Source organism: Microvirga sp. CF3016, from assembly GCF_036314085.1.
Lineage (GTDB): Bacteria > Pseudomonadota > Alphaproteobacteria > Rhizobiales > Beijerinckiaceae > Microvirga.
Window position 1 is genome coordinate 336,042 of sequence record NZ_JAYGGM010000003.1, and the last position, 54,328, is coordinate 390,369.

Sequence of the window (54,328 nt, forward strand, 5' to 3'; positions counted from 1 at the left end):
GGGCACCTCCGGGTCGTAGCGCCAAGCGGAGGAATTATCGATGACCACTGCGCCCTGCGCAGCGATCTTGGGCGACCATTCCTTGGAAACCTCGCCGCCGGCCGACATGAGGCAGATATCGACATCGGAGAAGTCGTAAGTATCGAGGGTCTTGGTCTTGAGCGTCCGGTCGCCGAAGGAGACTTCCGATCCCTGGCTGCGGCGGGAGGCCAGCGCCACCACCTCGTCGGCCGGGAAGGCCCGCTCAGCGAGGATGCTCAGCATCTCGCGGCCCACATTGCCGGTCGCACCGACGACGGCGATCTTGAAACCCATTGATCTTCTCCTGTTGTGACTCTCCCCGGAAGTATGAAAACCCTATTCGGGTGCTGCCTCTCGCCCCGACGGGAGAGAGGACCGGGGACGACGAGGCTTATTCGACCGTGGTTTTCACGGTCGTCGTGGCGGTTTTCGTTTTGCTCGTCGTCAGGGTGAGCATCGCCATTGCCATCGTCCATCCAAAAGCCTGCTCGAGGCTTCGATACGCCGTCAGCAACACACCAAAGTCACGCTTTCGTCAAGCGTTTCCTTGGAGACGCCACGCGCTCATTCGTCCGCCAGCACATCGGTCGAGAGGTTGAACCGGTAGAACACCTTGTCCATCCGCTCGGCTCCGAGGCGCTCGTAGAACGCCTGTGCCCCCGCGTTGGTGCCATCGGTCGTGAGGTCGATTCGGGTGAGGCCCAGGCTCCGGGCATGCTCGGCGAGCCAGCGCATGAGCGCGAGGCCCACCGCCCGCCCCCGCGAGTCGCTCTCGACGAAAAGCTCCTTGATGAAGAGCAGGCCCGTCAGTTTGAAACCGGGCCGCAGCACGGCGAAGCAGCCAAGGCCGACGGCGCGGCCGTCCTGGAAGGCCAGAGCATAGCGCGTGCCTTCCGCCTCCCGCATGGAGCGCTCGACCATGGCCAGGGTCGGCCCGAGAGGCTGGGCGACGTCCGGGCCGGCATAGTGGAGGTCCACGGCCCGGACGAGGGCAGCGACATCGGCGGCATCCTCCGGTGTGGCAAGGCGGACGACGATCTGGGGCATGGGGGCGCTCGGTCGGTTAAGCTTTGATTTACCTTGCTTAGCAAAAGCTTTCGAATCCTGGCCAGTGTCACGGTAGAACATGTTGATGACGGGATCAGCAGGGTTGATCGGTTAAAGCAATGCCGCAGGCGGTTTCTGCCGAATGGGACGAGGACGACGTCGCCGAGTGGGTCGACGACCTCCCGGCTCGTCGGCTGCGTCGAAAGCCCCTGCCCTGGCTGCGCATGATCCTGATCTCGACCTGCAGCATCGCGGGCCTCGTCTATTTTGCCCTCGAGCAGGAGCAGAGCACCCGGCCGGCGGTGCGCCAGGGAGCGGTGCCGTCCTCGGTTCTGGTCGCCCCGGCACCGGCCTGGAAGGCACTGCCGTCACCGTCCGTCTATATGCTGGCGAGCCCATCCGGCTCCGTAACGTCGGAAGCGCGCGAGCACGCCAACGGAGCCCGGGAAGACACCTTGACCCTCGGGCGCTTCGGCGACTTCCGGTACGCACAGCTTGCTCTCCTCCAGGGACCGGCCGAGCCTGCCGGGAGCTTCTATGTCGAGACGGTCCGGCGGGCGGCGCGCTCGGGCCTTGCGGTTGCGCATCAGGGCCAGAGCGAGACAGTCGCGACGAAATTCGGCGCCGTGGAAGCCGCCTCCATGACCCTGGCGAACAAGGGCGAGCAGGCCTGCAAGGCCTTCCGATTCTTCGATCCGACCGCCGAGTTCAGCTTCCAGGGGTGGCTCTGCGGCTCCGCCGCTCCCGACGCGGCGCAGCTCGCCTGCTTCCTCGACGGCCTTGCCCTGTCAGGCAGCGCCCATCCGTCCCTGAAGGCGATCTTCGCCCAGGCCGAGCGCAACCGCACGGATTCCTGCGCGCCGAGCGCCCGCTCCGTCTTGGTGACGGTCAGACCTCCGGCCCGACCGTAACCGCCACCCGGTGCATGACGTTGCAGCCGTAGCCGTTCGGGTTCCAGTTGACCGCCCGGAACGGCTGGGCACGGCCTCGTGAATCCGTTGCCCGGGCGAAGATCTCGTAATAGCCGTCGCTCGGCACCGGTAGGAGCACGTGCCAGCGCACCCAGTCGTAGCGGTTGCGCGGCGCCGCCAAGGCAGCCTCCTGCCAGGTCGCACCGCCGTCCAGGGAGACCTCGACCCGCGCGATCGTGTCGTCTCCGGCCCAGGCGGCGCCCCGGACCGCGATGGAGCGCGTGCCTTCAGGATAGCGGCTGCCGTCGGCGGGCGCGGTGACGATGCTGCGCACGGGCATCGACTCGAGGATCCGGGTCTCGACGCCCTTCCCGTCGGAGCCAGGCGGCAGCGGACGGACGGGCAGCCGGTAGGACAGGCCGGTCATGCCGGGCCCGTCGTGCTCCCGGTCGCGGATCCAGATCCGCGTGAGCCATTTCTGGCTCAAGGAACCGGGCCAGCCCGGCACGACGAGCCGCAAGGGGCCGCCATGGATGAACGGCAGCGGCTCGCCGTTCATGGCCCAGACGAGCAGGGTGTGCTCCTCGAGGGCCTTGGCGACCGGCATGCCGCGGGACATGGCCTGCCGCCCATGGCTTCCCTGCTTGTCCGGATCGGCGCCGAAATGACCGGTGAAGAGCGCCGTGTCCTTCAGACCGGCCGCGCGCAGGACGTCGCCCAGCGCGACGCCGGTCCATTCCGCGCAGCCGACGCCGCCATGAGTCCAGGGGTTGCCCTCCGCTTCAGGCTCGAAGAAGGAGCGGCCGTTGCCGCCGCATTCGAGCACCATGCGGAAAGTCTTGCGCGGGAAGCGGCTCTTCAGCTCCGCGAGCGTCAGCCGGAGCGGACGCTCGACCTCGCCGTCGAGGGTGAAGGTCCAGGTCTCGGCGTCTTCCGCTGGCCGGGGCAGCAATCCGTTGTTGCGGATGAAGAAGCGCGTCACCGGCGTGGTCTCGTCGTCGAGACACTCTTCCGGCGTCTCGGCCACCAGAGGAGTGTCGCTCAGCAGGCTCAAGCCCTCCTTGTCCGAGGGATCGAATCCGGCCTTCCTGTCCTGCATCGGCTGCTGTCCTTCTCACCGCGTGCGGAATGTCACGCTTCGACGGAACCATTTTAAGGGGGCCGCCTTGTTTTCACATCATCGCACATGATGATCGCGCGCAGCACAAGGGCTGGGCGCCGTTCTTGGAGGTTAACCCATGCGCCGCTTCGCATTGTTGGGTCTGGCATCTTTGGCTGCGCTCGCATCCGTCTCGGTGGTGGCGGACGCGCAGGCCCAGGATCGCCCCCTCGTCCTCAGAGTCCAGCCCCGCAGCTTCCTCGATCCAGGCCCGGTGGCGCCGGTCGGCTCGATGAACCGTTATGTCACGGCGCCGATGATCTCCTCCGTGGCGAACCCGCCTTGGGGCTTCCAGCGCGACCGCTTCGGCGAGGGATCGCTCCCCGACCCGATCGGCGGGCCCTTCGTCGGTGCGCGCAATCCATTCCCCATGTTCGGCGTTCCGGACGTCGACGCAACAGGCTCGATCCGCTAAATTGCCCTTGGAACGGAAAGCCCCGGGCATGGCCCGGGGTTTTTGCCGTTACGACTGGGCTTCCAATTCCTTGACGATGGCGTCGCCCACGTCCTGCGTGCCGACTGCGTTCATGCCGGGGCCGGCGATGTCCTTGGTGCGGGTGCCGGAAGCGAGCACGTTGGCGATGGCCTTCTCCAGGAGATCCGCCTCGTCGAGGAGGCCGAAGGAATAGCGCAGGGCCATGCCGAAGGAGCCGATCATGGCGATGGGGTTCGCAAGGCCCTTGCCGGCGATGTCCGGCGCGGAACCGTGCACGGGCTCGTAGAGCGCCTTGCGCCGGCCGGTGGCCGGATCCTCGGCGCCGAGGGATGCGGACGGGAGCATGCCGAGCGAGCCAGTGAGCATGGCGGCGATGTCCGATAGGATGTCGCCGAACAGGTTGTCGGTGACGATCACGTCGAACTGCTTCGGCCACCGCACGAGCTGCATGGCGCAGTTGTCGGCAAGCACATGCTCGAGCTCCACGTCGGAGAACTCCGCCTTGTGGATCCGGGTGACGACCTGGCGCCAGAACACGCCGGTCTTCATCACGTTCATCTTTTCGGCCGAGGAGACCTTGTTGCGGCGCTTTCTGGCGAGATCGAAGGCGACCCGCGCGATGCGCTCCACCTCGTGCGTGTGATAGAGCTGCGTGTCGATGGCGCGCTGGGAGCCATCCTCCAGGGTCACGATCTCCTTCGGCTCGCCGAAATAGACGCCGCCGGTAAGCTCGCGCACGATCATGATGTCGAGGCCCTCCACCACCTCGCGCTTGAGCGAGGAGGCATCGGCCAGGGCCGGGTAGCAGATCGCCGGGCGCAGATTGGCGAAGAGGCCGAGATCCTTGCGCAGGCGCAGCAGGCCCGCCTCCGGGCGCATGGCGTAGGGCACGCTGTCCCATTTCGGCCCGCCGACCGCGCCGAAGAGCACCGCATCGGCCTGTTGAGCGCGATCCATGGCGGCTTCCGAGATCGCCGCGCCGTGGGCGTCATAGGCCGAGCCGCCGACGAGGTCCGTCTCGGTCTCGAAGCCCAGCCCACGCTTGCGGAACCAGCCCACGATCTTCTCGACTTCGCGCATGACCTCCGGGCCGATGCCGTCGCCGGGGAGAAGGAGAAGCTTGTGCGTTGCCATGGGATGATCCCTGTTCTGTCGTGATCGGATGCACGGCCCTTAAAGGACCGAATACGCGCCTTGGCAAGCTCTTGTCGTGTTGGCCGTTAGGCGGAGACCGTTCAGCCGCTCTCCACCCGACGATCCCTCGGAGTCCTGACCACGGTCACCGAGCAGGGCGCTTCCGCAACCACTCGCGACGAGACGCTGCCCAAATAACGGCGCAGCGCGGACGAGGCGCGGGCCCCGATCACGATATGGTCGACATTGTTGCGGCGGGCGTAATCGACGAGTGCCGCAGCCGGATCGGGCGCCTCCAGCACGCTGTAGGTGATCCGCTCCTTGGGGATGTCGAGCGAGGCGCCCCAATGCCGGAGCTGGACAAGGCGCTGGACGTGGAGGCTCCTGCCCTCCTCGTCCTCCAGGATGTCGACGGCGATGCGCGAGGTCTTCAGGACGTTTACGCAGGCAATGCGCGCCTCCCCCTCGATGGAGAGAATGCGGCCGATCATCATGCGAAGCGCGTCAGTGAGGTCCTCGCTTCCCGGCGACAGATCGACGGCCGCCAGCACGATGGGCGCCCGGGACAGTTGTCCGGCAATGTTGGGCGTCTCGAGGGGTTGCGCCTTGCGGGCCTTGAGCCAGCGCCGGAAGGTCTTCACCCCGCTGTCGCGCTCCAGGCGTTCGGCCCGCCCGGTGAGCCGGACCTGGTCCGGGTTCTCCAGGTCGAGGGCGAGCTGGGCCGCCGTGGCGTAGCGGTCGTCCGGATCGACCTCCAGGCAGCGCAGGATGATCTCCTGCAGCCAGGGCGGACAATCGGGATTGAGCGCCCGCGGCGGCACCGGATCGCGCCACAGACGGCGGCGGATCTGGCCGCCGCGCGGATTGCCGAAGGGGCGCTCGCCCGCGACGAAGAAATACAGCATCACGCCCAGCGCGAAGAGATCGCTGCGCGGATCGGCCCGGTCCTGCAGCACCTGCTCCGGCGCCATGTAGGGGGTGGTTCCGAACGGCTCGCGAAACTCCTCGGCCAGAAGATCGGGCAGGCGCTCGTGCCGGGCGAAGCCGTAATCGATGAGGACCGCCTCGCCGGTCTCGCGGATCATCACGTTGCTCGGCTTGATGTCGAGATGTATGACGTGCTGGAGATGCAGGTCGTGCAGAGCATGCGCCACCTTCGCGCCGATCGCCGCGACCTCGGGCCAGGGCAGAGGCACCTTGTCGAGCCGCCCCTTCAACGATTCCCCGGGGATCCGCTCCATGACGATGTAGGGCATGGGATCGAGTGGGCCCGTCGCGACGAAGCGAGGGACATGCGGGCCCGTCAGGCGTGGCATGATCATCTGCTCGGTCTCGAAGCACACGATGGGCAGCGGATCGTCGCTGTCGATCAGCATCGGGATCTTCATGATCAGCGGCGTCGGATCGCCTTCACGAGCGACCGACCAGAGCTGCGCCATGCCGCCGGTGCCCAGATTCTCCTGAAGCACGAAGTCGTCGATCATCATGCCCGGATTCAGGCGCCAGCGCATCCGTCAGCGGCCCTGCTCGAGGCGCTGGGCCAGCTTTTCCGGCAGACCCGCCTCGCGCACCTTCCGGGCGGCTGTGGCCGTGTCATAGGGCACGCGCAGATAGCGCAGGCTCTGGCGCACGGTGTCGAACACGGCGTAGTTCGCCGCCGCGACCCCGTCCCGCGGCTGGCCGACGGCGCCGATCACCGCAAGCCAGGTGCGCGTGGGCAGAAGAGGGATTTCGTTGTTGGCCACCGGCGTGAAGGTGCCGACCTTGGCGGTGGTGCTCATGTGGTAGAGCATGGGCACGTGCACATGGCCGCAGAAAGTGATGTGCGCCTCCACGCGGCTGAAATGCCGGATCGCCTCCATGGGACCTGCCATGTAGTCCCAGGTGCGGGGGGCATAGCCATTGGCATGAACGTAGAGGACGCTCCCCTCCTCATGGGTGAGGGGGAGGTCCGCCAGAAACCGCCGCTGTTCCATGCCGAGCTGGTTGCGGGTCCAGCGGATCGCCTCCTGGGCCACGCTGTTCATGTCCTCGTCGGAGCCGTCGATCGCCGCGTCGTGGTTGCCGAGCAACGCCACGGCGCCCTGATCCACGAGCCCCCGAACCGTATCGACCACCCAGGCCGGATCGGCGCCGTAGCCCACATAATCGCCGAGAAAGATCAGGCGATCCACGTGAAGCAGGCGCGCATGGGCGAGGCAGGCCGACAGGGCCTCCCGGTTGCCGTGGATGTCGGTCAGAAGGGCGATGAGCATGGAGCCAGTACAACTCCAAACGCATGGCCACTGCAACTGGTCGATGGATGCCGGGTTTAACCCCGCAGCGCTTCCAGCACCTTGCCGCCGGGCCGGCCGCGTGGCTCGAGACCGATGCGGCGCTCCACGTCCTTGATGGCCTCGCGGGTCTTGGCGCCGATCTTGCCGTCCGGCTCGCCCACATCGTAGCCGCGGGCGGTCAGGAGCTGCTGCAGCTCGCGGCGCTGGGCGCGGGAGAGCGGCGGATCGTCGGTGGGCCAGGCGGTCTGGATGCCGGGCAGGCCCTTCAGCCGGTCCCCGAGCAGCGCGATGGCCAGGCCGTAGGATTCGGCCGCATTGTAGGAATAGACCGCGTCGAAGTTCTTGGTGACAAGGAAGGCCGGGCCGTTGATGCCGGCCGGGATGATGATGCCGGCGGCATAATTGCCCGAGAGCGGACGCCCGTCGACGCGGCGCACGCCCATGGCGGCCCAGGTGGCGAGGGGCTTCTTGTTCTTGCGCCCGGCGAGGCCGGCATTGAAGTTTTCCGGCAGGCGCACCTCGTAACCCCAGGGTAGGCCGTTCACCCAGCCGGCTTTTTTGAGGAAATTGGCCGTCGAGTGAACCGCATCGGGCACGGAGTTCATGATGTCGCGGCGACCATCCCCGTCGCCGTCGACGGCAAGCCGCTGAAAGGTGGACGGCATGAACTGGGTATGGCCGAAGGCGCCGGCCCAGGAGCCCCGCAGATTGGCCGGATTGATGTCTCCGTCCTCCACAATCTTCAGGGTCGCCATCAGCTCGCCCTTGAAATAATCGTTGCGGCGCGGCGCATAGCAGACCAGCGTCGACAGGGACTGGATCAGCGGCCGCCCGCCGATGTCCTTGCCGAAATTGGATTCCACGCCCCAGACGCCTGCGATCGCGTGGCGATCGACGCCGAAGCGCGCCTCGGCGGAGGCGAGCGCCTGGCCCCATTGGCGCATGGCCGCGCGGCCGTCCTGCACCCGCTCCTCGTCGACGAGCGCCGAGAGATAGTCCCAGATCGCCGTCTTGAACTCGGGCTGGTTGTTCATGAGGTCGAGGATGGTCAGATCCGGCGCGATGCCGCGGGTCGCGACGTCGAAGGCCTGGCCGGAAATGCCCTTGGCGGCCGCCTGGCTGCGCAGCCCGGCGAGGCATGAGCCGAAATTGGCCTGAGCCGAGGCCGGCGTGGCCACGGCAAGAGCGGCGAGAACGAAGAGAGTGGGGGCAAGAAGGTTCTTCATGCCCGGCAGATTGCAGGGAATTTGGTTAATCTTGTGGAAACGGGGCAGAAGCCCGATCAGGCCGGGCCGTGGTCGGGATCGGGAAGATCCGTCTGGATCCAGCGGTCGCTGACATGAATGTCGGTGGTTTCCAGCCGCCCAGGACCGAGATTGACGAACTTGTGCGGAATGCCGGCCGGCCCGAAGACAACCTGCCCCGCCTCGCATTCGAAGCGCTCGTCGCCGACCGTGAAGAGCGCCCGTCCCTCACGGATGATGAAAATCTCGTCATAGGGGTGGACATGCCATTTCGGCCCGACGCCGACCTGTTCCGTGGCATAGAAGAGCACGGTCGCACCGGTGCCCAGCCTGTGCCCCTCGATATGGCCCTTCCAGAACAGATCGGGATGGGTCGCCCAATCGGCACGGTTGAGAACCTGCGGCTTGCCCTGTGTCATCGCACCCTCGTGTCATTCCCGGCCGGAGCGAAGCGGAGGGAAAGGGAATCCATAACGCTGCGCTTGACCGTAGATCCCCTTCCCGGTCCTGCGGACCGCCGGGGATGACACTGCAGCATTCAGGCCCAGGCGCGCTCCGAGAGCTTCTTCTCGAAGCTGTCGATGGCGGCGCCTTTCTCCATGGTCAGGCCGATGCCGTCGAGACCGTTGAGCATGCAGTGCTTCTTGAACGGGTCGATGTCGAAGGTGACCGTTCCGCCATCAGGGCCGCGGATCTCTTGGCGTTCCAGGTCGACCGTCAGGGTCGCGTTGGCGCCGCGCTCCGCGTCATCGAAGAGCTTCTCCAGGTCCTCCGGCGAGACCTTGATCGGCAGGATGCCGTTCTGGAAGCAGTTGTTGTAGAAGATGTCGGCGAAGCTCGTGGAGATCACGCAGCGGATGCCGAAGTCGAGCAGCGCCCAGGGGGCGTGCTCACGGGACGAGCCGCAGCCGAAATTATCGCCCGCCACTAGGATCTTGGCGTTCCGGTAGGCCGGCTGGTTGAGGACGAAATCCGGGTTCTCCGATCCGTCCTCGCGGTAGCGCATCTCGGAGAACAGGCCCGTGCCGAGCCCCGTGCGCTTGATCGTCTTCAGGTACTGCTTGGGGATGATCATATCGGTGTCGATATTGATGATCCGCAGCGGTGCCGCGACGCTTTCCAGCACGGTGAACTTGTCCATTGTCCTCACATCCCCGAAGGCGGCCGCCGGGCCGCTGTCTGGTGCCTCATATCAAAGGCTGGGGACCAGGGCTAGGCCAACGATGGTCGCGGCGAGGATAGCCTCAACGCCAGAGATTGGTCTCAACGCCAGAGATTGGTCTTGGCAAGATCGTAGACTTCGTCGGCGCGCCCGCTCAGCACGGCCTTGACCATGTAGAGGGTGAAACCCTTTGCCATGTCGAGTGTCACCGAGGGCGGCATGGCAAGCTCCGTCCGGTTCACCACCGCGTCGACCAGGACGGGCCCGTCATGGGCGAAAGCGGCGGCGATCCCCTCCTCCACTTCGGCCGGATCTTCCAGCCTGATGCCGCGAATGCCCGCGGCTTCCGCCATGGCGGCGAAGTTCGGATTCTGGAGTTCCGTGCCGAAATCGAGGAAGCCGGTGGATTTCTGCTCGAGCTCGACGAAGCCCAGCGTACCGTTGTTGAACACCACGATCTTCACGGGAAGGCGGTTCTGCGCCAGGGTGAGGAGGTCGCCCATCAGCATGGCAAAGCCGCCGTCACCCGACAGCGAGATCACCTGCCGGTCGGGGAAGGCCGCTTGAGCCCCGATTCCCTGGGCCATCGCATTCGCCATCGAGCCGTGCCAGAACGACCCGAGGAGGCGGCGCTTGCCGTTCATGGCGAGATAGCGCGCCGCCCAGACGACCGGCAGGCCGACGTCGCAGGTGAACACGGCGTCCTCCGCCGCCCGGTCGCTGATCGCCTTGGCGACCTGCTGCGGATGGATCGGCCGTCGGCCCGGCGTCCCAACGGCGAGTTCGTCCAGCGACCGGCGCGCCTTAGCATAATGCTCCCGCGCTCGAGCGAGGTGCTTGCCGTCGCTCTTCCGGCCGAGAAGCGGCAGCAGGGCTGCCAACGTGGCGCGGACATCGCCCACGACCCCGACATCGACCGAGACGCGGCGGCCGATATTCTCCCCCCGAATGTCAACCTGGGCGACGCGCGTATCGGCTCCGTCGGGATAGAACTGGCGATAGGGAAGATCCGTGCCGAGCATCAGCAGGACATCGCAGTCGACCATGGCGTAGTACCCGGACGAGAAGCCGATCAGCCCGGTCATGCCGACATCGTAGGGGTTGTCCCACTCCACGTGCTCCTTGCCGCGCATGGCATGCACCATGGGCGCCTGCAGGCACTCGCCCAAGGCCAGCAGTTCGTCATGGGCTCCCGCACAGCCTGCCCCGCACAGGATGGTGACGCGATCACCGGCATTGAGCAGGGCGGCGAGACGATGGAGATCGTCCAGTGCCGGAGTGACGACGGGTGCCGAGGACAGAATCCCTTCGAGCTTGGCTGCCGGCGCGGCGGCAGGCAGCAGGGCCACGTCGCCGGGGATCACCAACACCGACACGCCGCGCTTGGCCCTCGCCTCTCGGATGGCGATCTCGAGAGTGCGCGGCATCTGATGGGCGCTCGAGACCAGCTCGCAGTAATGGCTGCATTCCCGGAACAGATTTTCCGGGTGGGTCTCCTGGAAGTAGCCGCTGCCGATCTCCGGCGACGGGATGTGGGCCGCGATGGCCAAAACCGGCACACGCGAGCGGTGACAGTCGAACAGGCCGTTGATGAGATGCAGGTTGCCCGGGCCGCAGCTCCCCGCGCAGACGGCGAGATCCCCCGTCAGATGCGCCTCGGCGCCGGCCGCGAAGGCCGCGACCTCTTCGTGCCGGACGTGGATCCACTCGATCCCGCCGTGGCGGCGGATCGCGTCCGTCAATCCGTTGAGGCTGTCGCCCACGATGCCGTAAACCCGTTTGACGCCTGCCGCAGCCAGGATCTCGACAAACTGCTCAGCCACCGTCTGTGCCATGAAGCCTCTCCTGAACGGGGACAGCCCACGGTTCCCGGGCGGGCCGGATTACCATGGGACCAGGCTTATGTGGCGCAGCTTCGGGCTGATGGTAGCCTGCAAGGCTTACCCCGCCGACGCCTCGATAGCTTCCATGTCCTCGTCGGAGAGGCCGAAATGGTGGCCGATCTCGTGGACCAGCACGTGGGTGACGATGTGGCCCAAGCTTTCCTCGTGCTCGGCCCAGTAATCGAGGATCGGGCGGCGGTAGAGCCAGACCATGTTGGGGAACTGGCCGGTCTGCATCATGCCGCCCCCTTGCGCGAGGCCGACGCCGCGGAAAAGGCCCAGCAGATCGAAGGGCGTCTCGCAGCCCATCTCGTTCATCGTCTCGTCGTCGGGGAAATCCTCGACCCGGATCACGACGCCTTCACACAGCCGACGAAACTCCTCCGGCAGGCGGGCATAGGCGTCTTGGGCCAGCGCTTCCAGATCGTCGAGGGAGGGCGCCTGGAGATCGGCTAAATTCGTCATGACGTCAGAGAATCTTCAGCTGGACCAGAAGCCAGATGGCCAGGATGACGACGCCGATGAGCGACAGGACGCGGCCGATGCGGCGGCCCCAGAGCTCGATCGGATCCGTGCCGCGGCCTTCGGCCTCGCCGATGGCGTCCCTGGCTCCGAAATGATCGCCGGCCCGTTGCCCCATGCGGGCGAGCGCGGACGAGCCGAGGGTTTCCGAATCGCGCCGGACGCGCTCCAGCGCCTCGCGAGCCTCCCGCTCCTGGTCGCTCATGCATCCCTCCTCAAAACCTTTACCGTTGCTTTACCATGGCGATCGGATCGCCTCTTCGCAACGGAACGCCTGGCGCGCTTGGCCGTTAACAGGCCCGGAACAACAAAACCTCACGAGGCAACAATGCGTAAAGTGTTTGGTATCCTGGCTGTGGCCGGGCTGGTGGTTTTCGGTGCCGGTGCGGCCTCGGCCCAGGGTGTCGACGTGCGGATCGGTCCGTCGGGCGTTCGCGTGGAGCAGGAGCGGCATCATGGGCCCCGCTACCGCGAGCGCGTGATTGAGCGCCGCGTGGTGCGTCCGGCCCGCACCCGCACCGTATGCCGCACGGTGATGGAAGAGCGCGTCCGCCCGAGCGGCGTGGTCGTCCGCCGTCCGGTGGAGCGCTGCCGCGAGGTCGTGGCCGGCCGCCGGGTCTATGTGGACTAAGCGTCAGGCCCCCCATGAAAAAGGCCGCGGCTCCTGCGAGCTGCGGCCTTTTCGTTTGTTGGGCGGTTCGGATCAGAAGGTGCGGATGTCCACGAACCGGCCCGCGATCGCCGCCGCCGCCGCCATGGCGGGCGACACGAGGTGGGTGCGGCCCTTGAAGCCCTGGCGGCCCTCGAAGTTGCGGTTCGACGTGGAGGCGCAGCGCTCGTGGGGCGCGAGGCGGTCGGCGTTCATGGCCAGGCACATGGAGCAGCCGGGCTCGCGCCAGTCGAAGCCGGCCGCCTTAAAGATCTTGTCCAGCCCTTCCGCCTCGGCCTGCATCTTCACGATGCCGGAGCCGGGCACGATCATGGCGCTGACGCTCTCGGCCACGCGCCGGCCCTCGACCACCTTCGCCACGGCGCGCAGGTCCTCGATGCGGCCGTTGGTGCACGAGCCGATGAAGACGCGGTCCAGGGCGATGTCGGTGATCTTCGTTCCCGGCGTGAGACCCATGTACTCCAGGGCCCGCCACTTGGAGCGGCGCTTGTTCTCGTCCTGGATGTCGTCCGGGTTCGGCACCACGCCGGCCACCGAGACCACGTCCTCAGGGCTCGTGCCCCAGGTGACGATGGGCGGCAGATTGGCGGCATCGAGCCGGATCTCGGTGTCGAAGAAGGCGCCCTCGTCCGTGCGCAAGGAATCCCAGTAGCGCACGGCAGCCTCCCAGGCCTCGCCCTTGGGGGCCTTGGGACGGTCCTTCAGGTAGGCGTAGGTCTTCTCGTCGGGCGCCACCATGCCGGCCCGGGCACCGCCCTCGATCGACATGTTGCAGATCGTCATCCGGCCTTCCATCGACAGGGAGCGGATCGCCTCGCCCGCATATTCGATCACGTGGCCGGTGCCGCCGGCGGTGCCGATCTCGCCGATGATGGCCAGGATGATGTCCTTCGCCGTGACGCCGGCGGGCAGCTGCCCGTCCACGGTCACGCGCATGTTCTTGGCCTTCTTCTGGATCAGCGTCTGGGTGGCGAGCACATGCTCCACCTCCGAGGTGCCGATGCCGTGGGCCAGCGACCCGAAGGCGCCGTGGGTGGAGGTGTGGCTGTCGCCGCACACGATGGTCATGCCGGGCAGCGTGAAGCCCTGCTCGGGGCCCACCACGTGGACGATGCCCTGGCGGGTGTCGAGCTCGTTGTAGTACTCGACGCCGAAATCCTTGGCGTTCTGGGCGAGCGCCGCCACCTGGGTGGCGGCCTCGGGATCCTCGATGCCGTGCGAGCGGTCGGAGGTCGGCACGTTGTGGTCGACGACGGCCAGAGTCTTTTGCGGCTGGCGCACCTTCCGGCCGGTCATGCGCAGGCCCTCGAAGGCTTGGGGACTGGTCACTTCATGGACGAGGTGGCGGTCGATGTAGAGAAGGCACGTCCCGTCATCCTGCTGATCGACGACGTGATCGTCCCAGATCTTGTCATAGAGGGTGCGGGGCTTGGCCATGGTCTCTTCTTCCAACGGTCGAAATTGAGGGTTTGACGTGTTTAGCGGCCTCGCGCCCGGACGGGAAGATGTCCTGAGCGCACACCGCCTTGAAACGATCGCATAGCAGACGGCGCCCGTCGCGCAATTATATTTTCGTCGCGACCGTTTACGGCAGAGCCTGCCCGGTTAGCAAAAAGGCGCGGACTGAGCCGCGCCTTCGAATTCTGGAGATAGAGGCGAGAGCCTTACTCGGCCGCAGCCGGGGTCTCGGTCTTCTTCTCGGCGCGCTCGGCGATACGAGCCGACTTACCGCGACGGTCGCGCAGGTAGTAGAGCTTGGCGCGGCGGACGGCGCCACGGCGCACGACCTTGATGGACTCGACCAGCGGCGAGTAGAGCGGGAACACGCGCTCGACACCTTCGCCGTAGGAGATCTTGCGGACCGTGAAGCTCTCGTGGAGGCCGCCGCCGGAACGGGCGATGCAGACGCCCTCATAGGCCTGGACGCGGGTCCGCTCGCCTTCCTTCACCTTCACGTTGACGATCACGGTGTCGCCGGGCTGGAAGTCGGGAATGGTCTTGGCGAGCTTGGCAATCTGCTCCTGCTCGAGCTGCTGAATGAGGTTCATCGTGATACTCCTGCCGTTGCGTGGCCCTGAGCGATCTCAAAACCCGCGGGATTTCGGCGTCCTGTTTTAAGTTGAGGCCGGGCCTATACAGGAGATCGGGAGAGTTGTCGAGCCTCTCGCATCATCGGTCCATGATCTCATGCCACCCTCCCTCGCCATCACCGACCTTGTGCCGGTGATCCCGATCATGGAAGGCACGGCGCTCTTCCGATCGGGATGGCCGGGACAAGCCCGGCCATGACGTGATGGAAAGACCTGAGCACGGAAGGCTCATCCAGATCCAGCAGGCTCCACCCCGGCGAACAGGTATCGCTCGAACCAGGTTGGAAATGCTTTCGCCAACGCTCTTGGCCCCTCGACGACGATCCCCCTCCGCTGCGCTTCGGCAAAGCTCACGTCACCCCGCCACCAGGCGACCAGCGCCGGCAGATGGGCCCGAACGCGGAGCGGCTCCGGAAAGCCCGGATTCCGCGTGCAGAGCGAGACCTCGGCCTCCTTCATGAGCAGGAAGCGCGGCTGTCGCTGACCCTCGATCTCGAAGCGGACGACGAGGGGCTCGGGCGGCAGAGCCTCGGTGCGGACGCGACGCTGCATGTCGACGAGCAGGGGTTCGGGGTCGAGATCCTCCGCCTCGGCCCGCCGCGGCAGCCAGCGCTGCCCCCAGGTGCCGAGAGCGCTCACGACATCCATCAGATCCCGGCCTGCCTCGGTGAGGGCGTATTCCGGCCCGTGTTCGCCCTCGATGCGCGTGACGGCTCCCACACGCACCAGGTCCTGCAGCCGCTCCGACAGCATGGTGCGTGAGATCCGCGGAATGCCGCGGCGGATATCGTTGAAGCGCCGGCTGCCGCACAGGAGCTCGCGCACGACGAGAAGGGTCCAGCGGCCGCCGATGGTCTCATGGGCGCGCGCCACGGAACAGAACTGACCGTAATCTGCCATGAACAAAGCGCTACCACGGTCCGGTGCGCGACAGAAGTCCGGATTCCGGACCTGACAGGCGGACCGCTCCGGCCTATCGAGGCTGGGAGTTTTTCGGACGCCACCTATGACCGCGCAGCCCCGCACCATCCTCGACCGTATCGGCAACACGTCTCTCATCGCCCTGCGTCGCCTCCGACCCGCCCATGGTGCCCGCATTCTGCTGAAGCTGGAGAACGAAAATCCCACCGGCAGCATGAAGGACAGGATGGCGCTCGCCATGATCGAAGCGGCGGAGGCGGACGGGCGTCTCAGGCCCGGTGGCTCCGTTGTCGAATATACCGGCGGCAGCACCGGCGTGTCCCTGTCGCTGGTCTGCGCGGTGAAGGGCTATCCGCTCGACATCGTGACGTCGGATGCCTTCGCCCAGGAAAAGCTCGATCACATGCGGCTTCTCGGGGCGAGCCTGCACATCGTGGAAAGCGACAGCGGGCGCATGACCGAGCGGCTGACGAAGGACATGATCGAGCGGGCCCGCATCATCGCCGAAGCGAAGGGGTCGTTCTGGACCGACCAGATGAAGAACCGGGACCAGATCGCCGCTTATCATGGGATGGCCGATGAGATCTGGCGGCAGACGGAGGGCCGCATCGACGGTTTCGTGCAGAGCGTGGGAACGGCAGCGTCCTTGCGCGGCATCTCGGAGCGCCTTCGACACCATCACGATGCGATCAGGATCGTCGCCGTGGAGCCTGCGGAATCCCCGGTCCTGTCGGGCGGACTCTCGGGCGCGCACAAGATCGACGGGATCGGCGCCGGCTATGTGGTGCCGCTCTGGCAGGAGATCATCGCCGACGGCATCGAGCGGGTGTCGACGGAAGAAGCCACCGTCATGGCGTTCCGGCTCGCACACGAGGAAGGCCTGTTTGCCGGCACGTCGACGGGCGCCAACGTGATCGCGGCGCTGCGTCTCGCCGAAGAGCTGGGGCCGGACGCCACAATCGTCACGGTCATGTGCGATACGGGAATGAAATATCTGAAGTCTTTCGGGGCAAGGCTTGCGGCGAATGCTTGAAGAGCGCGTGTGTCACACGCGCTCCAGGAACTCGACGACGATGCCGTCGGGATCCCTGCAGAACGCCACCTTGCGGATCAGCTCGGCATTCGCCGCCCTGCGCGGCGGGACGGTGAATTCCACGCCGGCCGCACGAAGCTTGTCGTAAACCGCCTCGACGTCGTCGACCCGGAAGGTGATGTGGCGGATGCCGGCCTCGGTGACGGGCACCTCGCGCGCGGGCGTCTGGATCGGTGCGGCCGGCTCGACGATCTCGAGCATGACGCCGCCGGTTTCGAGAAAGGCGATGCGCCCGCCCTCGTCCGTGCGCTTGACCAGGATCTCCTTCAGGCCGAGCAGCCCGCCATAGAACGCGATGGTTCTGTCGAGATTGCTGCTGGTCATCCCCACATGCTCGAAACCCTGCACCATCGACGCTTCTCCTTGGCTTGCTTTGGAAATTCTAGCGCACGGCAGCGATGAGCAGGAACATCGGACGCTCGCGTTCTTCCGCCCATTCCGGGTGAGCGGCGATCTGCTCGTCCGTGGGAGCCCACTCTTCCACATGGGCGATCGTGAAGCCGAGGCGGATGAGAAGATTGAGAGTGGTTCCAAGCGTGCGATGCTGCTTGATGACGCCTTCCGCAAGCCAATTCGTCCGGCGCGAGCCTTCCTTCTGATAGGAGTTCACCGGCCAGGCCTTGCGCCCGTCCGAACCGTGGGACCAGCCGGCAGGGATCGGCGCCGTGACGATCGGATGCTCGACCGAGAAGACGAATGTCGAACCCGGGACGAGAGCACGATGCACCTCGGCGAGAAGGCCGGGGAGATTCTCGATGTAGTGCAGGGCAAGCGAGCTGTAGGCGAAATCGAATTGCTCAGGGCCGAGATCGAGCCGTTCGAGATCGGCCCGGCGATAGGTGATGCCGGGATCGGACGTCATGTCCGCCGCTCGCGCCAGCATGCGCTCCGAGACATCGAGGCCGAGCACCCGCTTTGCACCTTGCTCGCGCGCGAAGCGGCAGAACCAGCCATAGCCGCAGCCCAGATCCACCACGCGGCGGCCGCTCAGATCCGGCATAAGCGCCCGCAGCGAGGGCCATTCCGGAGCCGCAGATAGACCATCTCTCGAACGTGGAAGGCGGCTGTAATTCTCGAAGAAATCCGGATCGTCGTAGATGTTCTGCGTTGCCATGCGAGACCCCCGGATGGTCCGTTCCTACTTCAACAGATCCGGCCGCCGCTCCCGCGTGATCCGCTCCGATTCCTCGCGGCGCCAGCGCTCGATCACGGCATGGTTGCCGGAGAGCAGCACATCCGGAATGGGCCGCCCCTCCCATTCGCGTGGCCGCGTGTAATGCGGGTATTCGAGGCGGTTCGATTCGAAGCTCTCCTCGGTGCCGGAGGCCTCCTTGCCCATGACGCCGGGCAGGAGCCGCACGCAGGCGTCGAGCACGATCATCGCGGCCATCTCGCCGCCGGAGAGCACGTAATCGCCGATGGACACTTCGGTTAACCCGCGCGCCTCGATCACCCGCTCGTCCACGCCCTCGAACCGGCCGCAGACGATGACGGCGCCGGGACCGGCCGCGAGCTCGCGCACGAAGGATTGCGTCAGCGGCCTGCCGCGCGGACTCATGAGGAGCTTCGGGCGCGGATCGTCGGCCGGAACAGTGGCGTCGATGGCGGCGGCCAGCACGTCGCAGCGGATCACCATGCCGGGACCGCCGCCGGCCGGCGTGTCGTCCACGGTCCGGTGCCGGCCGAGGCCATGGTCACGGATGTTTTTCGCGTTCAGGGACCACACTCCACGCGCCAGCGCGTCGCCCGACAGGGACATGCCGAGCGGGCCAGGAAACATGTCGGGATACAGGGTCAGGATGGTGGCGGAAAAACTCACGCCTCGTCCTCAGGCTCGGGAGCGGATGTCGCCTGTTCGAACAGGTCGTCCGGCGGCACGGCTACGATGCGCTTGCCCGCGATGTCCACGTTCGGCACGAAGGCCTTGGTGAAGGGCAGGAACGCGGTCGGGCCCTTTTGCGCAGGGGCGATCTCCAAAAGGTCGCCGCCGCCGTAATTGGGCACGTCGACCACGGTGCCGATGGTCTCGCCCGCTTCGGTCTGGACGGTGAGGCCGATCAGGTCGGCGAGCAGGAATTCGTCGTCCTCGTCGGGCGGCGGAAGCTTGTCGCGCTCGACGTAAAGCTGCACGCGGTTGAGCGCCTCGGACGCTTCGCGCGTGGTTACGCCATCGACGATGGCGATGAGAAGATCGGGCGCGCCGCCGGGGGCCTGACGGATGGTCTTGAGAGAATAGGTTTTGCCGTTGGATGCGATCAGCGGCCGGTAATCGGCGATCGCCTGCGGGTCGCCGGTATGGGATTTGAGCCGCACTTCGCCTTTCAGGCCATGAGCACGGCCGAACTCGCCCACCAGGACCAACCCTCCCCCCTGTGCGGGGGAGGGTGGCGAGCAGAGCGAGCCGGGAGAGGGGGCGTTCTTCGATTGAGCGCGGCCCCTCTCCCGACCCTCGCTAACGCGAGGGCCACCCTCTCCCGCATAGGGGAGAGGGCGAAGGTCCTGCTTGTTCGAACGCCCCCGCTTCATCGGTAAGCTTACGCGGCCTCGCCTTCGCCGGCGGCAGCCGCCGCGGCCTTGGCGTCGGCGCGCTCCTGGGCCTTCTTGCCCGGGACGGCCTTCTGCGGGTTGTTGCGGGCCGTACGCTTCAGGAGGCCGGCGGCATCGAGGAAGCGCAGGACGCGGTCGGTCGGCTGGGCGCCCTTGGCGAGCCACGCCTGGATCTTCTCGGTCTCGAGAACGACGCGGCCGGCATCGTCCTTCGGCTTCATCGGGTCGTAGGTGCCGACCTTCTCGATGAAGCGGCCGTCACGCGGGGAGCGCGAGTCGGCCACGACGATGCGGTAATAGGGACGCTTCTTCGCACCACCACGGGTGAGACGGATCTTCAGGGACATGGGATACTCCTTTTAGTGTCCTGTGATCAAACCTTGTGCCGCTCCGCTGCAATGCGGGAACGACATTGAATTCATTTCTTCTTGCCGAACGGGAAGCCGCCGACGCCCGGGAGCCCCGGGATCTTGCCGCCCAGACCGGGCAGGCCCGGGACGCCCTTCGGCATGGGGGGCAGAGCACCGCCCGCACCGCCGGGGAAGTCGGGCAGCTTGCCGCCCATCTGCTTCTGCAGGGCCTCGATCTGCTCCGGCGTCGGCTGGGGCATTCCCCCCATACCTCCGCCGCCGATACCGAACATTTTTCCGAGCGCGCCGGCCATGCCCTTGCCCTTGCCGCCGCCCATCATCTTCATGACGTCGGCCATCTGGCGGTGCATCTTGAGCAGCTTGTTGATCTCCTCGACCTTCGCGCCGGCACCGGCCGCGATGCGCTTCTTGCGCGAGGCCTTCAGAATGTCCGGGTTGCGGCGCTCGGCCGGGGTCATGGAATCGATGATGGCGCGCTGACGCTTGATGATCCTGTCGTCGAGATTGGCGTTCTCGAGCTGCGACTTCATCTTGGCGACGCCCGGCAGCATGCCCATCATGCCGGAGAGGCCGCCGATCTTCTCCATCTGGGCGAGCTGGTCGCGCAGATCTTCCAGGTCGAACTTGCCTTTGCGCATCTTCTCGGCCATGCGCTGGGCCTGCGCCTGGTCGAAATTCTCGGCGGCCTTCTCGACGAGTGAGACGATGTCGCCCATGCCGAGGATGCGGTTGGCGACACGGCTCGGGTGGAATTCCTCCAGCGCATCGACCTTTTCGCCGGTGCCGATGAGCTTGATCGGCTTTCCGGTGACCGCGCGCATGGACAGAGCCGCGCCGCCGCGGGCATCGCCGTCCATGCGGGTCAGCACGATGCCGGTGACGCCGAGGCGCTGGTCGAAGGCGCGCGCGGTATTGACCGCGTCCTGACCGGTGAGCGCGTCGGCGACAAGCAGAACCTCATGCGGGCCGGTGGCGGCGCGCACCTCCGCGGCCTCCACCATGAGCGCCTCGTCCACCGTGACGCGACCGGCGGTGTCGAGCATCACCACGTCGTAACCGCCGAGGCGCGCCGCTTCCATGGCACGCCGGGCGATCTGCACGGCCGACTGGCCGGCCACGATGGGGAGCGTGTCGACGCCCACCTGCTTGCCGAGCACCGCGAGCTGCTCCATGGCGGCGGGCCTGCGGGTGTCCAGGGAGGCCATGAGCACGCGGCGGTTCTCGCGATCCTTCAGGCGCCGGGCGATCTTGGCCGTGGTGGTCGTCTTGCCCGAACCCTGGAGGCCGACCATGAGGATGCCGACAGGCGGGACCGCATTGAGGTCGATGATCTCGGCGTCCGAGCCCAGCATCTCCACGAGCTGGTCGTGGACGATCTTGACCACCTGCTGGCCGGGGGAGACCGACTTGACCACCTCGGCGCCGACCGCGCGGGCGCGCACCTTGTCCGTGAAGGAGCGCACCACCTCGAGGGCAACGTCGGCCTCGAGCAGGGCGCGGCGGACCTCGCGCAGGGCCGCGTTGACATCCTCCTCGGTGAGCGCGCCGCGGCGCGTCAGCCCGTTGAGGATAGTGGAAAGCTTGTCGGAAAGGCCTTCGAACATGATCACTCAATTCCTTTTGCGATGAGAGGTACATCGCTCTTCGCAAGGGCCTTTTCAAAGTGGTCGATCGCCGCCTTGAACTTGTCGCGGCAGCCGGGATTGCAGAAACCGACCACCTCGCCGCGATAGAGGGTGAGCGAATCCGCCGCGATCGGCTTCCCCGACCACGGGCAGGTCTCGTTCACCGCATCCTCGATGCGCAATGTGTCGTCCGACATCGTCCACCCCTCCAGAGGCGAAACCCAAATGAAAGCGCGCCCGAGGGCGCATCGCGCTGTCGGACGTTGACCTCCAGCCTCTCGGGCTGGTCGGCGGCTCAAAAGGGCTCGCTCTACAGATTTGCGGCCAGCACGTAAGGGGAAAAGGCGGCGAAGTCAAGAAAAAGGCCGGAGATGGAGAGTCTTTTGGCTTCCACCGCCGTCTGCTCGGATGAAGCGAGGGCCCCTTGCCGATCCGCCGCGGCATCCCCACGCTTAAAGCTTCGCCGAGGACCTCTGTTTCCATGAACCGCCGCACCCTCCTCAAGGCCCTGGGCCTGCCTGTCGTTGCCGCCACCGGCGCCCTGGGCTGGATGACCGCCGCTCGCTCGAAGAACCGCTACTATGAGGGGCCGGTCACGGATCACTTCGACGGCGTGCGGTTCTTCTCGCCGGGTCAGCCGCAGGACAAGGGGTTCCTGGAGCTCGCCCGCTGGCAGCTCGGCGGCGGGCGCAAGGACTGGCCGGAGAGCTTCCCGAGCCCGTTCCAGGACAAGCCTCCGGCCGAGGTGCAGGGCCTGCGCTCGGCGCTGATCGGACACGCCTCCTTCCTGATCCAGGTGGCAGGGCTCAACATCCTCACCGATCCGGTCTTCTCCGACCGGGCAAGCCCGGTCTCCTTTGCCGGTCCCAAGCGGGTCAATCCGCCGGGCATTGCTTATCAAGACCTGCCCCCGATCCATGCGGTGCTGATCACGCACAACCACTACGACCATCTCGACACGGAGACCCTCGGCCGTCTCTGGCAGCAGCATCGTCCGAAGGTCATCGCGCCGCTCGGCAACGACGCGGTGATCCGGGCCGAGCACCCGGAAATCCCGGTCGAGACGCGCGACTGGGGCGGCACGATCGATCTCGGCAACGGCGTCACGGCCCATCTGGAGCCCGCCTACCACTGGTCGGCGCGGGGCATCAACGACCGGCGCATGGCGCTCTGGTGCGCCTACGTGCTCACGACGCCGGCGGGCACGATCTACCACATCGGCGACACGGGCTTCGGCGACGGCAAGATCTTCCATGCCGTGCGCGAGCGCTTCGGCAAACCGCGCCTCGCGCACCTGCCCATCGGGGCCTATGAGCCGCGCTGGTTCATGGAGCCGCAGCACATGAACCCGGAGGATGCCGTGAAGGTGTTGCGGATCATCGAGGCCGAGCAGGCGCTCGGGCACCATTGGGGCACGTTCCGGCTCACCAACGAGGGCGTCGAGGAGCCGCCGCAGGAACTGGCGACGGCGGTGAAGGCAGCCGGGCTTCCGGAAGAGCGGTTCAGGCCTTTGCGGCCGGGAGAGGCGTGGACGCCGTCAGAGCAAGGATAGGCTCCTCCAAGGCATCGGGCGTGTCCACGAGGCGGTCGATTCCGGCCGCCAGCAGCTCCTCCCGAGAGCCGTAGCCCCAGGTGATTCCGATCGACGCCATGCCATTGGCCTTGGCCCCGATGGCATCGTGCTTCCGGTCGCCGATCATGACGGCGCGTACCGGGTCGAAGCGCTCCTGGTCAAGGATGTGCCGGATGAGATCGCGCTTGTCGGCGTTGCGGTTGTCAGGTTCCGAGCCGTAGATCTCGATGAAGAAGCGCGACAGGTCGAAATGGTCGATGATCCGTCGCGCGAACACCTGAAGCTTCGAGGTCGCGACGAAGAGACGGACGCCCCGCTCCTGAAGCGTCCGGAGCAGGAGCGGAATGCCCGCATAGACCTCGTTCTCGAACAGACCGACATCGCTGTAGCGCTCGCGATAGAAACGCACGGCATCCTGCGCCTGTTCGGCTCCGCCCAGAAGCTCCGTGAAGCTGGCGATCAGCGGCGGGCCGATCATCCAGGTGAGGTCGTCCGCGTCCGGAACAGGACGTCCCAGTTTGTCTAAGGCATATTGGACCGAGCGGGTGATGCCTGTTTTCGGATCGGTCAGGGTCCCGTCGAGGTCGAAGAGCGCGATCATCGGAGGCGACTATTCCTTGGGCTGAACGTAGATGTTCACCTCGAAATTGGTGTCCTGCGAATCCGTGAAGTCGCTCACGTATTCCTCGATGAAGGCGTCCTTGGCGACGATCTCCTTGATGTCGAGATAGGCGGTGATCGTCTCGTAGGTGCCGTCGATCTCGTCGTAGGCGTCCTTGTGCACGAAGCGGAAGGACTTGCCCTCCGGCGTCTTGCCGTACTTGATCTCGGGCGTGAGCTCGGTCTTACCCTCCGGCGCCTGGGCGATCGGCACCATGGCCTCGTACTTGAACCCGTTGTCGTCGGTGTCGACGAAGATCGTCAGCGGCCGGCCCGTGGGTGCAATGCCGGCCTTCTTCAGTTCGCCCTCGATCTTGGCGAAGGCGTCTTTCAGGTTGGTGAAGGCCTCGTCCCAGGTGCTGATGCCTGAGAGCACCACGGCGGGCTTGGCTGCCAAAACCCCTTCCTCCACGCCGGTCGGATCGCTCGGGTTCGGGAACAGGGTCGTGCGGCCGGCCTGCTGGGCGGGCGCGGGAGTGGCGGCTGGTGCTGGCTGAGCGGGTGCCTGGGGTTCGGCGGGAGCCGGGCTCGGCGTGGATTGCGCCTGCGGTGCAGGTTGAGGCGCCGCCGGAGGGTTGGCCGCCGGGGGCGTCTGCGCGAGGGCGACGCTCGAGCAGAGGGCAAGAACGAGTAGAAGACCTGAAGAGCGCAGCCGCATGAGAAGGACGCCTCACCCGCGAATCACGAAGGGATATGGTGCTGCACCATAGGGGGGTTTTGTTGCACCGGCGAGGCCGTCCGACAGCTTCTGTGGAGGACGGATTGCTGCAGGCGATCCATTCACAGGATGCACAAAAAATCCTCTGGCCGGGAGCTGACACCCTCTCGGAACGGCAGGTTCTTGGCCTATGCTCGGCCTCCCCACCGTCTCCCGTTGAGGTTGCCCCCGGAATGGAAGATTTCTTGGTCTTTGCGCTGATCGGCTTCGGAGCCCAGCTCGTCGACGGGGCGCTGGGCATGGCGTTCGGGGTGCTCTCGACCACGAGCCTGCTGGCCTTCGGGGTGCCGCCCGCGACGGCCAGCGCCGTGACCCACGTGACGGAGATCTTCACCACCGCGGCCTCGGGCACCTCGCACCTGATCCACCGCAACGTGAACTGGCGGCTCGTGGCCCGTCTGGCGCCGGCCGGCATGCTGGGGGGAGCCGTCGGGGCGTTCATCCTGTCCAACATCGACGCGAAGACGATCCAGCCCCTTGTCTCCGCCTATCTCATGGGGATCGGCCTGTATATCGCCTTCAAGGCGTTCCGCCCGCTCTGGCCGCGGGAGGTGCGGGACTGGATGGTGCCGTGGATCGGAGCCGGCGGCGGCCTGCTCGACGCGATGGGCGGCGGCGGATGGGGTCCCATCGTCACGAGTTCCCTGATCGGGCGGGGCCATGCCCCCCGGCAGGTGATCGGCTCCACGAATTTGACGGAGTTTCTCGTCACGTCGGTGATTTCCGCCACTTTTATCGTCAGCCTGGGCTGGTCGGAACTGAGTTCGGCCGTGGGCCTGATCGCCGGCGGCGTCCTGGCGGCGCCGCTGGGCGGCTTCGTGGTCAGCCGGGTGCCGACCCGGCCCCTGATGGTTGCGGTCGGCCTGCTGATCGTCGCGACCAGCATCCCTCGGATCGTGCAGGCATTTTAGCGATATTGCCGCAGACGCGCGCGATCCCTCTCGCGGTTTTCGGCATTTTCAGCCATATACGCCCGCATGAGTGCCCTTTCGAACAGCCGTTTCCTGAAAATGAACGGTCTCGGCAACGAGATCACCGTGCTCGACCTGCGCGGCTCCGTCCATCGCGTGAGCGCTGCGGAGGCGCGCGCCATCGCGGCCGATCCGCGCTCGCGCTTCGACCAGCTCATGGTGCTGCACGATCCCGTGACGCCGGGCACCGACGCCTATATGCGCATCTACAACACGGACGGATCGGAATCCGGCGCCTGCGGCAACGGCACCCGCTGCGTCGCCTGGGCGATGGTCTCGGATCCCGTCATGAGCCGCCCGGTCGGGAGCGACCTGGTGCTCGAGACCAAGGCCGGGCTTCTGCCGGTGGAGCGCGTGTCGGATACGGTCTTCACCGTCGACATGGGTCCGCCGCGCTTGGCCTGGAACGAGATCCCCCTGCGCGATCCCTATCCGGACACCCGGACGATCGCCGTCGAGACCAGGCTGCCCGAGGCTCCCGAGCTGCAGGGCCCTTCGGCCGTGAGCATGGGCAATCCCCATGCCATCTTCTGGGTCGAGGACGCCCAGGCCTATGATCTCGCGGCCATCGGTCCGCAATTCGAGCACGATCCGGTCTTCCCGGAGCGCGCCAACATCTCCTTCGCCCAGGTCACCGGCCCCGAGCATATCGTGCTGCGCGTGTGGGAGCGCGGCGCGGGGGCTACCCGCGCCTGCGGGTCTGCCGCCTGCGCGGCCCTCGTGGCTGCGGCCCGCAAGGGGCTCACGGGCCGCAGGGCCGTGGTCGCGCTTCCCGGCGGCGATCTCGTCATCGCATGGCGCGAGAGCGACGATCATGTGCTCATGACCGGCCCGACCGAGCTCGAGCACGAGGGCACCTTCTCGCCTGCCCTGTTTACCGAGGTGGCCTGATGGCGGTCGAGGTGGTCACCTTCGGATGCCGGCTCAACACCTACGAGTCGGAGGCCATGCAGCGCCATGCGGAAGAGGCGGGCCTCGGCGAGGTCGTGATCGTCAACACCTGCGCGGTCACGGGCGAGGCGACGCGCCAGGCGCGCCAGTCGATCCGCAGGCTCGCCCGCGAGAAGCCGAACGCCCGCATCATCGTGACCGGCTGCGCCGCGCAGGTGGAGCCCGAGACCTTCGCGGCCATGCCCGAGGTCTCGCAGGTGGTCGGCAACCACGAGAAGATGAAGGCCGAGACCTGGACCGGGATGCGCGACTTCGGCGTCGGCGCGACCGAAAAGGTTCTCGTCAACGACATCATGGCGGTGAAGGAAACCGCCGTGCACCTCATCGACGGCATGCGCGGGCGCACCCGCGCTTTCGTGCAGGTGCAGAACGGCTGCGACCACCGCTGTACCTTCTGCATCATCCCCTTCGGCCGCGGCAATTCCCGCTCGGTGCCCATGGGGGCCGTGGTCAGCCAAGTGCGCACGCTCGTGGAGCATGGCTCCCGCGAGGTGGTGCTCACCGGCGTCGACATCACGAGCTACGGCAAGGACCTGCCGGGCGAGCCGAAGCTCGGCACCCTGGTGAAGGGTCTCCTGCGCCACGTGCCGGAGCTGGAGCGGCTGCGCATCTCCTCCATCGACTCGGTCGAGGCGGACGACGACCTGCTGGATGTGATCGCCACCGAGCCACGCCTGATGCCGCACCTGCATCTCTCGCTCCAGGCCGGCGACGACATGGTGCTCAAGCGCATGAAGCGCCGTCACCTGCGCAAGGATGCCATCGCCTTCTGCGAAGAGGTGAAGCGGCTTCGCCCCGACATGGTCTTTGGCGCCGACATCATCGCGGGCTTCCCGACCGAGACCGAGGAGATGTTCTCGCGCTCCCTCGCCATCGTCGAGGAATGCGGCCTGACCCATCTCCACGTCTTCCCGTTCTCGCCCCGTCCCGGCACCCCGGCCGCGCGCATGCCGCAGGTGGCGCGCGACGTGGTGAAGGATCGCGCACGCCGCCTGCGCGAAAAGGGCGAGGCTGCCCTGTTGAGGCATCTCGGCGCGGAGGTGGGCGCGAGGCGCCATGTGCTGATCGAGACCAACCAGCTCGGTCGCACGGAAGGCTTCACGCTGGTCCGCTTCGACAGGCCCGTGACACCGGGCGAAATCGTGCCGGTCACCATCGCGGGTCACGACGGCAAGGACTTGCTGGCGGCTTAAGGATCTTGTTCAGACATAACTTCTTCCCCGTCATCACCGGCACAAGGCCGGTGATGACGTGCAGTGGGGTATTATGCTGGAGGATCGGCTTCGTCGGTCGGGATGACGCCACACATCCTCACTCGCTCCCGCATGTGCTCCGGCACCGGCGCTTCCACGGTGATCGGCGGCTTCTTCGGATAGAGCGGGACCGTGACGCGTCTCGCGTGCAGATGCAGGCCCGGACCATCAAAGCGCGGGGCCGTGCCGTAGATCGGATCGCCCAGGATCGGGAAGTTCATGGCCGCGCAATGGACCCGCAGCTGATGGGTGCGGCCGGTGACGGGGCGAAGTTCGAGCAGCGCGAGGCCCTCGGACCGCCCCAGCACCCGCCACTGCGTCAGGGAGGGCTGGCCCTTCGGGTCGACTTTCATCCACCAGCCGCGATCCGGCGATTTCGGGGCGAGCGCAAGATCGATCTCGCCTTCATCCAGTTGAGGTCCGCCCTCGACCACGGCCCAATAGACCTTGTCGACCTCGTTTCTGCGGAAAAGCTCGTTGAGCCGCGCGATGGCCTTCGGATGCCGGCCGAGGACGAGGCAGCCCGACGTGTCCTTGTCGAGGCGATGCGCAGCCTCCGGGCGGCGCGGCAAACCGAAGCGCAGCGCATCGAGATGATGAAACAGGGTCTCGCCGCCCTTGGGACCGGGATGCACCGGCAGGCCGGCAGGCTTGTCGATCACGAGCATCAGGGCATCGCGATAGAGCAATCGGCTCACTATCTCTTCCGCGTTCATGATGCCTCGGCTAGAGCATCGGACCCAAAAGTGGAACCCACTTTTGGGGTTCATTCGATGCTTACGCTTCAGGATGGCGCATCGTTGAAGGCGGAACCGGAGGTCCGCGTCAGCGACCCGCAGGGCCGCGTCCGCGAAAACCGGTTCCCACTTTTCCGCACGATGCGCTATCGAGGCAACAGCGCTCAATCAAGCACAAGAATGAAAAGGCAAAGCGAGACCATGGTCGACACGAAGCCCGACAAGCCCGGATTCCTCTCCCGTCTGTTCGGGCGCAAGGCCGAAGCCCCTGTCGCAACCGAGCCGACGCCGGAGACGCCGCAGGCCGGAGGCCACCCCGAGACGATGCCCTCGCCGCCCGCGAATGCCGCGGACGATCTGACGGCCGCCCCCCCGACCGTGACCGAGGCCTCCCCCGATACGCCGGCGGAGAACAAGACGCCGCCGGAACTGGCCGGGGCCGATCTCCAGCCCGTGGAAGGCCTGGACCCCGAGGGCACCAATCCCCAGGAGCCGCTGCCGCGCATCGTGACCGAGGCGGGCCCTGCGCTGCGCGTCGACATCACGGCCGCAGACCTGCCTGCCCCCGAACCCGCACCCGCCGAGATCAGTCCCGCTCCGGCGCCTGAGGCCAAACCCGCCGCTTCACGCGGCTGGTGGCAGCGCCTGACGGAGGGCATGCGCCGCACCTCCTCGTCCCTGTCGGAGAGCGTGACCGGCCTCTTCACCAAGCGCAAGCTCGACGATGCCACGCTCGAGGAACTCGAGGACGCGCTGGTCCAGGCCGATCTCGGCGTGCCGACCGCCATGCGGATCACGGAGGCGATCGCGTCGGGCCGCTACAACAAGGAGATCTCGCCCCAGGAGGTGAAGGCCATTCTCGCCGGCGAGGTCGAGAAGACCCTCCAGCCGGTCGCCCAGGCGCTCGCCGTCGACCGCGCCAAGAAGCCGTTCGTGATCCTCATGGTGGGCGTGAACGGAGCGGGCAAGACCACGACCATCGGCAAGCTCAGCCAGAAATTCCGGCAACAGGGCCTGAAGGTCATGCTGGCCGCCGGGGACACCTTCCGGGCCGCCGCCATCGAGCAGCTGAAGGTCTGGGGCGAGCGGGTCGGCGCGCCGGTGCTGGCCCGCGAGCAGGGCGCGGACGCGGCAGGCCTCGCCTATGACGCCCTGCAGGAAGCCAAGGCGAACGGCTCCGACGTGCTTCTCATCGACACGGCCGGCCGCCTGCAGAACAAGGCGGGGCTCATGGCCGAGCTCGAAAAGATCGTGCGCGTGGTCAAGAAGTTCGATCCGAGCGCGCCCCATGCCACCCTTCTCGTGCTCGACGCCACCGTGGGCCAGAACGCCATGAGCCAGGTCGAGCTGTTCCAGAAGGCCGCCGGCGTGACGGGCCTCGTGATGACCAAGCTCGACGGTACGGCCCGCGGCGGCATCCTGGTGGCTCTCGCGGAGAAATTCCGCATCCCTGTGCACTTCATCGGGGTCGGCGAAGGGGTCGAAGACCTGGAGCCTTTCACCGCACGGGATTTCGCAAAAGCCATCGCCGGGCTGGAAGGATAACAGCGGTTTTCCCCTCCCCCTTGTGGGGAGGGGTGGCTGCGAAAGCAGCCGGGGTGGGGGTGTCGGCGCTGGACTGGACCAGCGTGGCGCTCACATCCCCACCTCCAACTCCTCCCCACAAGGGGGAGGAGGGCTTACGTGGCACCTGTCTTTACGATTGACATCCCTGCGGCAATGCCGAGCCATAACCTGGGTCCTTCTTCCCTCGAAAATGCTCTAGAAGAGATCGCATGACCGACGACAAGCGCCTCCCGCCCCTCCTCAAGCTCGCCCTCGAACTCGGGCCGCTCGCCCTGTTCTTCATCGGCAATGCCTATGGCGACCGGTTCGGCTTCCCGGAAGGGCAGCGCATCTTCGCCGCCACGGGCATCTTCATCGTGGCGACGGTGATCGCGCTCGGGATCAGCTACGGGCTGACCCGCAAGCTGCCGATCATGCCGGTGGTCTCGGGCATCGTCGTGGTGGTGTTCGGGGGGCTCACCCTGTTCCTGCAGGACGAGACCTTCATCAAGCTCAAGCCCACCATCGTGAACTCCCTGTTCGGGCTGGTGCTGCTGGGCGGGCTCTATTTCCGCAAGCCCCTGCTCCAGATCGTGCTCGACAGCGTGTTCGATCTGACCGAGGAAGGCTGGCGCAAGCTCACCCTGCGCTGGGCGCTGTTCTTCTTCGCCCTCGCGGCGCTGAACGAGATCGTCTGGCGCACGCAGACCACGGATTTCTGGGTCAGCTTCAAGGTCTTCGGCATCATGCCGCTGACCATCGCGTTCGCGCTCGCCCAGACGCCCCTGCTGCTGAAGCACGAGATCAAGAAGGCGGAAGAGGTTTAAAGCCTCTTTCGAACGCCACGTCATCACCGGCCTCGTGCCGGTGATCCCGATTGTGTGAAGCGCGGCGCGTCACCACATCGAGATGGCCGGGACTGATCCCCGGAGCATGTCCGGGGACGGCCATGACGGCAGAGGGTCAGTCATGTCCTTCACCCGACCGGCTTCATCAGCACCATCTTGCGTGTCACGCCCGGCAGGGGGTCGCACTCCACTTCCGTCCAGAGGTCCTCCTCGCCCGCCGCCGTGACGGTTTCCTGCGAGGCCAGGAGTTCGCAATCCGCCGCCTTCGTGGCCTGCTCGATGCGCGAGGCGATGTTGACCGTCTCGCCGACGACGGTGAACTCCAACCGGCTCTCGTCGCCCACCACGCCGCAGAACACGTCGCCCGTATGGATGCCGATGCCGAGGCGCACCGGTGGGTTGAAGCCGCGCTTGGCGTTCCAACGCTCGATCAGAGTCAGGAGGGTGCGGCCGCAGGCCAGCGCCCGGCGCGCATCGTCGTCCCGTGCCCCCGGCACGCCGAAGAGAATGAGCGCCCCGTCGCCGGTGAACTTGTCGATGACGCCGCCATGGCGGGAAGCCGCCCGCAACACGCGCCGCCGGAACGACGTGATGAACACGGCGAGCTGCGCCGGCTCCATCGTCTCGCCGAAGGTGGTCGAGGCGCGGATGTCGACGAAGAGCAGGGTGACCGGAACGCGCCGTCCCTGGCGCAAGGATGCGAAGGCCTGGTCGGTGAGGATCGGCGCGAGCTCGCGCGGCAGATACCGGGTGAGCGTCACCCTCAGGGTTGTCTCGCGCACCGCCCGCTCCAGCATCAGCCGGCCCTGGCGGGCCACCAGGATCAGGATCAGAGCCGAGGCGAAGATCATGACGAGGCGGACCATATTGGCCTCGGGCGAGAACACGCCGATGATCTCGGACAGGTTCTCCTGGCGCTCCGTCTGGCTCAGGTACCCGCTGCCGAAAGCGAGAAACGAGAGGCCCACCACATAAATGGCGGCCACGAAGGCCTGAAGCCGCGGCTGATAATGGATCGCCGCCGCCGCCATGGTGATCGGCACCACCCAGGTCACCGGAAAAACCGAAAACAGACTTCCGGGGATGCCTAGGCCCCAATGGGTATAGCCGAGGTTGCCGAGGATGAGGCACGCATCGAGAATGGCCGTGATGACCGGCAGCTTCTGGACGGCGATGCGCTTCGAGGCGAGCCAGGCGCCGACCCATCCGAGGGCCCCGAACAGCACCAGGGTCAGTTCCGCAGCCCAGATCTGCTTGAGCGCCATGGGATTGGTGAAATCGATGCTGATTGTCGCGATCACCACCGCCAGCAGCAGCAAGCCGGCCGTGACGATGCGCGCCTGTCCCGCCCGCTGCAGCGCGCTGGTATCGGCCTCCCGGATCAGCCGGTGCGTGGCGTCGCTTAAGGCAGGCGTCGTCCGCAGGTTATCGATCAGGCCCAGGGCGGCGCGGATGCGGGATCGGGGGGTCACAGGTTTCCTTTTGCTCCCGGGCGGGTTGATGGTTTAAGGCCCATGGGCGCTCAAAAGCCCAGTGCCTCAGCGCCCATTACGGATCCGTTACGCCTGCATGAACTGCCGTTTGTGCGCGGCATCCTCCCCGCAACCCACAGGAATATAGGGATCATGACGGAGACGCTACAAGCCATCACCCTCTATGTGGATGCGGATGCCTGCCCGGTGAAGCCCGAGATCTACCGGGTGGCCGAGCGCCATGGGGTCAAGGTCTTCGTGGTGTCGAATGCCTTCCTGCAGGTGCCGCAGAGCCCCCTCATCGAGCGCGTCGTGGTGAGCGCAGGGTTTGATGCGGCCGACGATTGGATTGCCGAGCGGGCCGGGCGCGGGGCCATCGTGATCACCGCCGACATCCCGCTCGCCAGCCGCTGCGTCAAGGCCGGCGCCGAGGTGATCGGCCCGACCGGAAAGCCTTTCACGGAAGCCTCCGTCGGCATGGCGCTCGCCACCCGCAACCTGATGGAGGACCTGCGCGCCATGGGCGAGGTCACGAGCGGGCCGAGGCCGTTCTCACAGAAGGACCGCTCGGCCTTCCTCTCGGCCCTCGACGTGGCGATCAACCGGCTCAAGCGCGCGGGATTTCGCGCAACTTCTCCTTGAACGCCCCAAAATTCTCCGGCGTGAGCGGGCCAATATGCTTGTGGCGAATGGTGCCGTCCGGGCCGACGATGAAGGTTTCCGGCACGCCGTAGACGCCCCAGTCGATGGAGGCGCGGCCGTTCGGATCGGTTCCGACGGCGGCGTAGGGATTGCCGAGGGCGCCGAGGAAGCGGCGGGCGTTGCCCGGATTGTCCCTCTGGTTGATGCCGACCACCCGGATCGACGGGTCCTTGGCCAGCTCCACCAGCAGCGGGTGCTCCTGGCGGCAGGGGGCGCACCACGAGGCCCAGACGTTCACCACCGTGACGCGGCCCTTGAGATCCTCGTTCGAGAAGCCGGGAACGGGCCGGCCATCGGCCACGAGGCCCTCGAGCGGCGCGAGACTGAAGGTGGGCACGGGCTTGTTGATCAGGACCGAGGGCACCTCGGCGGGATTTCTCCCCGAGATCAGCTGCACGCCGAAGAGCACCACCAGGGCGACGAAAACCAGGGCCGGCAGCAGGAAGATCAGGCGGGAGCGCGGGCGCTCGGCGGCTTCAGCCACGGCGGGACCTCCGGCCAATGCCCCGGGCCTCGAGCTCGGCTAGCGCGCGCACCTGGATGCGGTGGTCGATCACCGCGCGCAGGATCAGGCCGATCACCACCAGGGCGGTCAGGATGTAGGAAAAGGCGATGAAGAAGGTGTGCGACATGGATCAGGCCGCCTGCGCGTCGAGGCGCTCGGCCTCGAGGATCGTGAGCGTGCGCACCCGGCGGCGCAGGATCTCCGTGCGCATGCCGGACAGATGCAGCGCCAGGCCCGTCAGGGTGAAACCCAGGGCCATGACCAGGAGCGGCACGAGCATGGAGGAATGGATCGTCGGCCCGCCGAGGCGGAACACGGAGGCGGGCTGGTGCAGGGTGTTCCACCAGTCGACGGAGAACTTCACGATCGGCACGTTCACCGCGCCCACGAGGGTGAGGATCGACACGGCGCGGGCGGCGCGGTTCGGCTCCTCGATGGCGCGCCAGAGGGCGAGAATGCCGAGATAGATCAGCAGCATCACCAGCATGGAGGTCAGACGTGCGTCCCACTGCCAATATGTGCCCCACATGGGCTTGCCCCAGAGCGAGCCAGTCACGAGGCAGATCAGCGTGAAGGCCGCGCCGATGGGGGCGGCCGCCTTCTGCGACACGTCCGCCAGGGGATGACGCCACACGAGCGTGCCCAGAGCCGAGCTTGCCATGATCATGTAGAAGAACAGGGACAGCCAGGCGGCCGGCACATGGATGTACATGATCTTGACCGTCTCGCCCTGCTGATAATCGGCCGGCGCCGTGAACCAGACCATGTAGAGCCCGACGGCGGTCAGGAGTGCGGCCAGGCCTCCCACCCAGGGCAGCAGCGTGCCGCTGAGGCTCATGAAGCGGGTGGGATTGGCGAGCTCTCGGATCATAGGGTCGATGTAGCGGTCTTGAAGTGCGCCTGCAACGGAGACATCGCCGCAAGCCGCGTAACGATTTTGCCAGAAGAGGCTTTTAGACGCTTCGCGGGCCTTCGCCATTCCGGAAATGTGCGTAGGACCTCGGCTTTGCTGGTGAGAGCGCTGCGCATCGCTGGGTCGAGATCACCGGCACGGGGCCGGTGATGACGAGAGAGTGAAATCGTCCCGCCCTTCATCCGCCGCCCGAGGCGACCTATAATCCCGCATCCCCGTTGCGGAGCGATCATGCGCCTTGGAATATTGAGCCTCTTCGGCCTCACCCTTGCTCTTCCGGCCGTCGCGCAGGACATCACCCTGCGCCTGCCGGTCGCCTGCGAAATCGGGCGCACCTGCTTCATCCAGCATTACCTGGACCGCGACTCCTCGTCTGCCGCGAGCGATTACCAATGCGGCACCCTCACCTACGACACCCATGACGGCACCGACTTCCGCGTGCCGAACATGGCGGCGCAGAAGGCCGGCATCGATGTGGTGGCCGCGGCCGACGGCAAGGTCGCCAGCACCCGCGAGGGCGTCACGGACGCTTTCGTCACGCAGGAGACGCGGGACAAGATCAGCGAGATCGGCTGCGGCAACGCCGTGGTGATCGATCACGGCAATGGATGGCGCACCGCCTATTGCCACATGGCGAAAGGCAGCCTCACGGTGCGCTCCGGCCGCGAGGTGAAGGCCGGCGAGAAGATCGGCCAGGTCGGATTGTCCGGTCTGACCGAGTTCCCGCATCTGCACTTCACGCTGATCAAGGACGGCAAGCCGGTCGATCCTTTCGCCTATGGTGCGCCGGAGAAGTCCTGCGGCGGCGGCAAGCCCCTCTGGGAAGCCTCGCTCCAGCGGGCGCTCGCCTATCAGGGCGGCAGCGTTCTCAACAAGGGCTTCGCGCCTGGATCGGTGACCATGGAAGCCATTGAATCGGGCGCCGTCGAGCAGGAGACGCCCACGACCAGGTCGCCGGCCCTCGTGGCCTATGTGCGTGCCATCGGCCTGAAAGGCGGCGACGTGCAGACGCTGACCCTGTTCGATCCGGACGGCAAGCCGCTCGCCCAGAACAAGGCGCCGCCCCTCGACCGCAACAAGGCCCAATGGATGGCCTTTTCCGGCGTGAAGCAGCCACAGGGCGGGTTCCGGCCCGGCCTTTACCGCGCCACCTACCGGGTCGAGCGGGACGGAAAGCCCGTCATCGAGCAGGCCTTCGGGATCAGCTTAAGGCCTTGATCCGAGGACTATGGTGGCCGGGGGCCTGCGGACCGTCTCAAGCGGCTGTATCGGCTTTTGGACTTTCGTCTTAGACATATGACGATACCTCCGGCGATGAGCTCAAGGAGGCCCTTATCGAGATCGCATGTCCACGGACTCAGCGTCACAATTTCACTTCATCGAAATCGCGAAAATCGCTCAACGTCTCAAGACGACACCGGCCGCTCTGTTGATGCGCCCGGCACAAAGCAGGCACTCAGAATCAGCCTGAGAGTCTGGCTGGAAATGCGCTGCGCGTCTTTCCCTCCCCCTTGTGGGGAGGGGTGGCTGCGAAAGCAGCCGGAGTGGGGGTGTTGGCGCCTCACCTTCATAGGCACTCGCTCACACGCCCACCTCCAACTCCTCCCCACAAGGGGGGAGGAGAGTTCCAGCGCTTTATCGGCCAGACTCTCAGGATGATCGCAGTGATTGATGGGCCGAATTTTCAGGCGCTGACGAGTGAGAATCATGCGCCACGCGACTGTCGACGGGTGCCTGGTCGCGCTCGTTCAGGCCGTAATCGCGGATCACGGCCGCCACCCGCAGGCGGTAATCGCTGAAAACGCCGGCGCGGCCCGCTCCTTGCGTCGCGCGATGGGACGGCAGGTTGCGCCAGGCTCGCACCGCCTCCTCGTCGCGCCAGAACGACAGGGACAGGAGCTTGCCCGGTTCGGTGAGGCTCTGGAAGCGCTCGACCGAGATGAAGCCGTCCATGGCCATCAGGTCGGAGCGGAGCGCCGCCGCAAGGCCGAGATAGTCCCGCTTGCCGCCGTCCCCGTCCGGCCAGACTTCGAAGATCACCGCAATCATGGCTTGATCAGCTCCGCATGAGGCGCCGAGGCCAACCGGAGAAAGACCCGGTCCTCCCGGCGGATGAACTGCTCCCTTTTAGCGAATTCGTAATTGGCACGCCCCATGGGATCGTTGCGCAGGCGCTCGCGATAGGCCTCGTATGCGGCCAGGCTCGCGATATTGTAGACCGCATAGGCCGTCGTGGCGGAGCCCTCGTGCGGCGCATAATAGCCGACGAGGTCGGCGCCGCAGCGGGGGATTGCCTGGCCCCAGTTGCGGGCATACTCGTTGAAAGCCTCCACCCTGAAGGGATCGATCTCGTAGCGGATGAAGCAGGTGATCATTGTCGAAGCGTCCTGTTTGCCTGAACTCAACCTGCTTTTAGCGCATTGCTCGACGTTAATGGTTCGGTTATCGTCGAACTATGAAAGAAGGTCCCGTCATCGCCTCCGTGGCCGCTCTCCTGGGCGATCCGGCCCGGGCCAACATTCTCACCGCCCTCATGGACGGGAGGGCGCTCACCGTGAGCGAACTCGCGCAAGCCGCCGGCGTCACCCTCCAGACCGCGAGCGGGCATCTGGCCAAGCTCGACGCCGCCAACCTGCTGACGGCCGAGAAGCAGGGACGGCACCGCTATTTCCGGCTCTCCGGGCCGGACGTGGCCCAGGTGCTCGAAGCCCTGATGGGCCTCGCCCAGCGCACCGGGGCGACCCGCGTCCGGACCGGCCCGAAGGATGCGGCGCTCCGATCCGCCCGAATCTGCTACGACCATCTCGCGGGCGAGCGGGGCGTCGCGATGCTGAAGGGATTTCAGCGCCAGGATCTCATCGCGGGCGGGCCGGATCTCGCGCTGACGCCCAAGGGCCGCGCGTTCTTCGCCGATTTCGGCATCGATCTCGCCAGGCTGGACAAGAGCCGCCGCCCGGTCTGCCGGGCCTGCCTCGACTGGAGCGAGCGGCACAGCCATCTCGGCGGCGCCCTGGGTGCCGCGATCCTCGACCGGCTGATCGAGAAGCAATGGGTCCGGCGCGATGCCGGCCGCGTCCTCACCTTCACCTGCGAGGGCGTGGAGGGATTCGCGGCGGCATTCGGACCGTCCGCCTGATCGAAGCAGGCCCGTCCTACTCTCCCGACCGCAGGGCCGCGGCCGCCCCGACTGTGCCGACCACGGCCGCGACCAAGGACAGGGCCAGCAGGATCAGGAAAGGCGTCGCGAAGGGGATCGTCCCCCCCAGGGCCGCATTGGCGGCCGAGACCCCGAAGATCAGGGTCGGGATCATGAAGGGCAGGACCAGGATCGCCAGGATCAGACCGCCCCGTCGCAGGGAGGACGTGAGCGCCGCCCCCACCGCGCCGATGAAGGTGAGCGCGGGCGTGCCCACCAGCAGGGTCGCCACCATGGCGAGCATGCCCTCCGGCGAAAGCGCCACGAGGAGCCCGAGGAACGGTGCCGCAATAGCGAGCGGCAGGCCCGTCACCAGCCAATAGGCCACCACCTTCGCCAGCACGACCACCTCCAGGGGCGCGTGCGAGAGCCTCAGGAGATCGAGGGATCCGTCCTCCTGATCGGCCTGGAACAGCCGGTCGAGGCCGATCAGGGTGGCGAGCAGGGCCGCGATCCAGAGGATCGCCGGACCGATACGCGAGAGCAGGTTGAGATCGGGCCCGAGCGCGAAGGGGATGAGCGTCACGATCATCAGGAAGAAGATGAGGCCCATGACGCCCGAGCCGCCGACACGGGCGGCGAGCTTCAGGTCGCGGATTAGGAGGGCTCGGAAAGATTTGAGCATCAGTCCTCTCCGTGCGTCCCCTCTCCCCTGTGCGGGAGAGGGTGGCCCGAAGGGCCGGGAGAGGGGAAGTTGTGGGTAGGGTACTGCCCCCCTCCCGCCTCGCTGTGCTCGGCACCCTCCCCCGCAGAGGGGGGAGGGTTAGGGGTGCGCTCGATCCTGATCTCCTTGGCATCCCTCAGGAAGAGTGGCGAATGGGTCGAGGCCGCGATCATGCCGCCGCTCTCCCGGTGGCGTTCGAGAATCAGCCGCAGGGTGTCCTGGGAAGCCGTGTCGAGGGCCGATGTCGGCTCGTCGAGAAGCCAGAGCGGCCGATGCGCCACCAGCAGACGGGCGAGCGCCACCCGACGGCGCTGCCCGGCCGAGAGATAGGCGACCGGCAGCCGGGCCGCATGGGCGAGGCCCACGGCCTCGAGCGCCTCGTGCGGTTTCGAGGCGGGATTGCCGAGGAAGTCGCGGGCGAAGGCGAGGTTCTCCTCCGCCGTCAGCGCGGCTTTGAGGGCATCGCGGTGGCCCACGTAATGCAGGCATTCGGCCAAGGTCCGCTCGCCCACATCCTCCAGGAGAATCACGCCGGCCGCCGGCCGCAGGCGGCCGGCCAGGATGTCGAGCAGGGAGGATTTTCCGGCCCCGTTGCGACCGGTGATCACCAGGGCCTCGCCGGCCTGCAAGGTGAACGAAACGCCCTCGAAGATCCGGCGCTCCCCCCTGTCGCAGGCCAAATTGTTAACGCTCAGACGCAAACCCTGCACCCCTGCCCTCTTTGCACCCCAGAACCGTTCTAAACCGTGTAGCCGGACGGTTCGAAATGATCTATAGCACCCCTGGCTGCGCCGCGCGCCAAGGCGTCCAATCCGCCTCGCGCGCTTTACTCCCTGTCCGGGCGCCCCCGGAGCGGCGCGCGCTTATCGCGCTTTCGGCCGAACACATGTTCGTAACCCAAATGCACGCGAGGATTCGCCGTGACGCTCAACAACAGCTTCAATGCCCGCCAGACCCTCAAGGTCGGTGACAAGTCCTACACCTATTACTCCCTCGTCGAGGCCGAGAAGAACGGCCTCAAAGGCGCCTCGAAGCTGCCCTTCTCGATGAAGGTGCTGCTCGAGAACCTGCTCCGCTACGAGGACGGCCGCACGGTCACCAAGGCCGATATCGAGGCCGTGGCCGCCTGGCTCGACAACAAGGGCAAGGACGAGAAGGAAATCGCCTACCGGCCGGCCCGCGTCCTGATGCAGGACTTCACCGGCGTTCCGGCCGTGGTGGACTTGGCCGCCATGCGCGACGCCATGAAGAACCTCGGCGGCGACCCGCGCAAGATCAACCCGCTCGTGCCCGTCGACCTCGTCATCGACCACTCGGTGATCGTCGACGAGTTCGGCACCCCGAAGGCCTTCGACCGCAACGTGGAGCTGGAATACCAGCGCAACGGCGAGCGCTACCGTTTCCTCAAGTGGGGCCAGACCGCCTTCGAGAACTTCTCCGTCGTTCCTCCCGGCACCGGCATCTGCCACCAGGTCAACCTGGAATTCCTCTCCCAGACCGTCTGGACCCGCAAGGACACGGCGACCGGCGAGGAAGTGGCCTATCCGGACACCCTGGTCGGCACCGATTCGCACACCACCATGGTCAACGGCCTCGCGGTTCTCGGCTGGGGCGTGGGCGGCATCGAGGCGGAGGCCGCCATGCTCGGCCAGCCGGTCTCCATGCTCATCCCCGAGGTGATCGGCTTCAAGCTCACCGGCAAGCTGCGTGAGGGCGTGACCGCCACCGATCTCGTGCTCACCGTCACCCAGATGCTGCGCAAGAAGGGCGTGGTCGGCAAGTTCGTGGAATTCTACGGCCCCGGCCTCACCGACATGACGGTGGCCGACCGCTCGACCATCGGCAACATGGCGCCCGAATACGGCGCCACCTGCGGCTTCTTCCCGGTCGATGCCAAGACCATCGATTACCTGCGCACCACGAGCCGCACCGATGAGCGCGTCGCCCTCGTCGAGGCCTATGCCAAGGCTCAAGGGATGTGGCTCACCCCCGACATGGCGGACCCGGTCTTCACCGACACCCTCGAGCTCGACCTCGGCGACGTGGTTCCGTCCCTCGCAGGCCCCAAGCGCCCGCAGGACCGCGTGACCCTCGACACCTCCAAGACCGAGTTCCTCGGCGCCATGGAGAAGGAGTTCCGCAAGGCCGGCGAGATCGGCAAGCGCGTGAAGGTGGACGACGCCAACTACGATCTCGGCCACGGCGATGTGGTGATCGCGGCCATCACCTCCTGCACCAACACCTCGAACCCGAGCGTGATGATCGGCGCAGGGCTCCTCGCCCGCAACGCGGTGAAGAAGGGCCTCACCTCCAAGCCGTGGGTGAAGACCTCGCTCGCGCCTGGATCGCAGATCGTCGAGGAATATTTTAGGAAGGCCGGCCTGCAGGGCGACCTCGATGCGCTCGGCTTCAACCTCGTCGGCTTCGGCTGCACCACCTGCATCGGCAATTCCGGTCCGCTGCCGGAGAACATCTCGAAGGCGATCAACGACAACGACCTCGTGGCCGTGTCGGTGCTGTCGGGCAACCGCAACTTCGAGGGCCGCGTCAACCCGGACGTGCGCGCCAACTACCTCGCCTCGCCGCCGCTGGTGGTGGCCTACGCGCTCGCCGGCTCCATGCTGGTGGACCTGGTCAACGATCCCCTCGGCACGGGCTCGGATGGGAAGCCGGTGTACCTGAAGGACATTTGGCCCTCGTCCGTGGAGGTGCAGGAGTTCATCGACCGCACGATCACGAGCGAGCTGTTCAAGACCCGCTACGCGGACGTGTTCACGGGCGACGAGAACTGGAGGAAGGTCACCTTCGAGCCTGGGCTCACCTACGAGTGGGACATGGGGTCGACTTATGTGCAGAACCCGCCTTATTTCGAGGGCATGACCAAGGAGCCGAAGCCCGTCACGGACATCCTGAACGCGCGCATCCTCGGCCTCTTCCAGGATTCGATCACCACCGACCACATCTCGCCTGCGGGCAATATCCGCGCCGCCTCCCCGGCCGGCGAATACCTGCAGTCGCATCAGGTGCGCGTCGCCGACTTCAACCAGTACGGCACCCGTCGCGGCAACCACGAGGTCATGATGCGCGGCACCTTCGCCAACATCCGCATCAAGAACCAGATGGTGAAGGACGAGAGCGGCCACGTGGTCGAGGGCGGCTACACCATCCACCAGCCTAGCCGAGAGCGGATGTTCATCTACGACGCCGCCATGCGCTACAAGGCGGAAGGCGTTCCGCTCGTGGTCCTCGCCGGCAAGGAATACGGCACCGGCTCGTCCCGCGACTGGGCGGCCAAGGGCACGAACCTTCTGGGCGTGCGCGCCGTCATCGCCGAGAGCTTCGAGCGCATCCACCGCTCGAACCTGGTCGGCATGGGCGTGGCCCCCTTCGTGTTCGAGCAGGGCACGTCCTGGGAGACGCTCGGCCTGAAGGGCGACGAGACCATCACCATCAAGGGCCTGGCCGGCGAGCTGAAGCCGCGCCAGCGCATGGAGATGGAGGTCACCTCCGCCGACGGCTCGGTGCGCAAGGTGCCGGTGCATTGCCGCATCGATACGCTGGAGGAGGTCGAGTACTTCCGCAACGGCGGCATCCTGCACTACGTCCTGCGCCAGCTCGCGGCGTAAGACACGCATAACAAAGCGCCCGCTCTTCACATGAGGAGCGGGCCGGACTTGACACAAGGAGCGGTTCGCAGGAACCGCTCCCTTTCGTTCAGATGAAGAGGAAGTCCTTGTAGGAGAGGCTCGTCCCCTCGCCCTTCTGGAGCTTCACGGTGCCGATCTCCAGCATCGATTTCGAGCCGGAACCGTCCGCGTCCCAGTACAGCTTGACCTCGGTCGACTTCACCTTCTTGACGACAAAGAAATCGTCCCGGTCGAGCGCCTTGTCGCCAAGTCGAACATAGCTGCTCTTCATCTTGTACGCATGGTCGAGCCCCGCGCCCTTGCCCTTCAGGTACTTCGCGATCGTCCGGTTCGTGAACGCCGCGTCGTCGAGGTAGATCGCATCGTATTTCGGCCCGAAATCGTAGATGACGTCCTTGTTCTTGGTGGCCACGCTCTTGCTCGTCAGCTTGGTGTCGAACACGAATGCGTCCCGGCTCGCCGCGCCCTTCATGCCGTAGAGCTTGTCGGTGCCCGCACCACCCCCGAGCGTGTCATTACCGGCACCGCCCGCGAGAATGTCCTTGCCGTCGCCTCCCAAGAGCCTGTCATGACCGTCCAGCCCGCTCAGAACGTCGTTGCCGGAGCCTCCGGACAAGGTGTTGCCGAAGGCATCGCCGGTCAGCACGTCCGCGCCGGTGTTGCCCGTCTGCGTGTCGGTCGTCGTGCTACGGGCAATCTGGCCCGATGCCAGATCCACCGAATAGGACACGGACTTGGTCTGCCCGCCTTCGCTGACGGTCACGACGGCCGTCTTGGTGCCGGGAGTGGCATAGATGTGGCTGAAGGATGCGACGCCGCCCGCAGGGACGACGGTGCTGCTCGTCCCGTCGCCCCAAGCGATGCTGACGGAGGAGGCCTGACCGACGCCGAAGGACAATTCGACGAATTGCTGGGCAAGGACGGCCCCGAAATTGTCCTTCAGCAGGGTATCGACGAGAAACACGTCGCGGATGTTGGTGTCGTGGGGCACGAGGCCGCTGAAGCTGTCGAAAGTGACATAACGCCCGTCGGCGCTGAAGCGCGGATTGTAGCTGTCGGCGTCGGTGGCGGTGCCCTGTCCCTGCGCGCCGGTGGCGGTGGCGGAGAGGCGCACGATCTCGCCGGTCATCATATCCTTGCGGAAGATGTCCTGGGCATTATTGGTGTCGTTCGGCACCAGGTTCTTGGCCTTGCTCTCGAAGATGATGTAGCGGCCATCCGGGCTGATCTGCGGCGCTTGGCTATGCCCCTTGTAGTCGCTCAGCTCGCCGGTCCGGCTCGTGGACACCCGCACGATGGCGCCGGTATGGAGGTCCTTGCGGAAGATGTCGTAGGCCTCGTTGGTGTCCTCGCCTGGCACGAGCTTCCGGGCCATGCTTGCGAAGACCACGTAGCGGCCGTCGGCGCTGATTTGCGCGTCCAGGCTGTGATCTCCACCCAATGCGCCCTCTGCACTCGCGGAGACCACGTGGAGCGCGCCGGTCTGCAGGTCCTTGCGCAGGATCTGCGTGGTGCTCTGGTAATTGCCCGAGCCGAACCCTATGCTGGAGAAAATCACGTACCGGCCGTCCGGTGTGTATTTGGCATCCCAGCTGGAGCCTGCACCCTGCTCATTATTGGGCCCAACGGAGATGCGATCGATCTGGCCGGTGGCCAGGTTCTTGCGGAAGACGTCGGTCTGATAGCGATCGTTGGGGTCGTTGGGGTCGGCGCGGTGGACGAGTCGACTGCTTTCGAAGACCACGTATTTGCCGTCGGGGCTGAAGCGCGCACTGGCGCTGCCCTTGTAGGTTTCCACGAAGACGCCGTTGAAAGGCTCCAAGGCGCCGCCGCCGCCGGCGATGCGGGTGATCGCCTGGGTCACCAGATCCTTCATATACACGTCTTCGCGACCGTTGTCGTTCTCGTTGAGTGGCGTCGTGGTGGAGAACAGGACGTAGCGGCCGTCGGGACTGATATCGAGATTCCAGGCGGTCGTCGGAACGCCGGCGGAGAGCTGCGTATTGCCCTCGCTGGTCGACACGCGGATGATCTCGCCGGTCTTGAGGTTCTTGCGGAAGATGTCGAGCTGGTTGTTGAAGTCGCCCGGGACGAGGGTGTCGGCGAAGCTGTAGAATATGCTGTAGTGCCCGTCCGGCGTGAACTTGGCCCGGAAGCTCTGGTCGTTGCCTGGGACTCTGAGCTGCGATTGGGTCTCCCGCACGATGATGTCGGCGCCGGTCGGGCGCGTGAAGGAGAGGAGGTTGAGTGTAAGAGCCATGAACGATCTCCCAGATGTGCTGTCGTGCGACCGGACGAGACACGAATTCCTGTGTCGCACCCTTCGCGTCTGTTCCTGCCAACGTAGCGGCCTGAGGGACCGGCCGCGGTGCGCCCCGGCACATTTCGCTACGTAATAACGTGTTTACGCTGCGGCAATATAGGACTCCGGCCCTGTCGAACAACTCTCCTGATAGAGGGGACCCAGCCCTCGTGGCCCGGAGACCGGCGATCGCCCTCCCATCGGCCTTGCGTCACCTTGGACCGTCCTCCGATCCTTCGATTTCGCTTAAAAAGCCACGCTTTTGCCGTCGGTCTCCCCATTTCGTTAAGCCGCCGTTAACCCTTTCCTGCGGAAAGTGAATCCATTGCCGCCAACCCTTTTGCCGAAGCCATGAGCGACCTTCTCGTCAGTATCCGTCACGCAAGACCCGACGACGCCGCGGCGCTCGCCAAGGTCTTCGATGCGGCTTGGCGCGAGGCCTATCTCGGGATCATTCCCGGCGTGACCCTGGAGAAGATGTTCTCCCGGCGCAGCCCGCGCTGGTGGCGCTCCACCGTGTCGCGCGGGCGGCCGCTCGTGGTGCTCGATCTAGGCCAGGGCGCGGTCGGCTATGCGTCCTACGGCCGCTGCCGCGACCGGTCTCTGCCGGCGAGCGGGGAGATCGACGAGCTCTACCTGCTGCCGGAATACCAGGGCATCGGCTTCGGGCGGCGCCTGTTCAATGCGGTGCGCAACGACCTCAAGGCACGGGAGATGGACAGGATCGTCGTCTGGGCTCTTCAGGACAACGAGCGCGCCTGCGCCTTCTACGAGAGCATGGGCGGGCGCACGATCGCCCGCGTCGAGGAGCGCATCGGCGGAACGCCCCTCGCCAAGGTCGCCTATCTGTTCCGCTGACATCCGAGACCTTGTTTCCGCGAAAAGCCCGAAAAATCAGGCTTCCGGTCCTTGTTGCCGGAGCCTCATCCGGCTAGTGAAGCGTCGAAGCTTCAGGAGCGGCCACCGGGCCATTGGGCCTAAGCCGCTCTCAAGTCTCGCTTTTGCCGCATTTTCATCGGCGTGAGGGCGTCTCCTGCATGGCAGGACCGCTCACCCGGGAAAATGCTTCAAGCCCGGTTCCGGAGAACAGCTCTATGCGCCTTGACGCGATCAAGATTGGAAAGAACCCGCCGGACGACGTGAATGTCGTGATCGAAGTGCCGCTCGGCGGCGAGCCCATCAAGTACGAGATGGACAAGGAATCCGGCACGCTCTTCGTCGACCGCTTCCTCTACACCTCCATGCGGTATCCCGGGAACTACGGCTTCATCCCCCATACCCTTTCGGGCGACGGCGATCCCTGCGACGTGCTGGTGGCCAACACCCGCGCCATCGCGCCGGGCGCCGTCATCAACGTGCGACCCGTGGGCGTTCTCGTGATGGAGGATGATGGCGGCCAGGACGAGAAGATCATCGCCGTGCCGTCGAGCAAGCTGACCCAGCGCTACGACCGGGTCGCGACCTATACGGATCTGCCCGAGATCACCATCAAGCAGATCGAGCACTTCTTCGAGCACTACAAGGATCTCGAGCCCGGCAAATGGGCCAAGATCATCCGCTGGGGCGACGCCGAGGAGGCCCGCCGCCTGATCGTCGAGGCGATCGAGCGCGCCAAGAAGTAAGTCGCACCGGCAAAAGGCGGCAACCGGCGTTTTCGCTGCCGCCGAAGCATCTGACCCGGCTCGTCTCCTGAGCCGGGTTTTTTGTTAAGCCCGATAGGCTCATCAGATGATGAAGAAGTCCTTGTGCGAGATCGCGAGCTTCCTCGTGATGGTGGCGAACTGGACCGCCTTTGCGGAGCCGGACCCATCCGGATCGTAGAAGAGCGCGCCGGCGCTCTTGAGGTACAGGATCCGGTCGTCCTTGTCCTTGAAGTGATCGCCGACGACGAAAGCCTTTTTCGACAACGTCCCCCCTTTGGAGATCTTGGAAAAAGCGCTCTTCGACAGATGAATGACGTCGTCCTTCGGGACGAAATCCTGGACATAGTCGAGGTTCGACTTCGCGCTCGGCTTCTTGTCGAATACGAAGATGTCGCTGCCGTCCCCGCCGATAAGGGTGTCGTTGCCTGCGCCTCCGATCAGCGTGTCGGCGCCGATCTCGCCGAAGAGCGTGTCGTTGCCCTCCAGGCCGGAAAGGCGATCGTTGCCCGATTCGCCTACGAGCTGGTCGTTGCCGATCGTGCCTGACTTGATGATCGGCGTCGTCTCGGTCGCGTTGTTCCTGACGGTGATCGTCAGGGTCTTGACGAACTCTCCGCCCCAGCCGTCGGAAGCCTTGACGGTGACCGTGTGCTGCGTCGCGCTCTCGTAGTTGAGAGCGTTCCTGACGGTGAGCTTGCCGTCGCTGATGCCGAACAGGCCTCCTGCATCCGACACCAGGCTGTAGGTCAGGCTGTCGCCGTCGGGATCGGAGCCGAAGAACGTCGCCACCGTCGCCCCGATGGCGGCGCTCTCCGACACGCTGGCGCTGGAGGGCGAGATGCTCGTCGGGTTGCCGTTGATGAGTGCGACCGTCTGACCGCCGAACTTGGCGAACCGGACGTCCTTGAGCAGATCGACGCCGTCCTGTCCGGCCGTGTCGGTGATCGTGATCCCCTCAGGGGTGGTCACGATGCTGTAGCGGGCCCGTGGACCGGAGAAGACTGCCGTATCCGTGCCGCTCCCGCCGTCGAGGGTGTCGTTGCCCGCGCCGCCCTCGAGCGTATCGTCGCCGGACTCACCCTGGAGCGTGTCGGCGCCTTCCTTGCCGAGGAGGGTATCGGTGCCGCTGTTGCCGTCGAGACGGTTGGCCTGCTGATCGCCCGTGAGCCGATCGCCTCCGGAGCCGCCTTCCAGGTTCTGGATGTTGATGAGCTTGTCGCTGCCGTAGCCTGTGGCCTGAGGCTGCACGATCGAGAGATCCACAATCACGGCCGTCGAGCCCGAAAATTTTACGGTGTTGTTGCCGTTGCCGCCGTCCAGGGTGTCGTCGGCGGATCCGCCGTCCAGGGTATCGTCGCCGTCGCCGCCTTTGATGCTGTTGGCGAGGAAATTGCCCGTGATCGTGTCCGCGCGATCGCTTCCGATGACGTGCTCGATATTGCTGAGCGTGTCCGAGTATCCGTTGCCGAAGGCCGAGCCAGACGTCAGGTTGATGGTAAAGCCGCCAGGCGGGGTCGATGTCCACGTGACGCTGGAATAATCCACCGTATCGGTGCCGCCGGCGCCATTGATGGTGTCGGATCCGTCGCCGATGAGGAAGGTGTCGTCACCTCCTCCGCCGTCGATGACGTTGCTCCCTTTTCCGCCGGAGAATATCTCGCTGCCGATACCGCCATAGGCGATATCATTGTCGTCTCCCAGCGCGATGAGGCCGACGACCAATCCCGACCGGCCGTCATAGAGGTCGTCACCGGCTCCCAGATCCACGACAGCGGCTTCGTTCGTGGCGGCGGTGGTCTTGAGGGCGCCCGTATTGACGATCCGGTCGCCGCCTTTGCCGCCGACAACGGCAACGCCCGTCGTTTCGATCGTACCGGAATTGAGCAGCTCCAGCTTGGCCATGGTCGACGTGGAGACGATCTCGATCCCGATGGCGCCCTTGATCGTCTGGAAATTCGTCACCGATCCCAGTCCGGCCCCGGAAAAACGGATGGCGACATCCGTCGTGAAATCGCTTTGAGGAGTCGCGATCTGGCCGATCACGCCGTTATTGAGGACGCTGCTCTCGATGTCCTTGAGGTGCAGACCGAAAATGTCCCCCCGGACGGAACCGTTGCTTCCGACCGTGACGCGCTGCTTGCCCGAGGCTTGAAAGACCGTTCCGCTGGCGGCCTCGAGCGCCATGTCGATGATGGTGTTTCCCTCATCCGTGTCCGACAGCTGGATCAGGGCCTCGGCGCCGGCAGCCGGCAGATCGCCGATCGTTTCATAAACGTGATTGGCCATGGATGCGTCCCAACAATCTGAAATAAACCGGACGCAATATTACGTTATTACATATGTGAAAGGAAGGCTCGACCTCCTCTTGGAATGAAGGGAGGTCAGGCATTCCGCTTGACCCTCATCGTGATGTCATTCCGCCAGAACGGGAGCGCCCGACCCGCCGGCGCGATACTCGGCCCAGGCCTGCCGCAGGATCTGCGCCGAAGAGGACAGGAACAGGGCGGCGGTGGCGCGGACGCGCAGGGACGCACCGATGACCGCGAGACTCAGGCCATAGGTGACCGTATCGCCAAGGAAATCCAAGGCGTCGGCCTGCAGGGCCTGCGAGCGCGCGAGATGGCCGGCCACGATTTCCGTGACGAACAGGGCGGCATTGATCGCGATCACGGTCCAGAGCACCCGCTTGTAGCGCAGGTCGACCCCGTCGAAGACCGGCACGCCACCGTGGCAGCCGCAGGCCGCCGACCCTGGCCGCGGCCCGTCTCCGGACGGCTCGCGGGTTCATGGGCATGGTGCTCGTGCGAGGAGCAGCATGCTCCATGGTGATGGCTGCAGGAGTCGCTCATCCGAATCTCCTTTCCCTAAATCGGACAGGACCGTACAATCTCCAGCGACTAGAGGTTCAAGAAAAAATGACGGATTTGTCCATCGGAGAACTGTCTCGCCAGGTCGCCGTGAAGGTGCCGACCATCCGTTATTACGAGCAGATCGGCCTCCTCCCTGTCCCGCCGCGGACGGAAGGCCGGCAGCGCCGCTACGGGGCCGGGGGCGTGTCCCGCCTCAGCTTCATCCGCCACGCGCGGGAGCTCGGCTTCGAGGTGAGGCGATCCGCGAGCTCCTGAGCCTGAGCGCCAAGCCGGAGCAGCCCTGCGAGCCCGCGGACCGGATCGTCCTCCGGCATCTGGAGAGCGTCGAGCGCCGCATCGCCCAGCTGCAGCTTCTCCGCTCCGAGCTGCGGCACATGCTCGACGATTGCCAGCACGGGCAGGTGGGCGAATGCCGGATCATCCAGGTGCTGGCCGATCACGACCAGTGCCGGCACGAACACGGCCGGGTGGGTTGAGGATGGGATGAAGAGCATGGAGCCCATAATGGGACTGGCTCATCAACCTCCGACCTCACCCTGAGGAGCCTGGGCAGCAGGCGTCTCGAAGGAGGATCCAGAGAACACTGGAGACGCCCTCGTCCTTCGAGACGGATTGCTGACGCAATCCCCTCAGGATGGGGGCTCTTCAGGAGTTTCGAGAAAAGCTTCTACAGCCCCTCGCCTCTCAACAGCCTCGGCTGCCGCTCGCGCAGCCCGGCCGCCTCGCGGATGAAGAAGCGCTTGAGGCCCGGCATCCGGTCGACGAGCCCGAGCCCCAGGTCGCGGATCAGGCGCACGGGCAGAACGTCGTTCGAGAACAGGCGGTTGAGGCCGTCCGTCATCATGCCCATCGTGGTGATGTCGGTGCGCCGCGCCCGCTCGTACTGATCAAGCACGTCGGCCGCGCCCGGATCCATGCCGAGCCGCATGGCGTCGGTGACGATCTCGGCGAGCGCCGCCGCATCGTGCAGGCCGAGATTGAGCCCCTGGCCGGCGATCGGGTGGATCACGTGGGCGGCATCGCCCAGGAGCGCCAGGCGCTCGGCCACGAAGGAGCGGGCCACGCCGAAGGACAGCGGGAAGGCCTGCGGCTTGGTTTCGAAGCTGAGTTTGCCGAGCTGGAGCCCGAAGCGGCGCTCCAGCTCGATGAGCAGGTCCTCGGGATGGGATTCGAGCAGGGCGGGCACGTTCTCGGCACGCTCCGTCCAGACGATGGATGAGCGGTGCCTGACGCTGCCGTCCTCTTGCGGCTCCGGCTTGAGGGGCAGGATCGCAAACGGACCGGAGGGCAGGAAGTGCTCCACGGCCTTGCCTTCGTGGTCGCGCTCGTGGGCGATGGTGGCCACGATGCCGGACTGCCGGTAGGGCCACGAGATCCAGCCGATGCCCGCCTGCTCGCGCAGGCGCGACCGCGCCCCGTCGGCGGCGACGAGCAGCGAGGCCTGCAGGCTGTCGCCGTTCGTCAGGGCGATCTCCGTATGAGCGCCACGGACGGCGAAACCTTTCACCCCCTCGGCGCGCAGATCGACGCCGCTCTCGCGGCAGGAATCCAGCAGGGCGGCGGTCAGGTCGCCCGCCGTCATCATGTGGGCGAAGGGTTCGTTGCCGTCCACCTCGCCCGCGAAGGTGAGGAAGGTCGGCCGCACCGGGTCCTGCAGGCGGCTGTCGGTGATCACCATGTCGAGGATGGGCTGCGCTCTGTCCGCCACCTGATCCCAGACGCCGAGCGCCTCCAGCATCCGGCGCGCCGCGGCCGCGATGGCATAGGAGCGCTTGTCCCCGTGCGGGTCGCGCCTGAGCGCCGGATCGCACATGACCACGTCGATCCCGTCGGCGAGGGCCCTTTTCAGCGCCAGCGACAGGGACAGCCCCGCGAGCCCGCCGCCCGCGATGACGATGCGCGGTCGTTCCAGGGCCGTTGCTTCGCTCATCGCTCTTTCTCCCATTCTCCAACGTTATAGGTGGGTGTCAGCGATCCATTGACCAGCGTCAAGCTTGACCTTCTCGCGCCTGTCACCGATGGATGGCTGATGCCGATCGAAGGACCTTGAAGCCCATGTCCCATGCCGTCACCGATCTTCTTTCCATTCTCGATCTCGAACCCCTCGAGGTGAACCTGTTCCGGGGTCAGAGCCCGAAGAGCGGATGGCAGCGCGTGTTCGGCGGACAGGTGATCGGACAGGCGCTGGTCGCCGCAACCCGCACGGTCGATGGACGCTCGCCCCATTCGCTCCATTGCTATTTCATGCTGCCGGGCGATCCCAAGATCCCGATCATCTACGAAGTGGAACGCATCCGCGACGGCAAGAGCTTCAGCACCCGGCGTGTTCTCGCGGTCCAGCACGGGCAGGCGATCTTCGCCATGTCGGCCTCGTTCCACCGAGAGGAGGACGGCTTCGAGCACCAGGCCGAGATGCCGAAGGTGCCGGGCCCCGACGAGCTGCCGAGCGAGGAGGACGTGAAGGGCCGGCTCCTCCTGCAGATGCCCGAGCCCATGCGCACCTATTATGAGCGCGAGCGCCCGCTCGAAATCCGCCCGGTGGAGATCAAGCGCTACACCTCCCGCGATCCGGGCGAGCCGCGCTTTCATGTCTGGATCAAGACCCTTGGCCGCCTGCCGGACGATCCGGCGATCCACCAATGCGTGTTGGCCTATGCGTCGGACATGACGCTGCTCGACACGTCCCTCTTCCCCCATGGCCGGACGGTGTTCGATCCGGCGATCCAGCCGGCGAGCCTGGACCATGCCATGTGGTTTCACCGGCCCTTCCGGGCCGACGAATGGCTGCTCTATGCGCAGGACACGCCCAGCGCCGGCGGCGCCCGCGGCTTCTCGCGCGGACTCATTTTTAAGCAGGACGGAACCCTGGTCGCGTCAGTTGCTCAGGAAGGGCTCATCCGCGAGCGCCTGTCCTGACCGGTTCTGCCTCATAATTCATCAAACAGACTGTTTTATAGCCCAGCTTGTGCTGCCTAGGAAAGAGGCAGCGTCCCCTCGCCTAGAGCGGGCCCGGCTTGGCATGCTTCTTGCCTAGATCCCCCCGACACCCGTCCACGAGGCCGGGTTCACGTTGGAAACCGCCGCCTGAGCGATCGGGCAGCGTCTCAAGAAGGGGGCCAAACCCATGAAAATCGTGATGGCGGTCATCAAGCCGTTCAAGCTGGAAGAGGTGCGCGACGCGCTCACCGCTCTCGGCGTCCACGGCCTCACCGTGACCGAGGTGAAGGGATACGGACGGCAGAAGGGTCATACCGAGATCTATCGCGGCGCCGAATATGCGGTGAGCTTCCTGCCGAAGCTGAAGATCGAAGTAGCCGTCGCAAGCGAGCTGGTGAACCAGGTGATCGACGCGATCACGGCGGCCGCGCGCACGGGCCAGATCGGCGATGGCAAGATCTTCGTCACCTCGCTCGAAAAGGCGGTCCGCATCCGCACGGGCGAGACCGACGTCGATGCCCTTTGATTCCATTTATTCGATGATTTTCCGGAGTTCGAATCCGATGAAGTTCCGTCCTCTCCTCCTGCCGGCGCTCGGTGCGCTGGGACTAAGCCTCGCCCTCTTCGATCCGGCCCTGGCGCAGGATGCCGCCGCAGCGGCTCCCACGGTGAACAAGGGTGACACCAGCTGGATGCTCGTGTCGACGATCCTCGTGATCCTCATGACGATCCCGGGCCTCGCCCTCTTCTACGGCGGCCTCGTGCGCACCAAGAACATGCTCTCGGTGCTCATGCAGGTCTTCGCGGTGTTCTCCCTCGTGTCGATCCTGTGGGCGTTCTATGGCTACTCCCTCGCCTTCACGTCCGGCGGCGAGGGCATCGGCGCCTTCATCGGCGGCTTCTCCAAGGCGTTCCTCGCCGGCGTGACCACGGATTCCACCGCCGACACCTTCACCAAGGGCGTGGCGATTCCGGAATTCACCTTCATCGCCTTCCAGCTCACCTTCGCGTGCATCACGCCGGCCCTGATCGTCGGCGCCTTCGCCGAGCGCATCAAGTTCTCGGCCGTGATGCTGTTCACCGGCCTGTGGCTGACCTTCGTGTACCTGCCGATCGCCCACATGGTGTGGTTCTCGGAAGGCTATCTCTTCAGCCTCGGCGCCCTCGACTTCGCGGGCGGCACGGTGGTTCACATCAACTCGGGCGTGGCCGGCCTCATCGGCGCCCTGCTGATCGGCAAGCGCATCGGCTACGGCCGCGACCTCCTCGCCCCGCACTCGCTGACCCTCACCTTCGTCGGCGCCTGCCTTCTGTGGGTCGGCTGGTTCGGCTTCAACGCCGGCTCCAACCTGGAGGCCACGGGCGGCGCGGCTCTCGCGCTGATCAACACCATCCTGGCACCGGCCGCCGCCGGCCTCGCCTGGATGACCGTGGAGGCGATGAGCAAGGGCAAGGCCTCGCTGCTCGGCATCGCGTCGGGCGCCGTCGCCGGTCTCGTGGCCATCACGCCGGCCGCCGGCCTGTCCGGCCCGATGGGCTCCATCGTGCTCGGTCTCGTGGCCGGCGCGGTCTGCTATTTCGCGGTGACGGGCGTGAAGAACGCCCTGGGCTATGACGACGCCCTCGACGTCTTCGGCATCCACGGCGTCGGCGGCATCATCGGGGCCATCGGCACCGGCATCGTGGCGGCCCCGTCGCTCGGCGGCTACGGCGTCGGCGAGTACTCGATCGGCGGCCAGGTCTGGACGCAGTTCATCGCCGTGATCATTACGCTCGTCTGGACCGGCATCGGCTCCGTGGTGCTCTACAAGATCACGGACCTGATCGTCGGCCTGCGCGTCACGCAGGACCAGGAGCGCGAAGGCCTCGACCTCGCGGACCACGGCGAGCGCGCCTACAACTACTGAGCCACACTCCGCAGCGCCCGAGGGAGCGTCGAGACCCTCGGCTCGGGCGCTGCGGCAACGAAGCCTTCCAGAGGCTCGAATGGAAAAGCCCCGGACCGAACGGCCGGGGCTTTTCTTGTTTTTCTAGATACTTCTCTCCGCCGTCGTCCCGGGCTTGTCCCGGGGATGACGGTGAGAGTAGCACTACCCGTTCTTCACGAGCTGTCGCAGCTTGGAGCGCCGGGTCTCCTCCGGTTCCTGGAAGTTCGACGTGCCGTAGAACTCACCCTTGCTGTCCATCAGGAACAGGGTCGCCGAGTGGTCCATGGTGTAGCCGTCATCCGTCGGGACCTTGCGGTAATAGATCTTGTAGGCGCGCGCGGCTGCGGCGATCTCCTCCTCGGTTCCCGACAGGCCGACGATGCGCGGATCGAAGGATGCGAGATAGGTCTTCATCAGCTCCGGCGTGTCGCGCGCCGGATCCACCGTGATGAAGGCGGCCTGCAGCCTCTCGGCGTCCTTGCCCAAAGCCGCCATGTCCTGCGTGAGATCATAGAGGGTGGTCGGGCAGACCTCCGGGCAATGGGTGAAGCCGAAGAACACCACGAAGGGCTTGCCCTTCAGGTTCTCGTCCGTGAACGGCCTGCCCTCGTGGCTGGTGAGCCGGAACGGGCCGCCGATCGGCACCTTGCCGGCGCTCTGCTGCTGCCCGGACGGGAACAGGAGCAGGCCTGCCGTCACCACCAGCACCAGGAGCCCGGTGGTGAAGACGAGGAGCGGCACGAGGAGGCGTCTGGGATTCATGGGTCGTCTCCTGCGTTAGAGCATTGTTCGGCGAAGTGGATCCGGTTCGCCGTCAAGAAATGCGGCACACCAAAGAAGAGAGTTGTTTCCATGACAATGGGAACAGCTCTAATGCTTGTGCTCGGCCGGCGCTGCGCCGCCCATGCCGCGCACGGTGTATTCCACCTCAATGGTGCCCGCCTTCTCGAAGCTGAGGGTGCCCTTGACACTCTGGCCCTCCTTCAGCGGTTCCTTCAGGTCCATGAACATGAGATGGAACCCGCCGGGCTTCAATTCCACCGTGGCGCCCGGCTTGATCTCGAGCCCGCCGTCCACCGGCTTCATGCGCATGACGTCGCCGTCCATGCGCATCTCGTGCACCTCGACCTTGGAGGCGAGCGGGAACGAGCCGCCGATCAGGCGGTCGGGCGCCGTTCCGG

57 protein-coding genes and 2 pseudogenes (2 of these 59 only partly in view) are annotated in these 54,328 nt (G+C 65.9%); 20 read left to right on the forward strand and 39 right to left on the reverse strand.

The window, feature by feature from the left end:
- Positions 1-315, reverse strand: partial view of an aspartate-semialdehyde dehydrogenase gene (locus VB672_RS06115; protein ID WP_329783282.1) — the start only. It extends 717 nt beyond the left edge of the window; only the first 315 of its 1,032 coding nucleotides appear in the window; its start codon is at positions 313-315; the stop codon falls past the left edge of the window.
- Between the two features lie 270 nt (positions 316-585).
- Positions 586-1,068, reverse strand: coding sequence for a GNAT family N-acetyltransferase (locus tag VB672_RS06120; RefSeq protein ID WP_329783283.1), 483 nt, complete (start codon positions 1,066-1,068; stop codon positions 586-588).
- 119 nt (positions 1,069-1,187) lie between these two features.
- Here VB672_RS06120 and VB672_RS06125 point away from each other — a divergent pair, with 119 nt between their 5' ends.
- Positions 1,188-1,979, forward strand: a complete 792-nt coding sequence (locus VB672_RS06125; RefSeq protein ID WP_329783284.1) for a hypothetical protein — start codon at positions 1,188-1,190, stop codon at positions 1,977-1,979.
- Here VB672_RS06125 and VB672_RS06130 read toward each other — a convergent pair.
- Positions 1,957-3,078 carry a sulfite oxidase gene (locus VB672_RS06130; RefSeq protein WP_329783285.1) on the reverse strand — a complete coding sequence of 374 codons (1,122 nt, stop codon included), beginning with the start codon at positions 3,076-3,078 and terminating at the stop codon, positions 1,957-1,959. The genes VB672_RS06125 and VB672_RS06130 overlap by 23 nt on opposite strands.
- A gap of 139 nt (positions 3,079-3,217) precedes the next feature.
- On the opposite strand from VB672_RS06130, the gene VB672_RS06135 reads away from it, so the two are divergent.
- The gene (locus VB672_RS06135) at positions 3,218-3,553 is read left to right on the forward strand and encodes a hypothetical protein (protein ID WP_329783286.1); all 336 of its coding nucleotides are present in this window, start codon (positions 3,218-3,220) and stop codon (positions 3,551-3,553) included.
- A gap of 48 nt (positions 3,554-3,601) precedes the next feature.
- Here the strand turns inward: VB672_RS06135 and leuB are convergent, their stop codons facing one another.
- From leuB to VB672_RS06180, 9 genes are all read right to left on the reverse strand, one after another.
- The gene (gene leuB / locus VB672_RS06140; RefSeq protein ID WP_329783287.1) at positions 3,602-4,708 is read right to left on the reverse strand and encodes a 3-isopropylmalate dehydrogenase; all 1,107 of its coding nucleotides are present in this window, start codon (positions 4,706-4,708) and stop codon (positions 3,602-3,604) included.
- 101 nt (positions 4,709-4,809) lie between these two features.
- Positions 4,810-6,219 carry a serine/threonine protein kinase gene (locus VB672_RS06145; protein ID WP_329783288.1) on the reverse strand — a complete coding sequence of 470 codons (1,410 nt, stop codon included), beginning with the start codon at positions 6,217-6,219 and terminating at the stop codon, positions 4,810-4,812.
- Positions 6,220-6,222: 3 nt separating this feature from the next.
- On the reverse strand, positions 6,223-6,963 hold the full coding sequence (locus VB672_RS06150; protein ID WP_329783289.1) for a metallophosphoesterase family protein: 741 nt from the start codon (positions 6,961-6,963) through the stop codon (positions 6,223-6,225).
- Positions 6,964-7,019: 56 nt separating this feature from the next.
- The gene (locus VB672_RS06155; protein ID WP_329783290.1) at positions 7,020-8,210 is read right to left on the reverse strand and encodes a lytic murein transglycosylase; all 1,191 of its coding nucleotides are present in this window, start codon (positions 8,208-8,210) and stop codon (positions 7,020-7,022) included.
- 56 nt (positions 8,211-8,266) lie between these two features.
- The gene (locus tag VB672_RS06160; protein WP_329783291.1) at positions 8,267-8,647 is read right to left on the reverse strand and encodes a cupin domain-containing protein; all 381 of its coding nucleotides are present in this window, start codon (positions 8,645-8,647) and stop codon (positions 8,267-8,269) included.
- Positions 8,648-8,766: 119 nt separating this feature from the next.
- Positions 8,767-9,369 carry a 3-isopropylmalate dehydratase small subunit gene (leuD, locus tag VB672_RS06165; protein ID WP_329783292.1) on the reverse strand — a complete coding sequence of 201 codons (603 nt, stop codon included), beginning with the start codon at positions 9,367-9,369 and terminating at the stop codon, positions 8,767-8,769.
- Positions 9,370-9,491: 122 nt separating this feature from the next.
- Positions 9,492-11,225 carry a ubiquinone-dependent pyruvate dehydrogenase gene (gene poxB, locus VB672_RS06170; protein WP_329783293.1) on the reverse strand — a complete coding sequence of 578 codons (1,734 nt, stop codon included), beginning with the start codon at positions 11,223-11,225 and terminating at the stop codon, positions 9,492-9,494.
- A 105-nt stretch (positions 11,226-11,330) separates the two neighbouring features.
- Positions 11,331-11,738: a metallopeptidase family protein gene (locus tag VB672_RS06175; protein ID WP_329783294.1), complete on the reverse strand. Its 408-nt coding sequence runs from the start codon at positions 11,736-11,738 to the stop codon at positions 11,331-11,333.
- Positions 11,739-11,742: 4 nt separating this feature from the next.
- Positions 11,743-12,000, reverse strand: coding sequence for a hypothetical protein (locus tag VB672_RS06180; RefSeq protein WP_329783295.1), 258 nt, complete (start codon positions 11,998-12,000; stop codon positions 11,743-11,745).
- Positions 12,001-12,123: 123 nt separating this feature from the next.
- On the opposite strand from VB672_RS06180, the gene VB672_RS06185 reads away from it, so the two are divergent.
- Positions 12,124-12,426 (forward strand): hypothetical protein, encoded by a 303-nt coding sequence (locus VB672_RS06185; RefSeq protein WP_329783296.1) that lies wholly within the window; start codon positions 12,124-12,126, stop codon positions 12,424-12,426.
- Positions 12,427-12,498: 72 nt separating this feature from the next.
- Here the strand turns inward: VB672_RS06185 and leuC are convergent, their stop codons facing one another.
- The 3 genes from leuC to VB672_RS06200 form a co-directional block, all read right to left on the reverse strand.
- The gene (gene leuC / locus VB672_RS06190) at positions 12,499-13,902 is read right to left on the reverse strand and encodes a 3-isopropylmalate dehydratase large subunit (RefSeq protein WP_329783297.1); all 1,404 of its coding nucleotides are present in this window, start codon (positions 13,900-13,902) and stop codon (positions 12,499-12,501) included.
- A gap of 227 nt (positions 13,903-14,129) precedes the next feature.
- The gene (gene rplS / locus VB672_RS06195; RefSeq protein ID WP_036355183.1) at positions 14,130-14,513 is read right to left on the reverse strand and encodes a 50S ribosomal protein L19; all 384 of its coding nucleotides are present in this window, start codon (positions 14,511-14,513) and stop codon (positions 14,130-14,132) included.
- Positions 14,514-14,783: 270 nt separating this feature from the next.
- Positions 14,784-15,455 carry a winged helix-turn-helix transcriptional regulator gene (locus tag VB672_RS06200; protein WP_329783298.1) on the reverse strand — a complete coding sequence of 224 codons (672 nt, stop codon included), beginning with the start codon at positions 15,453-15,455 and terminating at the stop codon, positions 14,784-14,786.
- A 106-nt stretch (positions 15,456-15,561) separates the two neighbouring features.
- Between VB672_RS06200 and VB672_RS06205 the strand changes: the two genes are divergently transcribed.
- Complete coding sequence (locus VB672_RS06205) at positions 15,562-16,509, forward strand: PLP-dependent cysteine synthase family protein (protein WP_329783299.1); 948 nt, start codon at positions 15,562-15,564, stop codon at positions 16,507-16,509.
- 12 nt (positions 16,510-16,521) lie between these two features.
- Here the strand turns inward: VB672_RS06205 and VB672_RS06210 are convergent, their stop codons facing one another.
- From VB672_RS06210 to VB672_RS06240, 7 genes are all read right to left on the reverse strand, one after another.
- Positions 16,522-16,920 carry a VOC family protein gene (locus VB672_RS06210; protein WP_329783300.1) on the reverse strand — a complete coding sequence of 133 codons (399 nt, stop codon included), beginning with the start codon at positions 16,918-16,920 and terminating at the stop codon, positions 16,522-16,524.
- Positions 16,921-16,951: 31 nt separating this feature from the next.
- Positions 16,952-17,683 (reverse strand): class I SAM-dependent methyltransferase, encoded by a 732-nt coding sequence (locus VB672_RS06215; protein WP_329783301.1) that lies wholly within the window; start codon positions 17,681-17,683, stop codon positions 16,952-16,954.
- Positions 17,684-17,707: 24 nt separating this feature from the next.
- Entirely contained in the window at positions 17,708-18,388 is a 681-nt protein-coding gene (gene trmD, locus VB672_RS06220; RefSeq protein WP_329783302.1) for a tRNA (guanosine(37)-N1)-methyltransferase TrmD, read from the reverse strand.
- The gene (gene rimM, locus VB672_RS06225; RefSeq protein ID WP_442931924.1) at positions 18,385-19,095 is read right to left on the reverse strand and encodes a ribosome maturation factor RimM; all 711 of its coding nucleotides are present in this window, start codon (positions 19,093-19,095) and stop codon (positions 18,385-18,387) included. The genes trmD and rimM overlap by 4 nt, the downstream gene beginning before the upstream one ends.
- A gap of 8 nt (positions 19,096-19,103) precedes the next feature.
- Positions 19,104-19,463: a 30S ribosomal protein S16 gene (gene rpsP, locus VB672_RS06230; protein WP_329783304.1), complete on the reverse strand. Its 360-nt coding sequence runs from the start codon at positions 19,461-19,463 to the stop codon at positions 19,104-19,106.
- 71 nt (positions 19,464-19,534) lie between these two features.
- Positions 19,535-21,091 (reverse strand): signal recognition particle protein, encoded by a 1,557-nt coding sequence (gene ffh, locus VB672_RS06235; protein ID WP_329783305.1) that lies wholly within the window; start codon positions 21,089-21,091, stop codon positions 19,535-19,537.
- A gap of 2 nt (positions 21,092-21,093) precedes the next feature.
- Positions 21,094-21,309 carry a glutathione S-transferase gene (locus tag VB672_RS06240; RefSeq protein ID WP_203441931.1) on the reverse strand — a complete coding sequence of 72 codons (216 nt, stop codon included), beginning with the start codon at positions 21,307-21,309 and terminating at the stop codon, positions 21,094-21,096.
- A 284-nt stretch (positions 21,310-21,593) separates the two neighbouring features.
- Between VB672_RS06240 and VB672_RS06245 the strand changes: the two genes are divergently transcribed.
- Positions 21,594-22,664, forward strand: coding sequence for an MBL fold metallo-hydrolase (locus tag VB672_RS06245; RefSeq protein ID WP_442931925.1), 1,071 nt, complete (start codon positions 21,594-21,596; stop codon positions 22,662-22,664).
- On the opposite strand, the gene VB672_RS06250 is transcribed toward VB672_RS06245, so the two are convergent.
- Together VB672_RS06250 and VB672_RS06255 are read right to left on the reverse strand one after the other, a co-directional pair.
- The gene (locus tag VB672_RS06250) at positions 22,615-23,286 is read right to left on the reverse strand and encodes an HAD family hydrolase (RefSeq protein WP_329783306.1); all 672 of its coding nucleotides are present in this window, start codon (positions 23,284-23,286) and stop codon (positions 22,615-22,617) included. The genes VB672_RS06245 and VB672_RS06250 overlap by 50 nt on opposite strands.
- 9 nt (positions 23,287-23,295) lie before the next feature.
- Positions 23,296-24,003, reverse strand: a complete 708-nt coding sequence (locus tag VB672_RS06255; protein ID WP_329783307.1) for a GyrI-like domain-containing protein — start codon at positions 24,001-24,003, stop codon at positions 23,296-23,298.
- Positions 24,004-24,236: 233 nt separating this feature from the next.
- On the opposite strand from VB672_RS06255, the gene VB672_RS06260 reads away from it, so the two are divergent.
- From VB672_RS06260 to mtaB, 3 genes are all read left to right on the forward strand, one after another.
- Entirely contained in the window at positions 24,237-24,974 is a 738-nt protein-coding gene (locus VB672_RS06260) for a sulfite exporter TauE/SafE family protein (protein ID WP_329783308.1), read from the forward strand.
- A 66-nt stretch (positions 24,975-25,040) separates the two neighbouring features.
- A complete protein-coding gene (gene dapF, locus VB672_RS06265) occupies positions 25,041-25,925 on the forward strand; it encodes a diaminopimelate epimerase (RefSeq protein WP_329783309.1) in 885 nt (294 codons plus the stop codon).
- Positions 25,925-27,178 (forward strand): tRNA (N(6)-L-threonylcarbamoyladenosine(37)-C(2))-methylthiotransferase MtaB, encoded by a 1,254-nt coding sequence (gene mtaB / locus VB672_RS06270; protein WP_329783310.1) that lies wholly within the window; start codon positions 25,925-25,927, stop codon positions 27,176-27,178. The genes dapF and mtaB overlap by 1 nt, the downstream gene beginning before the upstream one ends.
- Before the next feature lie 71 nt (positions 27,179-27,249).
- Here the strand turns inward: mtaB and VB672_RS06275 are convergent, their stop codons facing one another.
- Entirely contained in the window at positions 27,250-27,954 is a 705-nt protein-coding gene (locus VB672_RS06275) for an RluA family pseudouridine synthase (RefSeq protein ID WP_329783311.1), read from the reverse strand.
- Between the two features lie 201 nt (positions 27,955-28,155).
- On the opposite strand from VB672_RS06275, the gene ftsY reads away from it, so the two are divergent.
- Both ftsY and VB672_RS06285 read left to right on the forward strand, forming a co-directional pair.
- Positions 28,156-29,520, forward strand: a complete 1,365-nt coding sequence (gene ftsY, locus VB672_RS06280; protein ID WP_329783312.1) for a signal recognition particle-docking protein FtsY — start codon at positions 28,156-28,158, stop codon at positions 29,518-29,520.
- A gap of 230 nt (positions 29,521-29,750) precedes the next feature.
- Positions 29,751-30,347, forward strand: a complete 597-nt coding sequence (locus tag VB672_RS06285; protein ID WP_329783313.1) for a septation protein A — start codon at positions 29,751-29,753, stop codon at positions 30,345-30,347.
- A 149-nt stretch (positions 30,348-30,496) separates the two neighbouring features.
- On the opposite strand, the gene VB672_RS06290 is transcribed toward VB672_RS06285, so the two are convergent.
- Positions 30,497-31,840: an adenylate/guanylate cyclase domain-containing protein gene (locus tag VB672_RS06290; protein ID WP_329783314.1), complete on the reverse strand. Its 1,344-nt coding sequence runs from the start codon at positions 31,838-31,840 to the stop codon at positions 30,497-30,499.
- 153 nt (positions 31,841-31,993) lie between these two features.
- Between VB672_RS06290 and VB672_RS06295 the strand changes: the two genes are divergently transcribed.
- Complete coding sequence (locus VB672_RS06295; protein ID WP_329783315.1) at positions 31,994-32,482, forward strand: YaiI/YqxD family protein; 489 nt, start codon at positions 31,994-31,996, stop codon at positions 32,480-32,482.
- Here VB672_RS06295 and VB672_RS06300 read toward each other — a convergent pair.
- The 3 genes from VB672_RS06300 to VB672_RS06310 are packed head-to-tail and all read right to left on the reverse strand — an operon-like array spanning position 32,448 to position 33,918.
- The gene (locus VB672_RS06300) at positions 32,448-33,026 is read right to left on the reverse strand and encodes a DsbE family thiol:disulfide interchange protein (RefSeq protein ID WP_329783316.1); all 579 of its coding nucleotides are present in this window, start codon (positions 33,024-33,026) and stop codon (positions 32,448-32,450) included. The two genes, VB672_RS06295 and VB672_RS06300, sit on opposite strands and share 35 nt — an antisense overlap.
- Positions 33,019-33,174, reverse strand: a complete 156-nt coding sequence (gene ccmD / locus VB672_RS06305) for a heme exporter protein CcmD (RefSeq protein WP_210810955.1) — start codon at positions 33,172-33,174, stop codon at positions 33,019-33,021. Before ccmD ends, VB672_RS06300 begins: the two co-directional genes overlap by 8 nt.
- A 3-nt stretch (positions 33,175-33,177) precedes the next feature.
- A complete protein-coding gene (locus VB672_RS06310; RefSeq protein ID WP_329783348.1) occupies positions 33,178-33,918 on the reverse strand; it encodes a heme ABC transporter permease in 741 nt (246 codons plus the stop codon).
- 273 nt (positions 33,919-34,191) lie between these two features.
- Here VB672_RS06310 and VB672_RS06315 point away from each other — a divergent pair, with 273 nt between their 5' ends.
- Positions 34,192-35,178 carry a M23 family metallopeptidase gene (locus VB672_RS06315; protein ID WP_329783317.1) on the forward strand — a complete coding sequence of 329 codons (987 nt, stop codon included), beginning with the start codon at positions 34,192-34,194 and terminating at the stop codon, positions 35,176-35,178.
- 432 nt (positions 35,179-35,610) lie between these two features.
- Here the strand turns inward: VB672_RS06315 and VB672_RS06320 are convergent, their stop codons facing one another.
- Together VB672_RS06320 and VB672_RS06325 are read right to left on the reverse strand one after the other, a co-directional pair.
- A complete protein-coding gene (locus VB672_RS06320) occupies positions 35,611-36,009 on the reverse strand; it encodes an antibiotic biosynthesis monooxygenase family protein (protein ID WP_329783318.1) in 399 nt (132 codons plus the stop codon).
- Positions 36,006-36,335, reverse strand: a complete 330-nt coding sequence (locus VB672_RS06325; RefSeq protein WP_329783319.1) for an NIPSNAP family protein — start codon at positions 36,333-36,335, stop codon at positions 36,006-36,008. The genes VB672_RS06320 and VB672_RS06325 overlap by 4 nt, the downstream gene beginning before the upstream one ends.
- An 80-nt stretch (positions 36,336-36,415) precedes the next feature.
- On the opposite strand from VB672_RS06325, the gene VB672_RS06330 reads away from it, so the two are divergent.
- Complete coding sequence (locus tag VB672_RS06330) at positions 36,416-37,096, forward strand: ArsR/SmtB family transcription factor (RefSeq protein ID WP_329783320.1); 681 nt, start codon at positions 36,416-36,418, stop codon at positions 37,094-37,096.
- Between the two features lie 16 nt (positions 37,097-37,112).
- Here the strand turns inward: VB672_RS06330 and ccmB are convergent, their stop codons facing one another.
- Both ccmB and ccmA read right to left on the reverse strand, forming a co-directional pair.
- Positions 37,113-37,781: a heme exporter protein CcmB gene (gene ccmB / locus VB672_RS06335; RefSeq protein WP_329783321.1), complete on the reverse strand. Its 669-nt coding sequence runs from the start codon at positions 37,779-37,781 to the stop codon at positions 37,113-37,115.
- On the reverse strand, positions 37,781-38,521 hold the full coding sequence (gene ccmA / locus VB672_RS06340) for a heme ABC exporter ATP-binding protein CcmA (protein ID WP_329783349.1): 741 nt from the start codon (positions 38,519-38,521) through the stop codon (positions 37,781-37,783). Before ccmA ends, ccmB begins: the two co-directional genes overlap by 1 nt.
- 219 nt (positions 38,522-38,740) lie before the next feature.
- Here ccmA and acnA point away from each other — a divergent pair, with 219 nt between their 5' ends.
- Positions 38,741-41,446, forward strand: coding sequence for an aconitate hydratase AcnA (gene acnA, locus VB672_RS06345; RefSeq protein WP_329783322.1), 2,706 nt, complete (start codon positions 38,741-38,743; stop codon positions 41,444-41,446).
- Between the two features lie 88 nt (positions 41,447-41,534).
- On the opposite strand, the gene VB672_RS06350 is transcribed toward acnA, so the two are convergent.
- A complete protein-coding gene (locus VB672_RS06350; RefSeq protein WP_329783323.1) occupies positions 41,535-43,727 on the reverse strand; it encodes a hypothetical protein in 2,193 nt (730 codons plus the stop codon).
- A 393-nt stretch (positions 43,728-44,120) separates the two neighbouring features.
- On the opposite strand from VB672_RS06350, the gene VB672_RS06355 reads away from it, so the two are divergent.
- A complete protein-coding gene (locus VB672_RS06355; RefSeq protein ID WP_329783324.1) occupies positions 44,121-44,627 on the forward strand; it encodes a GNAT family N-acetyltransferase in 507 nt (168 codons plus the stop codon).
- Between the two features lie 236 nt (positions 44,628-44,863).
- Complete coding sequence (ppa, locus tag VB672_RS06360) at positions 44,864-45,391, forward strand: inorganic diphosphatase (protein ID WP_329783325.1); 528 nt, start codon at positions 44,864-44,866, stop codon at positions 45,389-45,391.
- Positions 45,392-45,493: 102 nt separating this feature from the next.
- On the opposite strand, the gene VB672_RS06365 is transcribed toward ppa, so the two are convergent.
- Positions 45,494-47,698 (reverse strand): M10 family metallopeptidase C-terminal domain-containing protein, encoded by a 2,205-nt coding sequence (locus VB672_RS06365; RefSeq protein WP_329783326.1) that lies wholly within the window; start codon positions 47,696-47,698, stop codon positions 45,494-45,496.
- A 186-nt stretch (positions 47,699-47,884) separates the two neighbouring features.
- A pseudogene (locus tag VB672_RS22600) lies at positions 47,885-48,261 on the reverse strand (cation transporter); the annotation flags it as partial.
- Positions 48,262-48,327: 66 nt separating this feature from the next.
- Here VB672_RS22600 and VB672_RS06375 point away from each other — a divergent pair.
- Positions 48,328-48,758, forward strand: a pseudogene (locus VB672_RS06375) (MerR family transcriptional regulator).
- Positions 48,759-48,949: 191 nt separating this feature from the next.
- Here VB672_RS06375 and VB672_RS06380 read toward each other — a convergent pair.
- A complete protein-coding gene (locus VB672_RS06380) occupies positions 48,950-50,212 on the reverse strand; it encodes a ubiquinone biosynthesis hydroxylase (RefSeq protein ID WP_329783327.1) in 1,263 nt (420 codons plus the stop codon).
- Between the two features lie 125 nt (positions 50,213-50,337).
- Between VB672_RS06380 and tesB the strand changes: the two genes are divergently transcribed.
- From tesB to VB672_RS06395, 3 genes are all read left to right on the forward strand, one after another.
- Positions 50,338-51,198: an acyl-CoA thioesterase II gene (tesB, locus tag VB672_RS06385; protein ID WP_329783328.1), complete on the forward strand. Its 861-nt coding sequence runs from the start codon at positions 50,338-50,340 to the stop codon at positions 51,196-51,198.
- 208 nt (positions 51,199-51,406) lie between these two features.
- Entirely contained in the window at positions 51,407-51,745 is a 339-nt protein-coding gene (locus tag VB672_RS06390; RefSeq protein WP_329783329.1) for a P-II family nitrogen regulator, read from the forward strand.
- Positions 51,746-51,782: 37 nt separating this feature from the next.
- Positions 51,783-53,126, forward strand: a complete 1,344-nt coding sequence (locus tag VB672_RS06395) for an ammonium transporter (RefSeq protein ID WP_329783330.1) — start codon at positions 51,783-51,785, stop codon at positions 53,124-53,126.
- A 183-nt stretch (positions 53,127-53,309) separates the two neighbouring features.
- Here the strand turns inward: VB672_RS06395 and VB672_RS06400 are convergent, their stop codons facing one another.
- Together VB672_RS06400 and VB672_RS06405 are read right to left on the reverse strand one after the other, a co-directional pair.
- Positions 53,310-53,909 carry an SCO family protein gene (locus VB672_RS06400; RefSeq protein WP_329783331.1) on the reverse strand — a complete coding sequence of 200 codons (600 nt, stop codon included), beginning with the start codon at positions 53,907-53,909 and terminating at the stop codon, positions 53,310-53,312.
- A gap of 108 nt (positions 53,910-54,017) precedes the next feature.
- Positions 54,018-54,328, reverse strand: partial view of a DUF1775 domain-containing protein gene (locus VB672_RS06405; RefSeq protein WP_329783332.1) — the end only. Its footprint extends 628 nt past the window's final position; 311 of the gene's 939 nt are visible here — the last part of the coding sequence; its start codon lies beyond the right edge, outside the window; it ends in the stop codon at positions 54,018-54,020.

Bases quoted from the DNA above. Each gene is read 5' to 3' on its own strand.
- VB672_RS06330 (WP_329783320.1), top strand. From the start codon at position 36,416: ATGAAAGAAGGTCCCGTCATCGCCTCCGTGGCCGCTCTCCTGGGCGAT.
- VB672_RS06150 (WP_329783289.1), bottom strand. From the start codon at position 6,963: ATGCTCATCGCCCTTCTGACCGACATCCACGGCAACCGGGAGGCCCTG.
- VB672_RS06215 (WP_329783301.1), bottom strand. From the start codon at position 17,683: ATGGCAACGCAGAACATCTACGACGATCCGGATTTCTTCGAGAATTAC.
- VB672_RS06120 (WP_329783283.1), bottom strand. From the start codon at position 1,068: ATGCCCCAGATCGTCGTCCGCCTTGCCACACCGGAGGATGCCGCCGAT.
- VB672_RS06365 (WP_329783326.1), bottom strand. From the start codon at position 47,698: ATGGCCAATCACGTTTATGAAACGATCGGCGATCTGCCGGCTGCCGGC.
- VB672_RS06125 (WP_329783284.1), top strand. From the start codon at position 1,188: ATGCCGCAGGCGGTTTCTGCCGAATGGGACGAGGACGACGTCGCCGAG.
- VB672_RS06210 (WP_329783300.1), bottom strand. From the start codon at position 16,920: ATGGTGCAGGGTTTCGAGCATGTGGGGATGACCAGCAGCAATCTCGAC.
- leuB (WP_329783287.1), bottom strand. From the start codon at position 4,708: ATGGCAACGCACAAGCTTCTCCTTCTCCCCGGCGACGGCATCGGCCCG.
- VB672_RS06155 (WP_329783290.1), bottom strand. From the start codon at position 8,210: ATGAAGAACCTTCTTGCCCCCACTCTCTTCGTTCTCGCCGCTCTTGCC.
- VB672_RS06350 (WP_329783323.1), bottom strand. From the start codon at position 43,727: ATGGCTCTTACACTCAACCTCCTCTCCTTCACGCGCCCGACCGGCGCC.
- ppa (WP_329783325.1), top strand. From the start codon at position 44,864: ATGCGCCTTGACGCGATCAAGATTGGAAAGAACCCGCCGGACGACGTG.
- VB672_RS06400 (WP_329783331.1), bottom strand. From the start codon at position 53,909: ATGAATCCCAGACGCCTCCTCGTGCCGCTCCTCGTCTTCACCACCGGG.
- mtaB (WP_329783310.1), top strand. From the start codon at position 25,925: ATGGCGGTCGAGGTGGTCACCTTCGGATGCCGGCTCAACACCTACGAG.
- VB672_RS06390 (WP_329783329.1), top strand. From the start codon at position 51,407: ATGAAAATCGTGATGGCGGTCATCAAGCCGTTCAAGCTGGAAGAGGTG.
- leuD (WP_329783292.1), bottom strand. From the start codon at position 9,369: ATGGACAAGTTCACCGTGCTGGAAAGCGTCGCGGCACCGCTGCGGATC.
- VB672_RS06240 (WP_203441931.1), bottom strand. From the start codon at position 21,309: ATGTCGGACGACACATTGCGCATCGAGGATGCGGTGAACGAGACCTGC.
- VB672_RS06315 (WP_329783317.1), top strand. From the start codon at position 34,192: ATGCGCCTTGGAATATTGAGCCTCTTCGGCCTCACCCTTGCTCTTCCG.
- VB672_RS06275 (WP_329783311.1), bottom strand. From the start codon at position 27,954: ATGAACGCGGAAGAGATAGTGAGCCGATTGCTCTATCGCGATGCCCTG.
- VB672_RS06200 (WP_329783298.1), bottom strand. From the start codon at position 15,455: ATGGCAGATTACGGTCAGTTCTGTTCCGTGGCGCGCGCCCATGAGACC.
- VB672_RS06250 (WP_329783306.1), bottom strand. From the start codon at position 23,286: ATGATCGCGCTCTTCGACCTCGACGGGACCCTGACCGATCCGAAAACA.
- VB672_RS06185 (WP_329783296.1), top strand. From the start codon at position 12,124: ATGCGTAAAGTGTTTGGTATCCTGGCTGTGGCCGGGCTGGTGGTTTTC.
- ccmD (WP_210810955.1), bottom strand. From the start codon at position 33,174: ATGTCGCACACCTTCTTCATCGCCTTTTCCTACATCCTGACCGCCCTG.
- rplS (WP_036355183.1), bottom strand. From the start codon at position 14,513: ATGAACCTCATTCAGCAGCTCGAGCAGGAGCAGATTGCCAAGCTCGCC.
- VB672_RS06145 (WP_329783288.1), bottom strand. From the start codon at position 6,219: ATGCGCTGGCGCCTGAATCCGGGCATGATGATCGACGACTTCGTGCTT.
- VB672_RS06380 (WP_329783327.1), bottom strand. From the start codon at position 50,212: ATGAGCGAAGCAACGGCCCTGGAACGACCGCGCATCGTCATCGCGGGC.
- VB672_RS06285 (WP_329783313.1), top strand. From the start codon at position 29,751: ATGACCGACGACAAGCGCCTCCCGCCCCTCCTCAAGCTCGCCCTCGAA.
- VB672_RS06255 (WP_329783307.1), bottom strand. From the start codon at position 24,003: ATGCGGCTGCGCTCTTCAGGTCTTCTACTCGTTCTTGCCCTCTGCTCG.
- VB672_RS06180 (WP_329783295.1), bottom strand. From the start codon at position 12,000: ATGAGCGACCAGGAGCGGGAGGCTCGCGAGGCGCTGGAGCGCGTCCGG.
- VB672_RS06245 (WP_442931925.1), top strand. From the start codon at position 21,594: ATGAACCGCCGCACCCTCCTCAAGGCCCTGGGCCTGCCTGTCGTTGCC.
- VB672_RS06355 (WP_329783324.1), top strand. From the start codon at position 44,121: ATGAGCGACCTTCTCGTCAGTATCCGTCACGCAAGACCCGACGACGCC.
- ftsY (WP_329783312.1), top strand. From the start codon at position 28,156: ATGAAAAGGCAAAGCGAGACCATGGTCGACACGAAGCCCGACAAGCCC.
- VB672_RS06260 (WP_329783308.1), top strand. From the start codon at position 24,237: ATGGAAGATTTCTTGGTCTTTGCGCTGATCGGCTTCGGAGCCCAGCTC.
- VB672_RS06395 (WP_329783330.1), top strand. From the start codon at position 51,783: ATGAAGTTCCGTCCTCTCCTCCTGCCGGCGCTCGGTGCGCTGGGACTA.
- dapF (WP_329783309.1), top strand. From the start codon at position 25,041: ATGAGTGCCCTTTCGAACAGCCGTTTCCTGAAAATGAACGGTCTCGGC.
- VB672_RS06295 (WP_329783315.1), top strand. From the start codon at position 31,994: ATGACGGAGACGCTACAAGCCATCACCCTCTATGTGGATGCGGATGCC.
- tesB (WP_329783328.1), top strand. From the start codon at position 50,338: ATGTCCCATGCCGTCACCGATCTTCTTTCCATTCTCGATCTCGAACCC.
- VB672_RS06205 (WP_329783299.1), top strand. From the start codon at position 15,562: ATGACCGCGCAGCCCCGCACCATCCTCGACCGTATCGGCAACACGTCT.
- rimM (WP_442931924.1), bottom strand. From the start codon at position 19,095: ATGAAGCGGGGGCGTTCGAACAAGCAGGACCTTCGCCCTCTCCCCTAT.
- ccmB (WP_329783321.1), bottom strand. From the start codon at position 37,781: ATGCTCAAATCTTTCCGAGCCCTCCTAATCCGCGACCTGAAGCTCGCC.
- VB672_RS06160 (WP_329783291.1), bottom strand. From the start codon at position 8,647: ATGACACAGGGCAAGCCGCAGGTTCTCAACCGTGCCGATTGGGCGACC.
- VB672_RS06325 (WP_329783319.1), bottom strand. From the start codon at position 36,335: ATGATCACCTGCTTCATCCGCTACGAGATCGATCCCTTCAGGGTGGAG.
- leuC (WP_329783297.1), bottom strand. From the start codon at position 13,902: ATGGCCAAGCCCCGCACCCTCTATGACAAGATCTGGGACGATCACGTC.
- VB672_RS06310 (WP_329783348.1), bottom strand. From the start codon at position 33,918: ATGATCCGAGAGCTCGCCAATCCCACCCGCTTCATGAGCCTCAGCGGC.
- VB672_RS06130 (WP_329783285.1), bottom strand. From the start codon at position 3,078: ATGCAGGACAGGAAGGCCGGATTCGATCCCTCGGACAAGGAGGGCTTG.
- ffh (WP_329783305.1), bottom strand. From the start codon at position 21,091: ATGTTCGAAGGCCTTTCCGACAAGCTTTCCACTATCCTCAACGGGCTG.
- poxB (WP_329783293.1), bottom strand. From the start codon at position 11,225: ATGGCACAGACGGTGGCTGAGCAGTTTGTCGAGATCCTGGCTGCGGCA.
- rpsP (WP_329783304.1), bottom strand. From the start codon at position 19,463: ATGTCCCTGAAGATCCGTCTCACCCGTGGTGGTGCGAAGAAGCGTCCC.
- VB672_RS06320 (WP_329783318.1), bottom strand. From the start codon at position 36,009: ATGATTGCGGTGATCTTCGAAGTCTGGCCGGACGGGGACGGCGGCAAG.
- VB672_RS06175 (WP_329783294.1), bottom strand. From the start codon at position 11,738: ATGACGAATTTAGCCGATCTCCAGGCGCCCTCCCTCGACGATCTGGAA.
- VB672_RS06135 (WP_329783286.1), top strand. From the start codon at position 3,218: ATGCGCCGCTTCGCATTGTTGGGTCTGGCATCTTTGGCTGCGCTCGCA.